40 protein-coding genes (1 of these 40 running past the window's edge) are annotated in these 51,750 nt (G+C 71.8%); 16 read left to right on the top strand and 24 right to left on the bottom strand.

Features of this window, described 5'->3' with window-relative positions:
- Positions 1-253: the end of a DUF5691 domain-containing protein gene (locus ACFWJX_RS13140; protein WP_383241132.1), read on the top strand. Its footprint begins 1,370 nt before the window's first position; only the last 253 of its 1,623 coding nucleotides appear in the window; the start codon falls outside the window, past its left edge; its stop codon occupies positions 251-253.
- 86 nt (positions 254-339) lie between these two features.
- Here the strand turns inward: ACFWJX_RS13140 and ACFWJX_RS13145 are convergent, their stop codons facing one another.
- Positions 340-756: a cobalamin B12-binding domain-containing protein gene (locus ACFWJX_RS13145; RefSeq protein WP_073495541.1), complete on the bottom strand. Its 417-nt coding sequence runs from the start codon at positions 754-756 to the stop codon at positions 340-342.
- A gap of 456 nt (positions 757-1,212) precedes the next feature.
- On the opposite strand from ACFWJX_RS13145, the gene ACFWJX_RS13150 reads away from it, so the two are divergent.
- Entirely contained in the window at positions 1,213-2,133 is a 921-nt protein-coding gene (locus ACFWJX_RS13150; RefSeq protein WP_383241135.1) for an esterase/lipase family protein, read from the top strand.
- Between the two features lie 329 nt (positions 2,134-2,462).
- Positions 2,463-3,953, top strand: coding sequence for a M23 family metallopeptidase (locus tag ACFWJX_RS13155; RefSeq protein WP_383241137.1), 1,491 nt, complete (start codon positions 2,463-2,465; stop codon positions 3,951-3,953).
- 64 nt (positions 3,954-4,017) lie between these two features.
- Here ACFWJX_RS13155 and pcrA read toward each other — a convergent pair whose 3' ends face one another.
- Positions 4,018-6,504: a DNA helicase PcrA gene (pcrA, locus tag ACFWJX_RS13160; RefSeq protein WP_383241140.1), complete on the bottom strand. Its 2,487-nt coding sequence runs from the start codon at positions 6,502-6,504 to the stop codon at positions 4,018-4,020.
- A gap of 445 nt (positions 6,505-6,949) precedes the next feature.
- On the opposite strand from pcrA, the gene ACFWJX_RS13165 reads away from it, so the two are divergent.
- On the top strand, positions 6,950-8,140 hold the full coding sequence (locus ACFWJX_RS13165; protein ID WP_383241143.1) for an NlpC/P60 family protein: 1,191 nt from the start codon (positions 6,950-6,952) through the stop codon (positions 8,138-8,140).
- 84 nt (positions 8,141-8,224) lie between these two features.
- On the opposite strand, the gene ACFWJX_RS13170 is transcribed toward ACFWJX_RS13165, so the two are convergent.
- Positions 8,225-8,578 (bottom strand): hypothetical protein, encoded by a 354-nt coding sequence (locus ACFWJX_RS13170; RefSeq protein ID WP_264924895.1) that lies wholly within the window; start codon positions 8,576-8,578, stop codon positions 8,225-8,227.
- Between the two features lie 479 nt (positions 8,579-9,057).
- On the opposite strand from ACFWJX_RS13170, the gene ACFWJX_RS13175 reads away from it, so the two are divergent.
- Positions 9,058-10,134, top strand: coding sequence for an NlpC/P60 family protein (locus ACFWJX_RS13175; RefSeq protein ID WP_383241145.1), 1,077 nt, complete (start codon positions 9,058-9,060; stop codon positions 10,132-10,134).
- A gap of 11 nt (positions 10,135-10,145) precedes the next feature.
- Here the strand turns inward: ACFWJX_RS13175 and ACFWJX_RS13180 are convergent, their stop codons facing one another.
- Both ACFWJX_RS13180 and ACFWJX_RS13185 read right to left on the bottom strand, forming a co-directional pair.
- Positions 10,146-10,886, bottom strand: a complete 741-nt coding sequence (locus ACFWJX_RS13180; protein WP_383241148.1) for a LuxR C-terminal-related transcriptional regulator — start codon at positions 10,884-10,886, stop codon at positions 10,146-10,148.
- Positions 10,886-12,208, bottom strand: coding sequence for a PspC domain-containing protein (locus ACFWJX_RS13185; protein WP_383241150.1), 1,323 nt, complete (start codon positions 12,206-12,208; stop codon positions 10,886-10,888). Before ACFWJX_RS13185 ends, ACFWJX_RS13180 begins: the two co-directional genes overlap by 1 nt.
- A gap of 143 nt (positions 12,209-12,351) precedes the next feature.
- Between ACFWJX_RS13185 and ACFWJX_RS13190 the strand changes: the two genes are divergently transcribed.
- Positions 12,352-13,707, top strand: a complete 1,356-nt coding sequence (locus ACFWJX_RS13190; protein WP_383241153.1) for a PspC domain-containing protein — start codon at positions 12,352-12,354, stop codon at positions 13,705-13,707.
- Complete coding sequence (locus ACFWJX_RS13195) at positions 13,694-13,936, top strand: hypothetical protein (RefSeq protein WP_383241156.1); 243 nt, start codon at positions 13,694-13,696, stop codon at positions 13,934-13,936. The genes ACFWJX_RS13190 and ACFWJX_RS13195 overlap by 14 nt, the downstream gene beginning before the upstream one ends.
- 36 nt (positions 13,937-13,972) lie before the next feature.
- Here ACFWJX_RS13195 and ACFWJX_RS13200 read toward each other — a convergent pair whose 3' ends face one another.
- From ACFWJX_RS13200 to ACFWJX_RS13210, 3 genes are all read right to left on the bottom strand, one after another.
- The gene (locus tag ACFWJX_RS13200; protein WP_383241159.1) at positions 13,973-14,506 is read right to left on the bottom strand and encodes a DoxX family protein; all 534 of its coding nucleotides are present in this window, start codon (positions 14,504-14,506) and stop codon (positions 13,973-13,975) included.
- A gap of 149 nt (positions 14,507-14,655) precedes the next feature.
- Entirely contained in the window at positions 14,656-15,933 is a 1,278-nt protein-coding gene (locus tag ACFWJX_RS13205; RefSeq protein WP_383241161.1) for a hypothetical protein, read from the bottom strand.
- Positions 15,934-16,107: 174 nt separating this feature from the next.
- On the bottom strand, positions 16,108-16,902 hold the full coding sequence (locus ACFWJX_RS13210) for a class II aldolase/adducin family protein (protein WP_383241164.1): 795 nt from the start codon (positions 16,900-16,902) through the stop codon (positions 16,108-16,110).
- Between the two features lie 130 nt (positions 16,903-17,032).
- On the opposite strand from ACFWJX_RS13210, the gene ACFWJX_RS13215 reads away from it, so the two are divergent.
- Entirely contained in the window at positions 17,033-17,524 is a 492-nt protein-coding gene (locus ACFWJX_RS13215; RefSeq protein WP_383241166.1) for a pyridoxamine 5'-phosphate oxidase family protein, read from the top strand.
- Between the two features lie 15 nt (positions 17,525-17,539).
- Here ACFWJX_RS13215 and guaA read toward each other — a convergent pair whose 3' ends face one another.
- The gene (guaA, locus tag ACFWJX_RS13220) at positions 17,540-19,120 is read right to left on the bottom strand and encodes a glutamine-hydrolyzing GMP synthase (protein WP_383241169.1); all 1,581 of its coding nucleotides are present in this window, start codon (positions 19,118-19,120) and stop codon (positions 17,540-17,542) included.
- 112 nt (positions 19,121-19,232) lie between these two features.
- Here guaA and ACFWJX_RS13225 point away from each other — a divergent pair, with 112 nt between their 5' ends.
- Positions 19,233-19,643 (top strand): chorismate mutase, encoded by a 411-nt coding sequence (locus ACFWJX_RS13225; protein ID WP_383241172.1) that lies wholly within the window; start codon positions 19,233-19,235, stop codon positions 19,641-19,643.
- A 797-nt stretch (positions 19,644-20,440) separates the two neighbouring features.
- Here ACFWJX_RS13225 and ACFWJX_RS13230 read toward each other — a convergent pair.
- On the bottom strand, positions 20,441-20,740 hold the full coding sequence (locus ACFWJX_RS13230) for a hypothetical protein (RefSeq protein ID WP_383241174.1): 300 nt from the start codon (positions 20,738-20,740) through the stop codon (positions 20,441-20,443).
- Positions 20,741-20,795: 55 nt separating this feature from the next.
- Here ACFWJX_RS13230 and ACFWJX_RS13235 point away from each other — a divergent pair, with 55 nt between their 5' ends.
- A complete protein-coding gene (locus tag ACFWJX_RS13235; RefSeq protein ID WP_383241177.1) occupies positions 20,796-21,458 on the top strand; it encodes an LPXTG cell wall anchor domain-containing protein in 663 nt (220 codons plus the stop codon).
- Positions 21,459-21,535: 77 nt separating this feature from the next.
- On the opposite strand, the gene ACFWJX_RS13240 is transcribed toward ACFWJX_RS13235, so the two are convergent.
- The 8 genes from ACFWJX_RS13240 to ACFWJX_RS13275 form a co-directional block, all read right to left on the bottom strand.
- Positions 21,536-23,413 carry a GMC oxidoreductase gene (locus ACFWJX_RS13240; RefSeq protein WP_383241180.1) on the bottom strand — a complete coding sequence of 626 codons (1,878 nt, stop codon included), beginning with the start codon at positions 23,411-23,413 and terminating at the stop codon, positions 21,536-21,538.
- 29 nt (positions 23,414-23,442) lie between these two features.
- A complete protein-coding gene (locus ACFWJX_RS13245) occupies positions 23,443-25,056 on the bottom strand; it encodes a succinic semialdehyde dehydrogenase (RefSeq protein WP_383241183.1) in 1,614 nt (537 codons plus the stop codon).
- A 204-nt stretch (positions 25,057-25,260) separates the two neighbouring features.
- Positions 25,261-26,991: a serine/threonine-protein kinase gene (locus ACFWJX_RS13250; RefSeq protein ID WP_383241186.1), complete on the bottom strand. Its 1,731-nt coding sequence runs from the start codon at positions 26,989-26,991 to the stop codon at positions 25,261-25,263.
- Positions 26,992-27,017: 26 nt separating this feature from the next.
- Positions 27,018-28,736 carry a serine/threonine-protein kinase gene (locus tag ACFWJX_RS13255; protein WP_383241189.1) on the bottom strand — a complete coding sequence of 573 codons (1,719 nt, stop codon included), beginning with the start codon at positions 28,734-28,736 and terminating at the stop codon, positions 27,018-27,020.
- A 92-nt stretch (positions 28,737-28,828) separates the two neighbouring features.
- Complete coding sequence (locus tag ACFWJX_RS13260) at positions 28,829-30,439, bottom strand: serine/threonine-protein kinase (protein WP_383241191.1); 1,611 nt, start codon at positions 30,437-30,439, stop codon at positions 28,829-28,831.
- A 92-nt stretch (positions 30,440-30,531) separates the two neighbouring features.
- Positions 30,532-32,322 (bottom strand): serine/threonine-protein kinase, encoded by a 1,791-nt coding sequence (locus ACFWJX_RS13265; RefSeq protein WP_383241873.1) that lies wholly within the window; start codon positions 32,320-32,322, stop codon positions 30,532-30,534.
- Between the two features lie 158 nt (positions 32,323-32,480).
- Complete coding sequence (locus tag ACFWJX_RS13270; RefSeq protein ID WP_383241194.1) at positions 32,481-35,012, bottom strand: protein kinase; 2,532 nt, start codon at positions 35,010-35,012, stop codon at positions 32,481-32,483.
- 211 nt (positions 35,013-35,223) lie between these two features.
- On the bottom strand, positions 35,224-37,353 hold the full coding sequence (locus tag ACFWJX_RS13275; protein ID WP_383241876.1) for a serine/threonine-protein kinase: 2,130 nt from the start codon (positions 37,351-37,353) through the stop codon (positions 35,224-35,226).
- A 339-nt stretch (positions 37,354-37,692) separates the two neighbouring features.
- On the opposite strand from ACFWJX_RS13275, the gene ACFWJX_RS13280 reads away from it, so the two are divergent.
- Positions 37,693-38,745, top strand: coding sequence for a serine hydrolase domain-containing protein (locus tag ACFWJX_RS13280; protein ID WP_383241879.1), 1,053 nt, complete (start codon positions 37,693-37,695; stop codon positions 38,743-38,745).
- Between the two features lie 225 nt (positions 38,746-38,970).
- Here the strand turns inward: ACFWJX_RS13280 and ACFWJX_RS13285 are convergent, their stop codons facing one another.
- Positions 38,971-40,677: a glycerol-3-phosphate dehydrogenase/oxidase gene (locus tag ACFWJX_RS13285; RefSeq protein ID WP_383241197.1), complete on the bottom strand. Its 1,707-nt coding sequence runs from the start codon at positions 40,675-40,677 to the stop codon at positions 38,971-38,973.
- Positions 40,678-40,973: 296 nt separating this feature from the next.
- On the opposite strand from ACFWJX_RS13285, the gene ACFWJX_RS13290 reads away from it, so the two are divergent.
- Positions 40,974-42,182, top strand: coding sequence for a nucleotide sugar dehydrogenase (locus ACFWJX_RS13290; protein ID WP_383241200.1), 1,209 nt, complete (start codon positions 40,974-40,976; stop codon positions 42,180-42,182).
- Between the two features lie 564 nt (positions 42,183-42,746).
- Here ACFWJX_RS13290 and ACFWJX_RS13295 read toward each other — a convergent pair.
- From ACFWJX_RS13295 to ACFWJX_RS13310, 4 genes are all read right to left on the bottom strand, one after another.
- On the bottom strand, positions 42,747-43,871 hold the full coding sequence (locus ACFWJX_RS13295; RefSeq protein WP_383241203.1) for a GuaB3 family IMP dehydrogenase-related protein: 1,125 nt from the start codon (positions 43,869-43,871) through the stop codon (positions 42,747-42,749).
- Between the two features lie 126 nt (positions 43,872-43,997).
- The gene (gene guaB, locus ACFWJX_RS13300) at positions 43,998-45,506 is read right to left on the bottom strand and encodes an IMP dehydrogenase (protein ID WP_383241206.1); all 1,509 of its coding nucleotides are present in this window, start codon (positions 45,504-45,506) and stop codon (positions 43,998-44,000) included.
- Between the two features lie 231 nt (positions 45,507-45,737).
- Positions 45,738-46,325, bottom strand: a complete 588-nt coding sequence (locus ACFWJX_RS13305) for a sigma-70 family RNA polymerase sigma factor (protein ID WP_383241209.1) — start codon at positions 46,323-46,325, stop codon at positions 45,738-45,740.
- Positions 46,326-46,876: 551 nt separating this feature from the next.
- Complete coding sequence (locus ACFWJX_RS13310; RefSeq protein WP_003948568.1) at positions 46,877-47,488, bottom strand: response regulator transcription factor; 612 nt, start codon at positions 47,486-47,488, stop codon at positions 46,877-46,879.
- 379 nt (positions 47,489-47,867) lie between these two features.
- On the opposite strand from ACFWJX_RS13310, the gene ACFWJX_RS13315 reads away from it, so the two are divergent.
- Entirely contained in the window at positions 47,868-48,194 is a 327-nt protein-coding gene (locus ACFWJX_RS13315; protein WP_381180511.1) for a WhiB family transcriptional regulator, read from the top strand.
- Between the two features lie 146 nt (positions 48,195-48,340).
- Here the strand turns inward: ACFWJX_RS13315 and ACFWJX_RS13320 are convergent, their stop codons facing one another.
- Positions 48,341-49,237: a LysR family transcriptional regulator gene (locus ACFWJX_RS13320; RefSeq protein ID WP_383241213.1), complete on the bottom strand. Its 897-nt coding sequence runs from the start codon at positions 49,235-49,237 to the stop codon at positions 48,341-48,343.
- 80 nt (positions 49,238-49,317) lie between these two features.
- On the opposite strand from ACFWJX_RS13320, the gene ACFWJX_RS13325 reads away from it, so the two are divergent.
- The 3 genes from ACFWJX_RS13325 (at position 49,318) to ACFWJX_RS13335 (ending at position 51,622) form a co-directional block, all read left to right on the top strand.
- Positions 49,318-49,986 carry an MOSC domain-containing protein gene (locus ACFWJX_RS13325; protein ID WP_383241216.1) on the top strand — a complete coding sequence of 223 codons (669 nt, stop codon included), beginning with the start codon at positions 49,318-49,320 and terminating at the stop codon, positions 49,984-49,986.
- 97 nt (positions 49,987-50,083) lie between these two features.
- Complete coding sequence (locus ACFWJX_RS13330; protein ID WP_383241219.1) at positions 50,084-50,857, top strand: SDR family NAD(P)-dependent oxidoreductase; 774 nt, start codon at positions 50,084-50,086, stop codon at positions 50,855-50,857.
- A gap of 75 nt (positions 50,858-50,932) precedes the next feature.
- Complete coding sequence (locus ACFWJX_RS13335; protein ID WP_383241222.1) at positions 50,933-51,622, top strand: ester cyclase; 690 nt, start codon at positions 50,933-50,935, stop codon at positions 51,620-51,622.
- The last annotated feature ends 128 nt before the right edge of the window (positions 51,623-51,750 follow it).

Here is a 51,750-nt window from a genome sequence, read left to right on the forward strand (position 1 = left end):
GCTCAACATCGCGCGGGACGCGGGGAGTTACCCATGGAGTTTCAGCGGAGTGATGGGCCTGGCGGAACGCTGTCTCGACCCGGCGGAGGCGGCCCGTCTGGACGGCCTGCTGGCGGTCCCGGAGGAGCCGGAGGACGCGTCGCCCGGCGCGGGCGGCTACTGGGCGGAGGCCTTCCAGCGGCTGGGCACGACGCTGCGGCTGCGGGCGGTGATGAGCGAGGAACTGGGCGCGGTGAGCCACGCCGCCCGATGACACCCGGCCCGCCAGGGGCCGTGCGGGGGTCCGGGCCGCCGCCGTCAGGCACGACCGCACCGGACCACTCCCGCCCCGGGACCGCTCTACGCTCCCGCGGGCTGCCGTACGTTCGCTCGCACCCAGTTCACGATCGACGCCGTGGTCGCGCCGGGCGTGAAGATCTCCGCGACGCCCTTCTCCTTCAGCGGAGCGATGTCCGCCTCGGGGATGATCCCCCCGCCGAAGACCAGGATGTCCGCCGCGTCCCGCTCCTTGAGGAGCTCGATCACGGCGGCGAAGAGCGTGTTGTGCGCCCCCGACAGGATGGACAGACCGATCGCGTCGGCGTCCTCCTGGATCGCGGTGTCGACGATCTGTTCGGGGGTCTGGTGGAGGCCTGTGTAGATGACCTCCATACCGGCGTCGCGCAGCGCACGCGCGATCACCTTGGCCCCGCGATCGTGGCCGTCGAGCCCCGGCTTGGCCACCACCACGCGGATCGGACCGGCTGCCACACCCATCACTGCCTCCATGAAGCGACTACATCCATCCGTACCGATTCCCTGCGTACCGAGAGGTACCACCACACCGGCCGGGGAAGTGAACGCACGTTATCGCCAGCATCCCGCAACCGGCGGTTTTACGGTGCGCACCGAGGGGGAAATCACACAATGGGACACGTTCACCAAACGCGGTTTCCTCTCCCCGGACGGGGAACCCGAGGAAAACCGCGCAACGGGAGCCGCAACGAGGTCGCCGCACCGCCGCGTCGCAGGCCGCGCACCGTGGCGGTACGGCGCATCGGCGCAGGCTCGATGGGCAGGCAGGACCGGGTCGTCGACGTCAGGAGGGCCGAGAGCACACCGCTCACCCCCACCGGGCACGCCCTTCGCGCACCGCCGACCGCCTCCGCCGCGACTCCCACGAGGGCACACGGGGGACAGAGCCGTCCTCAGCGTGCCGACAGGAGGTCGGCCATGCAGGTCACCCGGGCCCTGGAGCCCCTTCTTCCGCTCCGTCTCTGCCGCCGTCTGCTGCCGAGCGGGCTGATGGGACTCTCCGTGACGCTCCTCAAGGCGACCGCCCTGGAGATCGCGATCCTCACGGGCCATCTCCTCCTGTATCCGTCCGGCATCGCCCAGGAGCGCCGCGGCGGCGCCAGGCCCGCGCTTCCCCCGGCCGGTGGCACCGTCGAAGGCGCCGAGGACCCGGCGCGGCTGCCGACGCAGGCCCCGCCCCCGGTCGTCCTGCTGCACGGCTTCATCGACAACCGTTCCGTTTTCGTCCTGCTGCGCCGCAGCCTCGCCCAGCACGGCAGGCACCGGGTGGAGTCGCTCAACTACTCCCCGCTGACCTGTGACATCCGCATCGCGGCCGAGCTGCTGGGCCGGCACATCGAGGAGATCTGCCAGCGCACCGGCAGCAGCCAGGTGGATGTCGTGGGGCACAGCCTCGGCGGGCTGATCGCCCGTTATTACGTGCAGCGGCTGGGCGGCGACACGCGCGTGCGGACGCTGGTCATGCTGGGCACCCCGCACTCCGGGACCCGCGTGGCACCCCTGGCGAACGCCCACCCGATCGTGCGCCAGATGCGCCCCGGCTCGGAGGTCATCGAGGAGCTGTCCCGGCCCGCGCCCGGCTGCCGGACGCGATTCGTCAGCTTCTGGAGCGACCTCGACCACCTGATGGCGCCGTTGGAGACCGCCCGCCTCGACCACCCCGACCTCCTGACGGTGAACGTGCAGGTGAGCGGCATCGGCCATCTCGCCCTCCCGGTGCATCCGGCCGTCGCGACCGGCGTTCGGCAGGCCCTCGACGGCGACGGGACTGCGGCCGACGCCACGCCCGGCACGCCCACCCCGCACACCTCGCACACCGGCGATCTGACGGTCGCCTGAGGACACCCGGCAGCACGGCCAAGAGGCGCCACAAGACGCCTCCGACGAGACGTCCGATTGCCATTTCCGGCCACAAAGAGACACACGGCGACATAACAGCCGTGCGGCACAGCCGACTTACACCGCCTCCACAGCACCCCGACAGCCGTTCGACATCGAACACTCTTCGAACGTAGGGCCAAACCCGCGCCCGCCGTCCCCCGAAACGGGGCCGAATGCCCCTTTCCCGCGGGCACGAAACCTGCGGAAGATTGTCGTGCCCGCATACCGGCGGGTACAGTCACCGCACTGCTCTGGCAGCCCCTGTTGTCGAGGCGAGAGAGAAGTTGGTGAACGATCGTCACCCGTCGGGGACCATGACCACCCCGGCTCCGGCTTCCGACGCCGACACGGCGCACCAGGCGTCGTACGGCTCCCCGGAAGCCCAGTACGGCGACTTCACCACGTACAACGGCTACGACTCCGGCACGTACGACACCGGTGCCCATGGCACGGGTCAGTTCGCGGCCGACCCCCTCTTCGGCGACATGCCGGGCGACGCATCGGCCGCCCCGACCGGGGCGTACGACACCACGCAGTGGGCCACGGGCAGCCACCAGACCCTGAACTACGACCCGTACGCGGCCCAGCACCACGCCGCCTATGACACGGGTGCCTACGACACGACGGCCTGGCCCACGGATCCGCAGCAGCTGTCGGGCATCCCGCCGCAGGCCACCGCGGCCGACGCCAGCGGTCAGTGGGACGCGAGCGCCTGGCTCCAGCCCGACGGGTCCTGCACCCCGGCCGACGGGACCCAGCAGTGGGAATGGGGCACGCAGGCCTTCGACACCGGCGCCTACGACGCGACGCAGTGGAATTCCGACGGCGGCGGCGCCGACGCCACGGAGAGCGGCGACGAGTACGAGCAGCAGGCCGAGGTCCCCTTCGACCAGCTGGCCACCGCCACCTTCGAACAGGTCGGCGGCGACGAACCCGCCCCCGCCGACGGTGAGTCGGCCGACGGCGCCGCGCTCCTCCTCGACGAGCAGGAGGAGGCCGTCCCGGCCCCGCTCGGGCGGGCGGCGACCCGTAACGCGAACCGGTCCCGGCGCCGTGCGCCCGCGAAACGTTCCGCGCTGCTGACCGTGGCCGTGCCCTCGGCGTGTGTCATGGGCGTGGCCGGTATCGCGGCGGCCTCGGTCGGCACGCTGACCGGTGGCGACGACCACGACACCACGGCCTCCGCCTCGGACGCGCAGGCGGTGCAACCGTCCACCGCGAACAACAAGCTGGACACCCAGCTCCAGACCCTCACCGCCGAGGCCGGCGACTTCGCCGACCGGGCCAGCCGTACGCAGGAACGCATCGACCTCAAGGCGCAGCAGGAAGCCGAGAAGAAGAAGGCGGCGGCGGAGGCGGCCCGCAAGGAGCGGCTGCGCCCCAAGTACGCGCTGCCGGTCGCGAACCACGGCCTGAGCGCCTACTACGGCCAGGCCGGCATCAACTGGATGTCCCAGCACACCGGCATCGACTTCCCGGTGTCCTACGGCACCACGGTGATGGCGGCGACCGACGGCACCGTCCGCACCCAGTGGAACAGCGCCTACGGCAACATGATGATCGTGACGGCGAAGGACGGCACGGAGACCTGGTACTGCCACCTCTCCAGCTACCGCGTCGCCTCCGGTACGACGGTGAAGGCCGGCGACCCGATCGCGTACTCCGGGAACTCCGGCAACTCCACCGGGCCGCACCTGCACTTCGAGGTCCGGCCGAGCGGCGCCTCCGCCATCGACCCGCTGCCGTGGCTGCGCAGCCACGGACTCGACCCGACGTAAGACCGCTCGACTCACCGATGAGCCCCCGCCGTCCACTTGACGCCGGGGGCTCATCGCGTGCGCGCTACAGCTTCTCCACCGGCGCGTACCGCAGCAGCAGCCGCTTCGGCTTGGCCTCGCCGAAGTCGACGGTCGCCTCCGCGTTGGCGCCCGTGCCCTTCACGCCGACGACCGTGCCGAGGCCGAACTGGTCGTGGGTGACCCGGTCGCCGACGGCCAGGGCCACCACCGGCTTCTCCGAGGTGCGCCGCGTGGCGAAGCCGGACCCGCCTGCCGCCGAGGAACGCGAACGGGACGACGACAGCGAGGCCGCCACCCCGGACACCGGACCGGAGGACACCGGCGAGGTCGCCCCCGTCCGCTTCCAGTCGACATGCGCGGCCGGGATCTCCTCCAGGAACCGCGAGGGCGGGTTGTACGACGGCTGCCCCCAGGCGCTGCGCAGCGCGGAGCGCGTCAGGTACAGCCGCTCCCGCGCGCGCGTGATGCCGACGTAGGCGAGGCGGCGCTCCTCCTCCAGCTCCTTGGTCTGGCCCAGGGCGCGCATGTGCGGGAAGACGCCGTCCTCCATGCCGGTGAGGAAGACCACCGGGAACTCCAGGCCCTTGGCCGTGTGGAGGGTCATGAGCGTGATGACGCCCGAGCCGTCCTCGCTCTCGTCGGGGATCTGGTCGGAGTCGGCGACCAGCGCGACCCGCTCCAGGAAGTCGGAGAGCGAGCCGGTCGTCTCACCCTCACCGGACTCCTGCTCGAACTCCAGGGCCACGGAGGCGAGTTCCTGGAGGTTCTCGACGCGGGTCTCGTCCTGCGGGTCGGTGGAGTTCTGCAGCTCGGAGAGGTAACCGGTCTGGTTGAGGACCGCCTCCAGGACCGTGGCCGGCCCCGCGCCCGACTCGACGATCGTGCGCAGCTCCTCCATCAGCGTGTTGAACCGCTGGACGGCGTTCGTGGAGCGCGCGGCCATGCCGTAGGCCTCGTCGACGCGCTTGAGCGCCTGCGCGAAGCTGATCTTCTCGCGCTGGGAGAGGGCGTCGATCATCGCCTCGGCGCGCTCGCCGATGCCGCGCTTGGGCACGTTGAGGATGCGGCGCAGCGGTACCGAGTCCTCCGGGTTGGCGAGGACGCGCAGGTAGGCCAGGACGTCCCGGACCTCCTTGCGCTCGTAGAAGCGGACGCCGCCGACGACCTTGTAGGGCAGGCCGACGCGGATGAAGATCTCTTCGAAGACCCGGGACTGGGCGTTGGTGCGGTAGAAGACGGCGACGTCACCGGCCTTGGCCTCGCCCGCGTCCGTGAGGCGGTCTATCTCGTCGGCGACGAACTGTGCCTCGTCGTGCTCGGTGTCGGCGACGTAGCCGGTGATGCGCGCGCCCTCGCCCGCGTTGGTCCACAGGTTCTTGGGGCGGCGCGACTCGTTGCGCTCGATGACGGCGTTGGCGGCGGTGAGGATCGTCTGGGTGGAGCGGTAGTTCTGCTCCAGCAGGATCGTCGTGGCGTCCGCGTAGTCCTCCTCGAACTGGAGGATGTTGCGGATGGTCGCGCCGCGGAAGGCGTAGATCGACTGGTCGGCGTCACCCACCACGCACAGTTCGGCGGGCGGCAGGTCGTCCACGCTCGGCGGCACGTCCACCGGGTGCTCGGAGGAGCCGACGAGTTCCCTGACCAGGGCGTACTGGGCGTGGTTGGTGTCCTGGTACTCGTCGACGAGGACGTGCCGGAAGCGGCGGCGGTAGTGCTCGGCGACGTCGGGGAACGCGCGCAGCAGGTTGACCGTCGTCATGATCAGGTCGTCGAAGTCGAGGGCGTTGGCCTCGCGCAGCCGCGACTGGTACATGGCGTAGGCCTGGGCGAGGGTCTTCTCGAAACCGTCGGTGGCCTGGGCGGCGAAGTCCTCCTCGTCGATCAGCTCGTTCTTCAGGTTGCTGATCTTGGCGCTGAAGGACTTCGGCGGGAAGCGCTTGGGGTCGAGGTCCAGGTCGCGGCAGACCAGGGCCATCAGACGCTTGGAGTCGGCGGCGTCGTAGATCGAGAACGACGAGGTGAAGCCGAGCCGCTTGCTCTCGCGGCGCAGGATGCGCACGCACGCGCTGTGGAAGGTCATCACCCACATCGCGTTCGCCCGCGGGCCGACGAGCTGCTCGACGCGCTCCTTCATCTCACCCGCGGCCTTGTTGGTGAAGGTGATCGCGAGGATCTGGCCCGGATGGACATGCCGCTCTGCGAGCAGGTGGGCGATGCGGTGGGTCAGCACGCGCGTCTTGCCGGAGCCGGCACCGGCGACGATGAGCAGCGGGGTGCCGGAGTGGACCACGGCCGCGCGCTGGTTCTCGTTGAGCCCTTCCAGCAGGGCCGCCGCGTCGAGCGGCGGACGCGGGGCGCCGTCGCGGTAGTAGCTGTCCCGGTCCGGCGGCGCGTCGAACTTCCCGCCGAACAGATCGTCCGGAACCGGTTCCGGAGAGTGATCGTCCTCGGGCGGCGGCGGGGGTTCCTCGTGGTGGCCGCGGGGGGCCTGGAGGTCCGCCAGGAAGCTGTCGTCAAAGAGGCTGCTCATCGCTCTCCGAGTCTAGGCTGCCCCACTGACAGCCCGCGGCCGTCCCGGAAACATCCCGCGCCCCTCACCTTCCGGCGCGCCCCTGGCACCGTCGGTGACCACGGACGACGACCTGGCCCGAGGTAACGAAAATGTATCGGGCATATCACCCACCAACCTTCACAGGAGCCACACCAGTTGGCTACGGTGCCGGGCAGGCCGTACGACCCCTTCCGGCGAACCTCGCCGGCCGCGCGGCCTCCGCCGAGTCCGGCGCGCCCCTCGCGGCAAGCCTGGGACCCACCGAGACCTTGGGGTGAATCGGCTCACTCCCCTCCGGGGAGGAACGAGCCGTAGGGCAACCCTTCCGACACACCCGCCCGAACCCTCCTCCAGTGCCGGAACGGCCTGGGGGTACACCCCCACCGCTAGCCCGGTAGGCGGAAACGGGAAGGAGTCGCCTCCCTTGGCGTCGCAGCACCGCAAGCCCCGCCCCGCGGGCACCCGCGTGGCAGGGATCCGTACGCCCGCTCTGGCCACCGCCGCCCTCACCTCGGTGGCCCTGCTCTCGCAGACGGCGACCGCGGCCCCCTCCACCGACGACAAGCCGAGTGTCGAGGAGGTCGAGAAGAAGGTCGACGATCTCTACCGCCAGGCGGAGTCGGCCACCGAGAAGTACAACGCCGCCAAGGAGAAGACGACCAAGCAGCGCAAGCAGGTCGACACCCTCCTCGACGATGTCGCCCAGCGCGCCCAGAAGCTCAACGATGCGCGTGAGGAGCTGGGTTCGTACGCCGCCGCCCAGTACCGCACGGGCGCCTCCGCCCCCGACACGGCGACCTTCCTGCTGGCGGACTCCCCGCAGGACTACTTCGACCAGACGCAGCTGATGGGCCGGGTGACCGAGCGGCAGAAGGGCGCGGTCGACGACTACTTCGCCGACCAGGCGGAGACGATGAAGAAGCGCCAGGAGGCCTCCCAGAGCCTCCGGACGCTCACCGACTCGCAGAACGACCTGAAGACCGCCAAGGCCACCGTCCAGAAGAAGCTCGGCTCCGCCCGCGCGCTGCTGTCTCAGCTGACGGCCGAGGAGAAGGCGCGGCTGGCGGCGATCGAGGAGCAGAGGCGGCAGGAGGCCGCCCGCAAGGCCGCCGAGCTGGCCGAGCAGCAGCAGGCGGCGGCAGAGGCGGCGGCCGCCCGGCAGGAGAGCAGCGGCTCCTCGGGTTCGACGGGGTCCACGGGCACCGACACGTCGTCGTCCTCACCGTCCACCTCCCCGCCCACGGACTCCTCGTACGCGACCAAGGCGGAGAAGGCGCTGGCGTTCGCCCGCGCGCAGATCGGCAAGCCGTACGTGTGGGGCGCCACCGGCCCGGACTCCTACGACTGCTCCGGCCTCACCCAGGCCGCCTGGAAGGCCGCCGGCGTCACCCTGCCGCGCGTCACCTACGACCAGGTGAATGCCGGCACGACGGTCCCACTCTCCGCCGCGCAACCCGGTGACCTGGTGTTCTTCTACTCCGACGTCACCCATGTGGGCATCTACATAGGCAACGGCATGATGATCCACGCCCCGAAGCCCGGCGCGTACGTGCGCGAGGAGTCGGTCTACTACGACGGGGAGTCGTCGATCCACAGTGTGGTGCGCCCGGCCTGACCGTGAGCGCCGCGCGCGGGGCAGCCGAAACGCGTGGGCGACGCTCAGGGCGCACCCCGGGCCGTACAGGTCGCACGAGGTCGCTCAGGTCCAGAGCACCGCGATGAAGATGTTGGCCACGGTCAGCAGGCCGACCAGGCCGAACAGGGGCTTCTCCACCTTCTCGTCGTCCCGCTTCACATAGACGAGGCCGAGGATCACGATCAGCAGGGCCAGCTTCACGCCGATCTTGATGTTGTCGACCTCCTGGTCGTCGGCCTGGTTGAGGCCGACCAGGATCACGCCGGTGACCAGCATCGTCGCGGCGCCGTGCAGCATCGCGGGGACGAAGCGGGCCGTGCCCTGCCCCATCGCCTTCATCTGGGTGAGGAAGCCGCCGAGCAGCGCGGCGATGCCGATGATGTGCAGGCCGACGAAGAGGTGGATGAGTACGTCCATGAGGCCGGATGCTAATCAGCGGCCGGACTCCTCCCGACACCGGCCCACTCGGTGCCACCGCGCTCGCATATATGCGCCTCATACCAGCGTGCCGCTCCGGGGTGTCCCGGATTCACCGGATCGGTCGGCCCGCCCCGTGAAGTCGACGACTTGGGACCGGCGGTACGACCACTTCCGGTCACCCGGCAGTCCGCTCGCGTCACTTCCGCACATCGCGTTACCCGACCGACACGAACGGGCCTAGCGTCCTCCCCCAGGTGACCGGCTCCCCACCGCCGCCCGGCCCAGGGCGGCAGTCGGACACCACCGCCGAGAAGGTCCGGCGACGCCCCGCTCCCCGTACGGGCGTCGCCGGACGCGTCAGCCGCACCCCGCGGCAGTACGCCGCTTCCCCTGGCGGCCGAGGCCCGTCCCCACGGACCTGGCCCGCCTGGCGGCCGTATCGACGAGGCGGTCGACGAAAGGACGTGCAGTACCACGTGCCAGCGCACCGCAAGCCCCGTCAGCGTTCGGCCGGCGGCCATACGGCCCGCACGGCAGCCACCATCGCCCTCGCCGGAGTGGCCGGCGCGACCGCCTTCGACGGGACCGGGCACGCCGAGCCGAACGTCACCCCCGCCCAGGTCAAGGCCAAGGTGGACAAGCTGTACCAGGAGGCCGAGGCGGCCACCGAGAAGTACAACGGCGCGCAGGAGAAGGCGACGGCCGCCGAGCGACGGCTGGAGACCCTGCAGGACGAGGCCGCGCGCAAGGAGGCACGCCTCAACGCCGCCCGCGAGGCGCTGGGGACGATGGCGGCGGCCCAGTACCGCAGCGGCGGCCTCGACCAGGCGATGCGACTGGCGCTCTCCGACGACCCCGACCGGTACCTCGACAACGCCGCCTTCGCCGAACGGGCCGGCGACCGCCAGTCCGCCGCCGTCACCCGGGTCCGCAAGCAGCTGCGGGAGGTCGAGCAGTTGCGGGGCGCCGCCCGCGTCGAACTGACCTCGCTCAAGACGCGCAAGGCCGAGCTGAAGCGGCACAAGAAGACCATCACCGACAAGCTGGACGCGGCGCGCGGCCTGCTGAACCGGCTCACGGCGGAGGAGCGGGCGCGGATCACCACGGGTAACGCAGGCCGGGCGGACTCCCGTGCCTCGCGGACCTCGACGGGCGCCCGCGACAGCCTGCCCGTCCCCGGCTCGGCCACCGCGACGGCCCCCAACTCCCGTGCGGCGGCGGCCGTCTCCTACGCCTACGCAAAGCTGGGCAGCCCCTATGTGTGGGGGGCGACCGGCCCGAACGCCTTCGACTGCTCGGGCCTCGTCCAGGCCGCGTACCGCTCGGCGGGCGTCTCCCTGCCCCGCACGACGTACGCGCAGATCGACGCCGGGCGCCGCGTCTCGCGCTCCGAACTCCAGCCGGGGGACCTGGTGTTCTTCTACTCGGGCATCACGCACGTCGGGATCTACATCGGCGGCGGCAAGATGATCCACGCCCCCAACCCCTCGGCCCCGGTGCGTGTCGCACCGCTCGACGAGATGCCGTACGCGGGGGCGAGCCGGGTGGTCTGAGGACGCCCCTGTCACACCAGCCGGCGTGCCGTCGCCCAGCGGGTCAGCTCGTGGCGGTTGGACAGCTGGAGCTTGCGCAGGACCGCCGAGACATGGGACTCGACCGTCTTCACGGAGATGAACAGCTGCTTGGCGATCTCCTTGTAGGCGTAACCGCGGGCGATGAGGCGCAGCACCTCGCGCTCGCGCTGAGTGAGGCGGTCGAGGTCCTCGTCGACCGGCGGGGCGTCGGTGGAGGCGAAGGCGTCCAGGACGAACCCGGCGAGCCGCGGCGAGAACACCGCGTCGCCGTCCTGGACCCGGAAGACGGAGTCGACCAGGTCGGTGCCGGTGATCGTCTTGGTGACATAGCCGCGGGCGCCGCCGCGGATCACGCCGATCACGTCCTCCGCGGCGTCCGAGACGGACAGGGCGAGGAAGCGCACGGGCCGCTCGGGGTCGCTCATCAGCGGGGCACAGCGGCGCAGCACTTCGACGCCTCCGCCGCCCGGCAGATGGACGTCGAGGAGGACGACCTCGGGCCGGGTCGCGGTGATGACGGTGACCGCCTGGTCGACGTCGGCGGCCTCGCCGACGACCTCCACACCGGTCTCCTCGGTCCGGCCGATCTCGGCCTGCACCCCGGTGCGGAACATGCGGTGGTCGTCGACGAGGACCACGCGCACGTGCCGTCCGGCGCCGCCCTCGCCGTGCCCCGGGTCCGCCGCGGGGGCCGCCCCTGCCGTGCCGTTCGTCTCGGTCGGGTCGCTCATCACTTCTCCGCCCTCTCCATCTCCAGCTCGACCTCCGTGCCGCCGCCCGGGACCGCCCGCAGCCGCGCCGTGCCGCCGTTGCGCTCCATGCGGCCGATGATCGATTCTCTGACGCCCATCCGGTCGGCGGGTATCGAGTCGAGGTCGAAGCCGGGACCGCGGTCCCGGACGGACACGAAGACCGTCCTGCCCTCGACCTCGGCGTAGACCTGTACGGCGCCGCCCTCGCCACCGTACTTGGCGGCGTTCACCATCGCTTCGCGCGCGGCCTGCATCTGTGCCGTCAGCCGCTCGTCGAGCGGGCAGTCGCCGACGACCACGACCTCCAGGGGGACGCCGTGCTTGTCCTCCACCTCGGCGGCATTGCGCCGGACCGCGTCGGCGAGGGTGGTGGGCTCGTCCGCCTCTTCCTTGCCGGTGCCCTCCGGCTTGTACAGCCAGGTGCGCAGGTCGCGCTCCTGGGCGCGGGCGAGGCGGCGCACCTCGCTCGCGTTCTCCGCGTTGCGCTGGATCAGGGTCAGGGTGTGCAGCACCGAGTCGTGCACATGGGCGGCGACCTCCGCGCGCTCCTGGGCGCGGATACGCATCAGACGCTCCTCCGACAGGTCCTGCGTCATGCGCACCAGATATGGCCCGGCGAGCAGGGTGATGCCGACCAGGACGGCGAGGGCCGCCTGGAGGACCGAGCCGAGGTGGGCGGCGGAGCCCTGGAGGACGAAGATGCCGGAGACGCCGGCGGTGACCAGCAGGACCCCGGCGCCCGCGCGCAGCAGCGTGAGCGTGCGGCGTCTGCGGCCGGCCTCGACCCAGCGGGCCCGCCGGGCGTTGTCCGCCTGACGCCAGACGAGGGCGACGCCCGCACCGACGAGCACGGCGGGCAGGAGATACGCCTTGGCTCCACTGCCCAGGTTCACATTGCCGACGAAGACCATGGCGACGACGACCATGAGGAGCAGGGCGACGATCTGGCCCTTGTCGGGCTTGCGGGTGACGAGTCTGCGGCGCCCGTCGGGCCCGGTCGCGGTGGCGGCGAGGGAGGGGGGCCGCTGGCCGCCGACTCCACCGATGCCGAGCGGGACGAAGAACCAGAAGGCCGCGTAGAGCAGAGCGCCGAGGCCGTCCGCCATGAACAGGCCGACGAAGACGAGCCGCACCCAGATCACGGGCAGCCCGAGATGTCCGGCGAGCCCCCGCGCCACACCACCCAGCCAGCGTCCGTCACCGCTGCGGTAGAGCTTGCGCGGCGGCCGCGGTTCGGCGAGTGGCGCTGTTGCGGCTTCCGGCATGCCAACGATGGTCACACGGCCCCACGCCAGGGGCATCAGGGTTTGCCCCCGAGACGCCCCTGATCTTCGACGGCCCCACAGCTCGAACGCCTCCCGGGCGTCGGCTCAGGGCCGATATCAGGGTCCGACCAGGGTCGTTCCGACTGCCGCCGGGGCCTTCCGCCCGCCACCATGGAGCCATGACGGATCACCAGCACGCCGCGGACACCGGACCGGGCGGGAGCACCGCACCCGACGCGGCCGTCCCGCCCGCCGGCGAGCACCCGCCGCACCGGTTCCGCCGCGACCGCGAGCACAAGATGCTCGCCGGCGTGTGCTCGGGGCTCGGGCGGCAGTGCGACATGGACCCGGTGATCTTCCGGATCACGCTCGCCGTGCTCTCCGCGACCGGCGGCATCGGCCTCATCTTCTACGGCTTCGCCTGGCTGCTGGTCCCCTACACCGACGACGGCCAGAACGAGGTGCGCAAGCTGCTGACCGGCCGGGTCGACGGCCAGGCCCTCGCGGCCGTGCTGTTCGCGCTGGTCGGCTGCGGGGTGTTCCTGTCGATGCTCAGGAACGGCGGTGTCCTCACCTTCGCCGTCGTCCTCTCCCTCCTGCTGGCCGGCGCCGGCTACTGGTCGCGGCACCGGGAGGCCTCCGACGCCGACCCGCTCGCCGCCCAGGCCGTCGCCGACGCTCCGCCGGAGGCCCAGGCGCCACCGGTCCCGGCCGCCTACCCGTCCTGGTGGCGCGACCCCATCGTCAAGGACGGCACCCACGACGGCGGCACGGGATATCTGTGGGGCCCCGGCGATTCCCACGCCCCGGACTTCGTGTCCTCCATCAACGTCGACCTCATCGGGCACACGGACCACCGCGAGGACATACGCACCCCGTACAGCCGGGCACCCCGGCCGCGCGGCCCGCGCTGGATCGGCGGCTGGTCCTTCCTGCTCGCCCTGGTCGCGGGCGGCCTGGCGACCCGGCTCACCTGGGACGGGCATCCGCTGGGCACCAGCCTCCAGGCCGGTCTGTCCGCCGTGCTGATCGTGCTCGGCGTGGGCATCGCGGTCAGCTCGCTGCTGGGGCGTACGGGAGCCGGGTCGGTGTTGCTGGCGCTCGTCACGGCAGGCCTGCTCGCCGGCTCGACCTTGGTCCCCAAGGACGTCGGCACGCGCTGGATCGACACGACGTGGAGACCCACGGCGGTCGCCGACGTCCGGGAGAGCTATGACCTCGGCACGGGCGACGCCACCCTGGACCTGTCCGGGCTCAAGCCTGCCAAGGGCCAGACGGTGAGCACCAACGCCGAGGTCGGGCTCGGCCGGCTGCGGGTGATCGTGCCGCGGGACGTGACGGTGAACGTCCGGATCGACGTGGGCCTGGGCGACATCCAGCTGCCGGGCGAGAACCAGAAGGACGTGGACGTGGAGCCGGGCAAGCACAAGGAGGTGACCTTGTCCCCCGTGTCCGGCGGCAAGGACACCGGGACGATCGACCTCGACCTCCAGGTCGGGGCGGGACAGGCGGAGGTGGCCCGTGCTGCGTCATGAGTTCCGGCCGGGCCGGCTGATCGCCGGCGCCGCCTTCGTCCTCGCGGGCGTGATCTACGCGGGCGACGCGGGCGGCCTCTGGGAGACGCCCTGGTTCGCCGTCATACCGGTGGTCGTGGCCGGCCTCTTCCTGGCGGCCGTCACCGGCCTCGTGACCCGCGCGGTCCGCAGACGCCGGGCCGGAAAGCCGGGCGCCCCCGCGGAGACAGCAGCGGGGGCGGGGGCGTGACTCCAGGGGTGGGCCGTGTCGTGACCCGCACGGCCCCTACCGGAAGCCTCCGGACCGCTGTCGCCTCCTGGAGCGCCAGGCGGCGTCCAGGGAGAGCACAGGGGCACCGGCGAGGACGAGCGGCAGCCAGGCCATGAGGTAGGCGAGGTCGTTGCCGTAGTAGTACGGGTCGGAGGCCCAGCTCACGGTCAGCCACAGGCTGAGGGAGATCAGCGCGCCGCCGAGGGCGGCGAGGCGGGTGAGGACACCCAGCAGGGTGCCGATGCCGACGGCGAGTTCACCGAAGGCCATGGCGTAGCCGAAGCCGGTGGGGCTCTTCAGGGAGAGGTCGACCAGGGCGGGGATGGCCGAGGAGTCCCGCACGGCCCGCATGGTGTCGCCGATCGAGCCGGCGCCGCTGTCCTTGAGGAAGGCGCCGTCGGTGAGCTTGTCCAGGCCGGCGTAGATGAAGGTGATGCCGAGGAACACGCGGAGCGGGAGGAGGGCGTAGCGGGTGGCGGTGTCCCGCCAGTTGCCGCGGTCGCCGTCGAGATAGGGGGAATGCGTGTCCGTTCGCATGCCGTGAGTCATCGCCCGTAGCCGCCTCTCGCCCGCATCGGTGGACCCCTCGACAGACCATACGTACGAAAGGAGCGGTGCGCTCAATGGCCGGTCAGGTCTGGGGACATCTCTTTCCCGCACCGCGCGTCCCATTCCCGCGCTGTCCGGTCCCGCGCGTCTCAGTCCGTCACGTCGATCGCGTAGCGGTTCGTCTCCACGCCGGCCGCGGTGATCACCTGTACCTCCACTCGGCCGGGCTCGACCTCCGCCGGGACCGGGACGGTGAGGACCGCGTCGGTGGGGTTGCTGAAGCCGCCCGCGACCGGAACGAGGGGGACGTGGACATGGACGGCGCCGATGCGGACGACCATGCGGGAGAGGCGGTCGGCGGTCTGCGCGCCGGGCGGCACGAATCCGGCGCCGCGGATCTCGATGTCGTCGCCGGTGCGGATCGGGCCGTCCAGGTCGCCCGCCTCGCGGGAGCGGACGACGGAGAGGATCACGGGCCGCCCGCCCTCGGCGTACTTTCCGGCGAGGTAGGTCGCGGCCGACACCAGGACGACCACGGCGAGGCCCCAGGGCAGATCGGGGAGCTGGTCGGGGCGGCGGGCGAGGCGTACGGCGGCGAAGGCCAGGGCGACGGCGCTGATCACGACGTACTGGATGTCGGCGAAGGTGCCGCGGCCGGCGTCGTCGGTGAGGAGGTCGGCCGCCCGGGGCCGGTGCGCGCGGACCTTCTGGAGCCGCTGGCCGAGGACGCGCAGACCGACCACGCGCCGCACCAGCACGGCGATCGCGCAGACCACGGCGAGGACGGTGACCGCGCCGGCACCGCGTGCGAGGTCGAGCCCGGAGATCAGGGCGTCCCGCTCGGCGGGTCCGGAGGCGGCCGCCAGCCGGCCCACCAGGACCAGCACCGCGTACGCCACGAACAGTACCCAGGCGGCGGCGACCACGCGGGAGGTGGAGAGGCGGTTGTCCTCGCCGATCACGGGGGCCAGCGCCCCGCCGCGCGCCCGGTGGAGCCAGGAGGCGGCGGTCAGGGCGCCGCCGACGAGGAGCGCGGCGAGCAGTCCGGCGGTGCGGGCCGTGGTCCAGCCGGCGCCGATCGCGGTCAGGGACTGCACGAGCAGCAGGGCGACGACGGCGGCCCCCATCGTGCAGGCCGTGCGCTGCCACACACGGCTCAGCCAGGACTCCCCCTCGGCGCGGCCGCGTTCGGCGACGAGTTCGGCGGACTGGGTGAGTTCCTCCGAGACCCATTGGCGGGAGGCCGAGGCGGAGTGGGCGACGGCGGCGGGAAGTCCCTGTCCGGCGGCGAACTCGTCCCGCTTCACCAGGAAGGCGGCGACCGCCCGCCGGTGCCCCTCTCGCGCCCCGTGCGGGCAGTCCCCGCAGGCGCAGCCACCGTCGTGCGCACCCGGCTCCGGGCCTTGTCTCGCCTCCTGCACCGCCACTGCCGACGCCTGCCTTCCCCGCTACCCGTACGGCCGGTGACCCCCGTGAAACCGGCCCACCGATCTTGTGAACAACTGCCCTGCGACGACAGCGAATTGTGCCCTACGGCACACCGTCGTGCTCCGGCAGGTCTGGTCAGAGCGGGTGAATCCGAGGTTGCCGTGTTGACGCGGCTAGCTGAGCAGGTCCGGTTCGCTGCGGCTGATGTCCTGCCACAGGGGCTGGTAGTTGATCCACGCCACCAGGTCGCCGCCGAGCTGTTCCCGGGTCGCCACCGCCGCCTTGTGCTCGATCAGGACGGGCCGGCCGGCGGCGCGGGCGGTGAGCTGGACCTGGCTGGAGCGTTCCATCGACAGGAACCACCAGGCCGCCGCGTCCACCGAGTCGCCCACGGTCAGCGGGCCGTGGTTGCGCAGCACCAGTGCCTTGCGGCTGCCGAGCGCGGCGGCGATGCGCCGGCCCTCCTCGGCGTCGACGGCGACGCCCGTGTAGGCGTCGTACAGCGCGATGTCCTCGTAGAAGGCGCAGCTCTCCTGGGTGATCGGGTCGATCAGTTCGCCGAGGGCGGCGAGTGCGCGGCCGTGGACGGAGTGGCAGTGGGCGACGGCTACGACGTCCGGGCGGGCGGCGTGCACCTGCGCGTGCACGGTGAACGCGGCCTGGTTGACGTGATAGCGGCCCTCGACGACCTGCCCGTCGGCGTTGACGAGGACGAGGTCGCTCACGGTGACGTGTTTGAAGGGCATGCCGAACGGGTTGACCCAGAAGCAGTCGCTGTACTCGGGGTCGCGGGCGGTGATGTGCCCGGAGACCCCGTCCTCGAAGCCGTGCCGGCCGAAGATCCGCACGGCGCCCGCGAGCCGTTCCTTGCGATGCCGGCGCTCGTCCTCGACCGATTCGTGTGTCGGCGGCATGACGAACCGCAGCCGGTCGGTGGGCAGCGGGGCGGGTGACGTGGGCCCGTGCATCGGTCCTCCAGCACTGGGATGCGTTACGGGCGGAAGTTACCTCCGGTCGGCGGAAAAGGGCAGAGCCGTCACGCAGAAGACCCTGTGATACCGGACATGAGATGTCGGGTATCGGCGCCACACTCGCCGTATGACAGCAAGTCGTACGACAGCAGTGAACTGGGCGGCGTTCGCCGGGGCGGAGCCGGATTTCGCGCGGATCGTCGAGGACCGTTTCGGGGCCTTCACCCACCACGTTCTCGCGACCCTGCGCAAGGACGGTTCCCCGCGCACCAGCGGCCTGGAGGTCCGTTTCCTGGACGGTGAGCTGTGGCTCGGCATGATGCCGGGCTCGCTCAAGGTCCTGGACCTGCGCCGCGACGGCCGTTTCTCGCTCCAGGCCAACCCGGGCGAGGGCACCGGGATGGGCGGCGGGGACGTCCGGATCAGCGGGCGGGCCGTAGAGGTCGAGGACGGGGAGGCGAGGGGCGGATACGTGAAAGAGGTGGAACCGCCGCAGCCGTTCCACCTCTTCCGCACCGAGTTGACGGAGGTCGTGCGGACCTACGTCGAGGACGACACGTATCTCGTCGCCCAGGTCTGGAAGCCCGGAGAGCCGGTGCGGACTCTCAAGCGGACCTGACCCCGCTGGAGGGGCCTACTCCCACTCGATGGTGCCCGGCGGCTTCGAGGTCACGTCGACGACGACCCGGTTGACGTCCCGCACCTCGTTGGTGATCCGGGTGGAGATCTTCGCGAGGACGTCGTACGGCAGGCGCGACCAGTCGGCCGTCATGGCGTCCTCGGAGGAGACCGGGCGCAGGACGATCGGGTGGCCGTAGGTGCGGCCGTCGCCCTGGACGCCCACGCTGCGGACGTCGGCGAGCAGGACCACCGGGCACTGCCAGATCTCGCGGTCCAGGCCGGCCGCCGTCAGTTCCTCGCGCGCGATCGCGTCGGCGTCGCGGAGCAGGTCGAGGCGGTCCTTGGTGACCTCGCCGACGATCCGGATGCCCAGGCCGGGGCCGGGGAACGGCTGGCGCTGGACGATCTCCTCCGGCAGGCCGAGTTCCTGGCCGACCATGCGGACCTCGTCCTTGAACAGCTTGCGCAGCGGCTCGATCAGCTGGAACTCGAGGTCCTCGGGCAGCCCGCCCACGTTGTGGTGGGACTTGATGTTGGCGGTGCCGGTGCCGCCGCCGGACTCGACGACGTCCGGGTACAGGGTGCCCTGGACCAGGAACGCGACCTCGGGGCCCTCGTCGGCGATGATCTCCGCCTGGGCCTGCTCGAAGACGCGGATGAACTCGCGGCCGATGATCTTCCGCTTCTCCTCGGGGTCGGAGACCCCCTTGAGGGCGTTGAGGAAGCGCTCCTCCGCGTCGACGACCTTCAGCTGGACGCCGGTGGCGGCCACGAAGTCCTTCTCGACCTGCTCGGTCTCGCCCTTGCGCATGAGGCCGTGGTCGACGTAGACGCAGGTCAGCTGGGATCCGATGGCCTTCTGCACCAGGGCGGCGGCCACGGCGGAGTCGACGCCGCCGGAGAGGCCGCAGATGGCGCGTCGGTCGCCGACCTGCTCGCGGATGGCGGCGACCTGCTCCTCGATGACGTTGCCCGTGGTCCAGTCCGGGCTGAGACCCGCGCCGCGGTAGAGGAAGTGCTCCAGGACCTGCTGGCCGTGCGTGGAGTGCATGACCTCGGGGTGGTACTGGACGCCGTAGAGCTTCTTGTCGTCGTTCTCGAAGGCGGCGACCGGGACGACGTCCGTGGAGGCCGTGACGGAGAAGCCCTCGGGGGCGGCGGAGCAGGCGTCGCCGTGCGACATCCACACGGCCTGCTCGCCCGGGGTGCCCTCGAAGAGGGTGGAGGACGAGCGGGAGACGTGCAGTTCGGTACGGCCGTACTCGCGGGCGCCGGTGTTGTCGACGGTGCCGCCGAGGGTCTGCGCCATCAGCTGGAAGCCGTAGCACATGCCGAAGACGGGGACGCCGGCCTCGAACAGCTCACGGTCGAGGCGGGGGGCGCCCTCCTCGTAGACGGACGAGGGACCGCCGGAGAGGATGATCGCCGCCGGGTTCTTGGCGAGCATCTCGGCGACCGGCGTGGTGCTCGGCACGATCTCGCTGTAGACCCGGGCCTCGCGGACTCGACGGGCGATGAGCTGGGCGTACTGCGCGCCGAAGTCGACGACCAGGACGGTGTCGGGGGCGGCGGCAGTAGGAGTCGCTGATGACACGGGGGCCTTCCGGCGGTTTGGGCGGGGTCTCTGTGCTGTCCAATTCTACCGAGGTGGGCGTGGGACCGGTCCCGTCACTTCTACCGAGGTGGGTACCGGCCCGCCGGCTGCCATGGTCGTGCTGCTTGAGCTGACGCAGCGACTTCCCAGGCGCCCCGGGCCGACAAGGCCCGGGGCGCCTGTCGTTTCCCTCCGGGCCAGGTCGCTCCGGGGCATCCGCACCCACCACACAGGAGCCCCCATGACCGCCACCGACGTGACCGGCGCCCGTACCCCCGAGGCGGCCGGCGTGATCACCGGCGCGCGTGACCGCATCGACGCGCTCGACGACCGGATCATCGGTCTCATCCAGGAACGGGTCGCCGTGTCCGCAGTGATCCAGGAGGCCCGGATCACCTCCGGCGGCCGGCGCGTGAACCTGTCCCGCGAGATGGAGATCCTCGACCACTACCGGCAGGCTCTCGGCAAGCCCGGTACGTCCCTCGCCATGACGCTCCTCGAACTCTGCCGGGGTCGCATCTGAGTTCGGTGCTCCTCTCACTCGTACGGCGCGTGACCGGCCGCTGACGGCTTCGTTGGTCCCGATGTCCGTTCCAGCCAGGGGCGGGCCCGGAAGAACCACGCGTGGCTCACTGGAGCGATGAGGCGTACGGATCGTGCCGTGCGCCGTGGGACCTCGCTCCGGGGATGTGACCGGACGGCAGGGGACAGCAGCCCGGTCACCCATGAGAACGGCCGGCCCCGGGGACGCTCGGGGCCGGCCGGCGGAAAAGTCAAAAAACGTAAGGGCTGGGTCAAACGGTTGCGGGCGCCGCGTTCATCCAGCACGATGCGTAGAAAGCCCCAAGTCCCGCCGGGGACAATGGCATTGCACCACCTTGACCTGCTTTGACCTGCTGTGCGGCGTTACGCCCCCACCGACCGCCAAAGGTTCAGACCAGTCGCACGCCCCGCGTGCGCCCCGGCGGCCACCCGGCGCGGACACGGGCGCTCGACAAGCCAGCGGCGCGACCCCCCGGCGCCGCTCCACAGGCACCGGCGCTGCCCTGACGCCGGTGCTGACGATAAAGAAGGGCCTCGCGGATCCGTCCCGCGGGGCCCTTCGTCGTGCCCGGGGTCACGGGGCCGCCCGGTGGGCGCGACGGACGCTCGCACGGGCCCGCACCCTGTGACGTATGCCACATAAAGAGTCTGTGAAGAGAGGGCAACTCTTCACAGGCTTCGCCAGTCACACGTAGCGAACTCAGGGCCATAAGCCGCTCCCCCATGCGGAAGGCCTCCTCAACCGCGTCGCGGCCTTGCTGTCGCGACGCACCGGAATCATCGAGGTCTTTTCATGAAGCTCCGCCGGGCCATGGTCACCATGGCCGCGACCGCCGTTCTCGCGCCGCTGGCCCTGCTGTCGGCGCCGGGCGCCTTCGCGGAGGAGAGCGCCTCGCCGAGCGCGTCGTCGTCCGAGAGCACCTCCGCCTCGCCGTCCGACTCGGCGAGTTCCTCGGAATCCGCCTCCGCGTCCGAGTCCGCGTCCGCCTCCGAGTCCGCGTCGGGCTCGGCCTCCGCGTCCGCCTCACAGGGGACGGCGTCGGCTTCCGCGTCGTCGTCCGCGTCCTCGTCGCCCACCGGGGAGCCGTCGGAGTTCCCCGACGACTGTCCGGTCGACGAGGACGGCGTCGACGTGGACTCCCAGCTGGAGCTGTCCGTGTCCGGCCTGCCCGGCAAGATCGTGGCGGGCAGCGGCCGCCACCCCTTCACTCTCACCGCCGCCAACCACAGCGACAAGGCTCTGGGCACCGTGCAGTGGCTCGCGGCAGTCGACAACGACTCGATGAGCGACGACGAGCGGACCTGGCTGAGCACCTACGCCAAGATCGAGTACTACGACCCGGCGACCAAGGCCTGGGACTCGATCGCGGACGAGTTCGGCAACGGCTTCTACTTCGGCCAGACGGAACTCGGCCCCAAGGAGACCGTCGACATCAAGCTGCGCGTCGACATCACCGCGAAGGCCCCGGCCGGTGACGGCTTCACCCTGGGCCTCGGCGGCTACGTCGACTCGGAGAAGAACTGCGTACACAGCTCCTTCGCGCTCTACGAGTTCACCGTGCTCAAGCCCGGCAGCGGCAACGACGACCCGGGTGAGGCAAAGCCGGGCGACGGCAAGGCTCCCGCGGGCGGCAAGCAGCCGCAGGGTGGCGCCAAGGAGATCCCCGCGACCGGCAGCCTCGCCGAGACCGGCTCCGGATCGGCTCTGCCGATGATCGGGCTCGTCGGCGGGGTCGCGGTCGTCGCCGGTGCGGGCGCGGTGTTCACCGCGCGCCGCCGCAGGACACAGGCGTAGGCCTGAACCGGCCTTAGGGCCACCGGGAAGAGGGACCTGCGCTCGGAGGGGGGCGCAGGTCCCTTTTTCATGTCCCGCTACTTCTTCGGCGGCACCGTCGGCATGCCCAGGAACGGCAGCCGCAGCGCCGCGAACGCCTCCGCCGGGACCACCGGGTCACGCGGCTCCACCGGCTTCAGACGCTCGTACGCCGCTCCCTGCGCGGGGCGCGGGTCCTGCTCGCCCTTGTTCGGCCAGTACGACATCGCGCGCTCGGCCTGGGCCGTGATCGTCAGGGACGGGTTCACACCAAGGTTCGCCGAGACGGCCGCGCCGTCCACGACCGAGATGCCCGGGTGGCCGTAGAGGCGGTGGTACGGGTCGATGACGCCGGTCTCGCGCGAGTCACCGATGGGGCAGCCGCCGAGGAAGTGCGCGGTGAGCGGGGTGCCCATCAGCTCGCCCACGTTGGAGCCGGCGAAGCCGTTGATGTCGGCGGCGATCGCGGTGGCCGCCTCCGAGGCCGCCTTGATCTGCTTGGGATTGGGGCTGCCGTGTCCCTGGCGCGCGGTGAGCAGCCCCCTGCCCACGCCCGAGGGTTTCAGATACGTCGTCAGCGAGTTGTCCAGGGACTGCATGACCAGGCCGATGATGGTCTTCTCCGACCAGCGGCGGTTGGAGAGGGAGCGCAGCACGAGAACGGGATGGCGGGCGGCGTTCGCCAGCCAGCCGGCCACCCGCGACGAGCCTTCCGCGTACGGCACCTGGAGGATCGACAGGCTGCCCATCGAGTTGGAGCCCTTGCCGTAGCGGACCGGCTCGATGTGGGTGACGGGGTCCGGGTGGATCGAGGACGTGATGGCGACCCCGCGCGTGAAGTCGGCCTTCGCCTGTCCGGTCGCCCTGCGGTAGCGGCGGTCGTCGGTCTGGGCGCCGACCAGCGCCTCCGAGTTGGTGCGGGTCAGCTCACCGAGCTTGTCGGAGAGGTACGGCAGTTGGTGGCCCGCCTTCATGCGGTGCAGCAGGGTCTGGGTGCCGTAGGTGCCGGCGGCGAGGACGACCCGGCGGGCCGTGAAGGTGCGCCCGCTCGCCCTGCGGCGGCCGTCGGTCGGGAGGGTCGCCACCGCGTACCCGCCGCGTGAGTCGTCGGTGACCGACACGACCGTGGTGAGGGGGTGGACGACGGCGCCCGCCTTCTCGGCGAGGTAGAGGTAGTTCTCGTTGAGGGTGTTCTTCGCGCCGCGCCGGCAGCCGGTCATGCACTCGCCGCACTCGTTGCAGGCATTGCGGGCGGGGCCCGCGCCGCCGAAGTAGGGGTCCGCCACCTGCTCGCCCGGCCGTGCCGTGACCGACCCGTCGGCGTCCTGACCGTCCCCGAAGAACACGCCCACCGGCGCCATGTGGAAGGTGTCGCCCACGCCCATCCGCTCGGCCGCCGCCTTCAGGTGCACGTCGGACGGGGTCATCGTCGGGTTGAGGCGCACGCCGAGCATGCGTTTGGCCTGGTCGTAGTAGGGGGCCAGCTCCTCCTGCCAGTCCGTGATGTGCCGCCACTGCGGGTCGTCGAAGAAGGGCTTCAGCGGGACGTACAGGGTGTTGGCGTAGTTGAGGGAGCCACCGCCTACGCCCGCGCCGGCCAGCACCATGACGTTGCCCAGCAGATGGATGCGCTGGATGCCGTACATACCGAGCTTGGGGGCCCAGAGGTAGTTCTTCAGGTCCCAGGAGTTCTTCGGGAGCGACTCGCGGGTGAACCGGCGGCCGGCCTCGAGGACGCCGACCCGGTACCCCTTCTCCGTGAGGCGGAGCGCGGTGACCGAACCGCCGAAGCCGGATCCCACGACGATGACGTCGTAGTCGTAGGCGGCGTCGATGGCGTCGTCCATGGCGTCGTCCACGGCAGTGACGTGGGCGTCGGCGTCCTGGCGGCCCGGTCCGTCCTCGTCCTGGATCTGGGCGGAGTTCTCCTGTGACACGTGCTCTCCTCGTTGAGAACGGGTGCTGTCTAGCGGAAGCGGAACGCCTTCATCAGGCGCAGGCTGCGGCTCATGAACTCCGCGTACTTCTCGTCGTCCATCCCCAGGGACGGCGCCATCGGCAGCAGCCGCTGCTGGGCCACCGTCTGGGCCTCCGTGTACTTCAGGATGCCCTCGGAACCGTGGCGGCGGCCGAGGCCGGACTCCTTCATGCCGCCCATGGGCGACTGGACGCTGCCGTAGGCGGGCGCGTAGCCCTCGTTGACGTTGACGGTGCCGGTGCGCAGGCGGGCGGCGACCGCGCGGCCGCGGCGGCCGTCCTTCGTCCAGACCGAGGAGTTCAGGCCGTACGGCGTGGAGTTGGCGAGGTCGACGGCCTCGTCCTCCGTCGTGAAGCGGTAGATCGAGACGACCGGGCCGAAGGTCTCCTCGCCGCAGACGGACATGGGTTCCGTCACGCCGTCGAGGATCGTCGGCTCGAAGAAGTACGGGCCGATGTCGGGGCGGGCGACCCCGCCGGCGACGACCTTGGCGCCCTTGGCGACGGCCTCCTCCACATGCCGGGACACGGTCTCCAGCTGGCGTTCGCCGACGAGGGAGCCCATGTCGGCGCCGTACGCGAGGGAGGTGCCGAGGCGCATGGCCTTCGTGCGGGCGGCGAAGCGCTCCAGGAAGGCGTCGGCGATCGACTCGTGGACGTACAACCGCTCGATGGAGATGCAGAGCTGGCCGGCGGAGGAGAAGCAGGCGCGGACCGCACCGGCGGCGGCCTTCTCCACGTCGGCGTCCGCCAGGATCAGCATGGCGTTCTTGCCGCCGAGTTCGAGGGAGACGCCGACCAGGCGGGCGGCGGCGCCCTGCGCGACCTCACGGCCGGTGCGGGTGGAGCCCGTGAAGGAGACATAGTCGGCGTGCCGGACGACCTCGGGGCCGACGACCGGGCCCTCGCCGATGACGACCTGGAAGACCTCGGCGGGCAGCCCGGCCTCGATGAGCAGGTCACGGGCCCACAGCGCGGTGAGGCAGGTCTCGGTGTCGGGCTTCATGACGACCGCGTTGCCCGCGACGAACGCGGGCAGCGCGTCGCCGACGGAGAGTTCGAGCGGGTAGTTCCAGGGGGCTATCTGGCCGACGACACCGCGCGCGTGGCGCAGTTCGGTGACCTTCGTCAGCGTCGGCATCGCGCCCGCGTGCCGCTTCGGCCGCAGGTAGGAGGGGGCCTTGCGGCCGTAGTGGCGGGCGGCGACCGCGACCGCCTGCACCTCCTCGTGGGCGTGCAGGCGCGCCTTGCCGGTCTCCAGCTGGATCAGGTCGAGGACCTCGCCCTGACGCTGGAGCACCAGGTCGTGGAAGCGCAGCAGGACCGCGGCCCGTTCCCGCACCGGCACCTGTTCCCACACCGCCTGCGCTGCACGGGCCGCGGTGAACGCCCGCTGTACGTCCTCGGGGGTGGACTCGGGCAGGTCGGCGAGCTTCTCGCCGGTGAACGGCGTGTGGTTCGCCGTACGCCCGGAACCGACGACGCCCTTGGTCAGCTGGGCGACGAGCTGGGGGGTGACCACGTCGGCGGCGGTGCGGGCGCCGGCGGGGGTGGGGGCGAGGGGGTTGGTACCGGTCTTCTCCGGCGCCTGCGAGTCCGTCATGAGCCGCAGAGTATGACGTGGGGAAGGCTTTTGGTACCCGTCGGTAATGGGGATTCACCGACCGCACACATGACGCCAGTGGTCACTGGCAACGAACCAGCTGATCAGCCGGTTGTGCGGGAAGGTTCACTGTTCTACGAAATGTTCCCCGGGACGTTCGACGGGACGTTCTGTGGGACGTTCTGTGGGACGTCTACGGAACGTCTACGGAACGTCGATACGCAGCCGGTCGCGGGCCGCCTTGAAGACCGCCGCGCCCTGTTTCTCCTCCGGAGTGCCCTTCGGCATGTCGACCCGCAGCTCGTACATCCGACTGTCGTCGGTGAGCACGAACAGCTCCATCACACGGGTCGGCGAGGTGTCCCGGCCGTAGGCGGTGTCGGCGAGCACGGCCTCGTGCCCCTGGAAGGTGGTCCGGGTCGTCTGCGTGCGCGCGTCGCCCTCGTAACCGTCCCAGGTCTCATGCGCCTCGGCCGCCCGCCCGAGCGGCGACCCCGGCGCCCTGTCCCACTGCGTGAGGCGTACGTCGACGGAGCCGGCCGAGTAGACGACGAGCCGCGGCTGCTCGTCGGCGCCGCCCTGCCGGGCGAACTCGCGGTACTCGGCGGGGAGGGAGAGGACGGCACCCATCCCGGGCTCGGGGTGGGCCGTCCACGCGGCCGGGGTGGGGACGGAGGTGGCGCTCGCAGAGGGCGCGGGGCTGGAGCTGCGGGTGGCGGTCGGCTCGGTGGCCGCCCCGCTGTCGGCGTCCAGGAGAAGGGGGGCGCCCAGGCCCGCACCGGCGAGGACGAGGACGGCGAGGAGGGTGAGGGGGGCGCGGCGCCGGAGGAGGGAGGCCGGTCCGGGGGCGGAGTCGAGGGTTGGGGCGGGGGCCGACTGCGCGGGTTGGTCGGCCGAGGGCTCGGGCGCGGGCTGTGGGTCGGTGGACTCCTCGGGCTCCTCGGGCTCCCCCGGAGGTTCCGCGGGCTGCGGTTCCGCCTCCGCGCCGATCCGTATCGTCCCCACGTCGTCCCCGAACTCCCGCAGCCGGGCCGTGTCCTGCGGCTCCGTCGGCTCGGCGGTGGCGGACGGTGTCGGCCAGCCGTTCAGGGTCGCCGCCTCCAGCGCCTCCGCCACCTCCGCCGGGTGCGGCCGTCGGCCGGGGTCACGGGCGAGGAGGCGTACGAGGAGAGGGGCGAGGGGACCGGCCTGCTTCGGCTCGGGCAGGTCGGCGGCGAGGATCGCGGCGAGCGTGGACTCCACCGTCGTACGGCGGAAGGGGGACCAGCCCTCGACTGCGGCGTACAGCAGGACGCCGAGGGACCACAGGTCCGAGGCGGGGCCGGCGCCCCGGCCGGACATCCGCTCGGGGGCGATGAACTCCAGGGAGCCGACGAACTCGCCGCTGAGGGTGAGGGACTCCTCGCCCTGGATGTGCGCGATGCCGAAGTCGGTGAGGACGACACGGCCGTGCGGGCCGAGCAGCACGTTGGCGGGTTTCACGTCCCGGTGGACGATGCCGACGGCGTGCGCGGCGCGCAGCGCGCCCAGGACGGCGAGGCCGATCCGGGCGGCCTCGACCGCGTCCAGCGGGCCGCGTCGCAGCACCTCGTGCAGGGACTCGCCGCGCACCAACTCCATGACGATCCACGGCAGTCCGTCCCGCAGGCCCTCGCCCTCCTCGACGACGACGTCGTGGATGGAGACCGCGGAGGGATGGTCGACGCGGGCGGCGGCGCGGGCCTCCCGGTAGAGCCGGTGGGCGGCCCGGCGGTGGGACTCGTCCTCGGGGTCCCCCGGCAACCGGGGTTCCTTGACGGCCACTTCACGCTCCATGAGCAGGTCGCGGGCCCGCCACACGGTGCCCATGCCGCCGGAGCCGATGCGTTCGAGCAGCCGGTAACGCCCGCCGACGGTACGGCCGTTGGCGCCTCCGCGGTCCCCGTCGTCACTCATGGCACATGCCTACCACGAGCGGCGCGTCAGAGCTTGTCCACCTCGAGGTGGGCGATCGCCGTAGCCGCGACCTCCTGGCCCCGCTCCGTGAAGTCACCCTTGCCGGGGTAGGCGATGGTGAGCTTGTACATGTCGCCCGCGGTGGACTTGTAGTAGAGCGTCCGCATCTCGCGGGGACGGGGGTTCTGGCTGTCGTCGGTGGTGTAGACGACCGTGTTCTCGGCGGCCGGCCTGCCCTGGTACTCGGCGTTGGCGACCGGCGCGGTCTTCGGCCCCTTCGGCATGTCGAAGTCGTAGCTGCCGTTGGTCTTGAAGTCGTCGTTGTCCTCGTACATCTCGGCGGCCGCGGAGTCCTTGATTGCGCCGGCGGTGTCCTCCGCCTTGCGCTCGACGGTCAGGACGATCGAGATGGCCCCGCTCGGGTCGGTGAAGCTGACCCAGTGATCGTCGTCCGACGTCCGGTCCGGCTTGCCGAGCACGTAGTCCTCCGGCACCGCCAGCGTCGCGGTGACGTCCTTCTCGGCGCTCGTCTTCCAGTCGGCGGGCAGCCCGCCGCCGGTGGAGGGGTCGGCGACGACCAGCCAGACCGCGACCGTCGCGGCGACGACCGTCGCACCGAGCCCGGTCCAGAACAGCCGGGTGCCGACCCGCAGGCCCCAGCCGGAGCGCCCGGCACTGGCCTTGACGGCCCAGCCGCCGATCGGGCCCTGTGTGTCTCCGGCCAGGGCCACGGGCGCGGTCACCACCTGGGTGGGTGCCGGGGCGGGCGGGTTCGCGGCGCGTTCCAGGAGGGCGCGGACCTGCGCGGCCTGCGGGCGGCGGGCCGGGTCCTTCTCCAGCAGGCCGTTGATGGCCTCGGCGAGCGGGCCCTGCGCGGCGGCGGGCGGCGCGGGCGCGGCGTTGAGGACGGACTGGAGGGTCGCCGGGGTGTTGCTGCGGCGGAACGGCGAGACGCCCTCCGTGGCCGCGTACAGCACCACGCCCAGCGACCACAGGTCGGACGCCGGGCCGGGGCGCTGGCCCAGCACCCGCTCGGGCGCGATGAACTCGGGCGAGCCGACGAAGCCGCCGGTGTCGGTGAGGTTGGTCTCGCCCTCGATCTGGGCGATGCCGAAGTCGGTGAGGACGACCCGGTCGTGCCGCCCGAGCAGCACGTTGTCCGGCTTCACGTCCCGGTGCAGGATGCCCGCCGCGTGAGCGGCCTCCAGCGCGCCGAGCACCTCCAGGCCGATCCGGGCGGCCTCGCGCACGCCCAGGGTGCCCTCCTCCAGGGCCGCGCCGAGCGACCACCCGTTGACCAGCTCCATCACGATCCACGGCTGCCCGTCGACGACCGCGACGTCATGGACGTTCACGACGGACGGATGGTCGAGCCGGGCCGCGGCCCGCGCCTCACGCCGCATGCGCTCGAACGCGTTGGCCCGTTCACGTTCGGGAAGATGGTCCGGTACGCGCGGCTCCTTGACCGCGACCTCCCGGTCCACCGTCTCGTCCTTGGCCCGCCACACGGTGCCCATGCCGCCGTGCCCGAGCTTGGCGAGGAGCCGGTAGCGGCCCGCGATGAGCCGCCCGACACCGGGTTCCTGCGGGGCGGAGGCGACCTGGGTGGGCAGCGCGTAGGGGTTGTCGGAGTGCGGGACCTGAGGCGATTGCGGAGGACGGTGCGCATCCGCCTGCCGAGGTGGTTGCAGAACAAAACTCGTCGTCTCGTCGGCCCCGTGGCCCGGTCCCCCGTTGTGGCTCATGCGTCCATCAATATCGCGCCACGCGGGCCGATATCCACCAGCGGCGCTCACCGGTCACAGACCCGTGACTCAGGCCGCCCTTTATCTCCTCTTTATTCCGGTACGAGCGTGTCGACCGCCACGTCGAAGTACTCCCGTGCCTCGCGCGCCTTCCCGACCGGCGCCGACACCCACACGTCGTACAGCCGCCCGCCGTCCTCCCAGCACAGGTCGTACGTGTGCCGGGCGCCCTCCGCCGCGTCGAAGCCGTTCCAGGTGAACTCCCAGAGAGCGGCCGGCCGTCCGGCGCGGGTGGTCTCGGTGACGTGGCCGTCGCGGTAACCGGGGTTGGTCTCCGGGCCCTTGGCCGCGGCCCGCTCCATCACGCCCAGGGGGCCGCCGGGTTGGGGCACGGTGATCTTCACGCCGAGCCGGAAGACCTGCCCCGGGGAGACGTAGAAGATCCGCTCGCCCTGCGGGTCACGGGTGAACCCCTCGGGTACGGCGAGCGCGAACCCGGCCGGGTCGTCGACGACGCGATATCCGGAGGGGGCGGTGGGGTGCTCCGGGGAGGGAGTGGGCCTGGGCATGCCGCTGGCAGTGCCGCTGGACGTCGTACCAGCCGTACCCGCCGTACCAGCCGTACCCGTCGACCCGCTCGGCCCTCCCGGTGCCGAGGTCGACGGCGTGTCGCCCCCGTTGCCGTCGCGGTCGAGCAGCAGTGCCGCCGCGGACACGCCCGCGCCCGCCAGCGCGGCGACCAGCAGCGCGGCCACCAGCACGCCCCTCGTGGACCGTTCGCGGAGCGGTGGGTCCGAGGCGAGGCGTGCGGGCCGCTGACGCGGAAGGTCGGCCTGCGTGGGCGTGTACCCGGTCCGGCCCGACGGTGTACGCCCGGTGTCCAGGAAGGCGCGCAGCATCCGCTCGGCCTCCTCCGCGTCCAGCCGCCGGTCCGGATCCCGCTCCAGCAGCCCCCGTACGACCGGCAGGAGCGGCTCGGCCTGCGGCGGCGTACGGATGTCGGCGAAGACGACGGCGTGCAGGATGCCGCCGAGCGAGTCGCGGCGGAACGGCGACTCGCCGCTCAGCGCCGTGCACAGCAGCGCGCCCAGCGACCACAGGTCGGACGCGGGACCGGTCCGCTCCCCGGACATGCGCTCCGGCGCGGTGTACTCGGGCGAGCCGACGAAGGAGCCCGTCTCGGTGAGGGTGGTGGCGCCCGCGACCTGCGCGATGCCGAAGTCCGTGAGGACGGCGCGGCCGGTGGCCGAGTCGACCAGGACGTTCGCGGGCTTGATGTCCCGGTGCAGCACCCCGGCGGCGTGCGCGGCACGCAGGGCGCCGAGCAGGTCGGCGCCGATCCGGGCGGCCTCGCGCGGGTCGATGGGACCACGCTCGGCGATCCGGTCGGCCAGCGAGCCGCCCTCGATCAACTCCATGACGATGTACGGCCGTTCGTCCTCCTCGACGACGTCGTGCACCACGATGATGTGCGGGTGGCTGAGCTGGGCGACCGCACGGGCCTCGCGCAGGGTCCGGTCGCGGCGCGCGCGGGCCTGGTCGGTGGACAGGGAGTCGTCCTGGACCAGCTCCTTCACCGCGACACGCCGTCCCAGCAGGCGGTCCGTGGCCCGCCAGACGATCCCCATGCCGCCGCGCCCGAGCCTCGCCTCCAGCCGGTAGCGGCCCGCGATGACCCGGACGTCGTCCCCCTCGGTCCCCATGCGCCCATCATGCCCCACCGGACGCCGCGCCTCCGGGGCGCCGATTGGCCAACTCCCGGACGGGGCCGACCCCGCCGGAGCAGGGACCGGGTTCAGGAGGTGCTCGGCGGCTCCCGCCAGCTCTGGAGCACCGAGGTGAACTGCCGGGCGGTGCGCGCCCAGTCCTTCGCGGGCGAGGACATGTAGATGACGTACTCGGTGCCGTCCCGGGAGATGTACGTCTCCTCGATCGCGCGCCGCGGACCGGGGAAGTCCGTGTCCTTGGCGAGCGCGGTCCAGGTGTACTCCCACTCGGCGCCCTCGCGGTCGCGGTAGGTGTTCCGCTCCAGGGTGACCCGCTCGTAGTCGGCCAGCCCCTGGAGCTGCTGTTCGAGGTCGATCTGATGGGCGTAGGGGTCGTCGAAGTCCGGGGAGGCGTCGATGGCGATGCGGACGAAGTGCTTGCCGCCGTCGGGCGAGTAGTCGATCTGCTGGAGATCGCCGTCGTCCTGGTACACCGACCGCTCCCAGCCCCGGGGCAGCGAGAGCCCGAAACCGAGGGGGTCGTCGATGTCCTCCCAGGAATCGGAGCCGGTGCCCTGCCCCGACGCCTTGCCGTTGGGGGTCTGGCTGGGGCTCGCGGTGGGGCTCGGCGAGCCGGACCCCTGCGCCGTACCGTCGTCGCCCCACGTCCGCAGCGCCACCGCCGTACCGCCCCCGACCAGCGCGGCGACGACGACCACGAGCGCGAGGGTACGCAGCCGGCGACGCCGGGGCGGCTTCGGGGGCGGCGCCGACCGGCCGGATCCCAGCCCTGTCGGGCCGATGGCGGTCGGGCCGACGGCGACGGGCTGGGCGTGCGTGCCCGAGGCGGCGACGACGGGAGTAGCCGCCCCAGCGTACGGACCGGAGGGCGGGTACGGCGTGCCGACGGTATGAGCGGCTCCGGGGTGCGTGGATCCGGACGGGTACGGCGTGCCGCCGCCGTTCGTGACGTGGGGAGCCCCGCCGGTCGTGCCGCCGCCCTGCGTGCCGTGCCCCGTCCGCCCCGCGTACTGCGTCGGTATGTATGCCTGCGCCTCGTCGGGCCGGCGGCCCTCCGCCGCCTCCGCGAGCAGCCGTTCCGTACCGGCCGTGTCGGGCCGGGCGGCCGGGTCCTTGCGCAGCAGCGCCGCGATGACGGGCGCGAGCGGGCCGGCGTACCGGGGCTCGGCGGGCTCCTCCTCGACGACCGCCTGCATCGTGGACAGCGGCGAGGTGCGGCGGAACGGCGAGCGGCCCTCCACCGCCGTGTACAGCGTGGCGCCGAGCGCCCACAGGTCGGAGGACTGGCCCGGGTCGTGGCCGCGGACCCGCTCGGGGGCGAGGAAGTCGACGGACCCGACGACCTCTCCGGTGCGGGTGATGGTGGTGTCGCCGTCGATCTGGGCGATGCCGAAGTCGGTGAGCAGGACCCGGCCGTCGTCGGAGAGGAGCACGTTGCCGGGCTTGACGTCACGGTGCAGGACGCCCGCGGAGTGCGCGGCGCGCAGGGCACGCAGCACCCACAGGCCGATCCGGGCGGCCTCGGTCGGCTCGACGCGCCCGTCCTCCTTGACGGCGTCGGCCAGCGAGCGGCCCTCGACCAGCTCCATCACGATCCAGGGGCGGCCGTCGTGTTCGAGGACGTCGTGCACGGTGACGACGGCGGAGTGGTTGATCCGCGCGGCCGCACGGGCCTCGGCCCTGGTGCGCGCCAGCAGGACCGTACGGTCGCTCTCCGACACGTAGAGCGCGGCGGTCAGCTCCTTGAGGGCGACGGCCCGGTGCAGCAGCTCGTCGTGCGCCCGCCATACGCGGCCCATGCCGCCGCTGCCGATGGCGTCCACGAGCCGGTAACGGCCCGCGACGAGCAGGCCCTGCATCTGATTCACGTTGCCCCGCAATGCTCTTGACAGGGTCAGCGTAAAGACCGGTCCGCGTCCGGGGAACCAGCGGGGGGCCAAGGAAACCGCACTGTGACGGTTGTCGCTTCTGCCTCCGCGAGTCGGCCGGGCAACCGGAGGCGTTACTGACCGGTCGCTCAGCCCGTGTAGCGGTAGCTGGCCGACGCCTGCTCGAACAGCCGCGTGACCTCGTCCCGCTCGGCCTCCGGGCCGCGCAGCTGCACGACGTGATACCGCCCGTCGAGGAGCAGCGCCACATTACGCACGAACAGCTCGCGCCCGTCACCACCGGTCCAGGTGAATTGCCCCTCGGCCGAGATCCGTCCGCCCACCTCGATGGTCCGCAGCCCGGAGGCGGTGGCCCAGCTGGAGTCGCGGTACGGCTGCAACTCGCTCTCCTTCTCCCGCTGGTACACCATCGGGTCGCTGCCGTACTGAGCGGCGGTGTCCCGCCCCGGCACCACGATCAGCTCGAAGCCGGCGTGCGTGTAGACGACCTGGCCGCGGCCGTTCTTCGGGGTACGGTCCCAGCCGTCGGCGACGGCGAGCTGGAAGCCCTCGGCGTCCTTGCGCAGGGTGAAGCCGCCGGGCAGACCGCCGGACTGCGTCTCGGTGGCCCCGGAGGCCGACTCGGAGGGGCTGTTGCCCGATGCCGGGGGGCTTCCGTCGTCGGGCCGGGGCTCGCTGCTCGCGTCGGGCGCCGGGTTCACCTGGCCCGCGGCACCGGTCCGCTCCGCGCCGCCCGCGCTGCCGGTGCCCTCCTCGTCGGCCTTGGGCATGAACATCACGGCGTACGCGACCGCCGCCGCCAGCACGAGCAGCACCACCACGACCAGTGTCCGGCCCAGGCTGCGCGGCGAACGTCCCGTCTCCGCCCGGCCCCGCTTGTGCCGCCCGTGCGCCGCGGGCAGCCCGGCGCGCCGTCTGCGCACCAGCTCGCCCTTGCGTCGCACGATCGGCAGCCGGCGCGGGTCGGTGGGCGGTGCGGCGACGACGTAGGTGCCCGCCTCGGGTTCGGGCGCCGAGCGCACCAGTGAACGCAGCCAGCCGCGCAGCTCCTCGAAGCCCAGCCGCTCGGTGGGGTCCTGACGCAGCAGCGACTCCACGACCGGCCGGAGCGGGCCGCACTCCTCGGCGAAGGCGGGCGGCTCGGCGCAGACCAGCTGCACCAGCTCGGCCGTCGACTCCTCCGGATAGGGGGCGTGCCCCTGCACGGCGCGGAACAGCAGCGCGCCGAGCCCCCACAGGTCGGTCGCGGGCCCGATGGGCGCGGCCAGTTGCCAGTTCTCGTGCACGGGACCGGCCTGCTCCGGCGCCCACCGCTCCGTGACGGGCCCGACGACGGCCATCCGCGCCTGGCGCGCCCGCTCGGCGGCCAGCGCCGTGGCCGGACCGCGCCGCACGGCGGCCCCGGCGGCGGACTCGTCCCACCGCGTCCCGGCAGGTGCCCCGCCGGCCTGCGCCGGCACGGGCACCGCGCCGGTCCCGAGCCCCATCGGGGCGGGTGCGCCGGCCACGCGGTAGGGATCGGCGATCTGCCCAGGAGGCATACCCCCCACGCCACCCGGCCCCTGCTCCCGACCACTCCCGAGGACGTACGGCGACGGCGACGCGCCCGCGATACCGGTCCCGGTGTCGCCCTCGACGGGAGTGCGGGCACCCGGCAACGCCGTCCGGCCGCCCTGCTGCGCCTCGTGGACCCGCGCCGCGGCCCGTGCGCCCGCGCGGTAGGCGGCGATGGCCCCGGCCCGCGCGGCACGGATGTCCCCGCCCGTCTCCACGGGTCTGCGGACCATCGCCCCGGAGGCGCCGTGCGCCGGCTCGGCTGCCGCGGCGGGCAGCCCACCGGCGGCCCGCGCCTCGATCGCCGCCCGTCGGGCGGCCTCGGGATCCACGCCGCCGACGCCGCCGACAGCAACGGTCCCGTCGGCACCTCGCCCCGGTCCCGGAACACCGGGCCCACCGGTCCCGGCACCTCCCCGGCCGCCGTGCGGCTGCTGCTCCTGCTGCTCGTGCGCCTGTACCTGTACCTGTTCCTCGTCCACCGGCACCGGGTCGTACCCGCACAGCGCCTCTTCCGCCGCGCCGACCGCCAGCCCGGTCAGCATGACCCGGCCGTCGTCGCAGACGAGCACCGTGCGCGCGGTGATGTTCCGGTGCACCCAGCCGTGCGCGTGCAGCACCCGCAGCGCCATGAGCACGTCGGAGGCGACCTCCGCCGCCCGGTACGGCGTCAGGGGCTTCTCGGCGAGCAGAGCCGCCAGCGGCCTGGCGGACACCAGTTCGCTGACGACCCACAGGGAACCGCCTTCGGCGAACACGTCGAAGACCTGGTCGAGCCGCGGGTGGTCGGGGATGCTCGCGGCGGCCTGCGCGGCCTCCACGGCCCGCCGTACGACGGGATCGGCGGGGCGTCGCGTACTCGCGCCCACGCCGGTGCCCCTAGGGGGCCGGCGCGCGCCGCGCTCCCTCGCCGTGAACCCCTCGGGCAGGCCCTCCGCGTCGAGCACCTCGGCCTCGACGACCTCCGGCAACGGAACCTGCCGGACCAGGACTTCCTGCCCGCTGTAGGTGTCGAAGGCCCGGGTCTCGGCGAGTTCGTACTCGTCGGACGGCGGCAGCGGCAGGCGGTAGCGGTCGGCGAGTACCCGTCCCGCATAGTCGTCCACGTTGCCTCCCCCGGCCGCCCGGTCGGTCAAATCCGTTCGCCACACGGACCGTTCCTGCCGGATCCAGCCGGACAGCCGGATGCGTACGGTCCGCAGCCACTCACGATACGTGCCGGAGGCAACCCGCAAAGAGGGGATGCGAGATCTGGACGCACCGAACCCCAACCGGACGCCTGCGAGGGGCGTGCCGAGCGCGGGTTGCCGTCCCGCGCTACTTCTTCGGCGTGAACGTCTTCGTGAGTGTCTCCCAGGTGCTCACCCGCAGATCGCCGTCCCACGCGGCGGACTTCGCCGTGTACATCAGGGCATACCCGAGGTGGGCGTCGACCACGAATCCCCGGTCGATCGTCCGGTACGCGGTCCCGCTCTCCGAGTAGGTGAACTCCCAGTCAGCCGTGTTCCAGCCGCGGTAGTCCACCTTCACTATGTGGACCTTCTTGTACTGGGAGCGCTTCATGTAGCGCTCCTGGTTCTCCCAGTCCGCGACCGGGTCGTCCTTGGGCGTGGTCGTCCACCCGATCAGCAGCTTCTGCCCGTCGGGTCCGGTGAAACGGTCCCCCGCGCCACTCGTGGACTGGTACTTCCAACCGGTGGGCAGCCCGATCGTGTAGCCCTGCTGGCCCCCGTGCGTCGTCACAGCCGCTCCCGCTCCACCGGCGGAGGTGCCCGAACCGGAGCCGCCGGCCGCGGCGGTGCTGCTGGGCGAACTGCTGCCGGAGGCCGATCCGGACGTCGCGGACTGGGACGCCGAGCCGTCCGTCCGCGTCCCGCTGTCCTCGTCGTCCTTGGTGTCGGCGGCGGCGCTGTCACTGGCGACGGCCTGGGAGCCGCCGCCGCTCTTCGAGCCGTCCGCCTTGTCGTCGCCACCACCGAGGGTGAGGGCCAGCACGGTGCCGAGCACGGCGAGCGCCACCACGACGGCGATGATCACGAGCGTCCGCTTCGGCACCACGTCTGTCAGCGGCGCCCTGGGCACGGACCGCGGCGGCAGATCCGGCGGCGTCATCACGGGCCACCCGGAACTGCGCTGCGGCGTCCGCCCGTTCGCCCCGCGAACCTCCTGACCAGGGACCGCACCCGACGGGGTGCGGGACACCGGCACGGAGGCGGAGGCCGCGGCGGTCGTCACCTTCGCGGTGGTGGTGCCTTCGGCCTTGGTGGCGGCCACAGCCGCCGCCGAGGTCACGGCGCCGGTGGCCGCGCCACCCCGCGTCTCCTCCTGCGTACCCAAGGACCTCGATGCCCCCGGGGCCCCCGAAGCTCCCGGCCCGTTGGACGACTTGGCTCGACCGGCGGCGGCCGAGGTGGCCACCCCGGCCGCGACGGCGGCCTTCCGCACGGACCGCATGGCCCCGCGCAGCTTCTCGGCCGCCTCTCCACCGGACGAGCCGGAGGACGAACTCCCCTTGCCCTCCGGGCTGCCCGGCTGCATCGGCAAGGGCAACGGCACGACCTTCGTCGCATCCGCCGCCTCGGCCTCCCGGCGGTCCGGCGCGTGGATCACCGCGTTCAGCTTCGCCCGCGCTCCGGCGTCGTCGAGCCGCCGCACGGGATCCTTGGTGAGCAGGCCGTAGATGACGTCCCGCAGCGGACCCGCGTTCCTCGGCTCCTCCAGCGGTTCGGTCATCACCGCGGTGAGCGTCGCGATCGCGGAGCCCTTGTCGTACGGGGGTGTCCCTTCGACCGCCGCGTACAGCAGGCCGCCGAGCGACCACAGGTCGGCCGCCGGTCCGGGCTTGTGGCCGCGGGCGCGCTCCGGGGAGATGTAGGAGGGCGCGCCGACGAGCATGCCGGTCGAGGTGATGGACGGGTCGCCCTCGACCTGGGCGATGCCGAAGTCGGTGAGCACCACCCGGCCGTCCTCGGCGATCAGCACGTTCGACGGCTTCACGTCGCGGTGCAGGATGCCCTCGCGGTGGGCCGACCGCAGCACGTCGAGGATCGCGAGCCCGACCTCCGCCGCGCGCCTCGGCTCCAGCACGCCGTCCTCACGGATGACCTCGGCGAGCGACTTGCCCTCGACGAGCTCCATCACGATCCACGGCCGGTCGTCCTCCTCGACCACGTCGAAGACCGTCACCGCGCTGTTGTTGCGGATCCGCGCGATGGCTTTGGCCTCGCGCAGCGTCCGAGTGATCAGCCGGCGCTTCTCCTCGTCGTCGATGTTTCCCGGGAACCGCAGCTCCTTGACGGCGACCGTGCGTCCGAGGGTCTCGTCCTCGGCGCGCCACACCGTCCCCATGCCGCCGCGGCCGAGTACGTCTCCCAGCCGGTACCGCCCGGCGAGGAGACGTGCGCTCTTGTCCTGACGGGATGCTCCCGCCCGCTCCGCCTCCGACATGCGTCCCCTCATGCAACCCGCCCTGACAGAGCCTTCATTGTCTCTCACCCGACAAGTGCCCGACGCCCAGGGGGCCCTTCACCGCCCCTCAGGACCGGCGCATTCCGGCCAGAAGGTACAGCACAGTCCGGCCAACAAGCGGAACGAGCCCCGCCCGGTGCGCGAAAAGCCCTTCCGGGGGGCCTCACCTCGCCCCCCCCACCCACCGAAAGCCCACCCACGGACCCGGTGCGGCGCCTCCCCGCCCTCCCTGCATGATGGGCCACAGCGGGGACAGGAAGTCGAGGGGAGGGGAGGGGAGGGAACTCCGTGACACGACCGTTGCGCGCGCTCCTGGTCATGCCCGTGGCCGTGGCCCTCCTCGGTCCCACCACAGCCGACTCCCACCCGGCTCCCATCCCCCGCGCCGACGTCGCCGACGTCACCGACACCGTTGACGCCACCGACGCGCTCCTCCCCCTGCTTCGCACCCTGGGCAAGGCTCCCGCCGCCGCCCTGCTGGCCCGCGAGGAGAGCGGCACCCGCTTTGCCGGGTCAGGCTCGGGCATCTCCCGGTCCGACCACTTCCGGGCCGGCAGCATCACCAAGACCTTCCTCGCGACCGTCGTACTCCAACTGGCCTCCGAACAACGGCTGTCACTGTCCGACCCGGTGGAGCGGTATCTGCCCGGCCTGGTGCGGGGAGCCGGCAACGACGGGCGCGCGCTGACCGTGCGTTCCCTGCTGACCCACACCAGCGGCCTGTACGACTTCGCCCGGGACACCGGCGGCACCCGCCCCGTCACCCCTCTTCAGGCCATCCGTCTCGCGCTCACCCACCCTCCGGCCGACCGCGGCCGCTACGCCTACTCCAACACCAACTACGTCCTGCTCGGCCTGGTCGTCGAACAGGCCACCGGCCGCTCGTACGCCACGGAGGCCGAGCGCCGCATCCTCGATCCGCTGGGTCTGGACGGCACCTCCTTCCCCGGTTCCCGCACCTCTCTGCCCTCCCCGCACGGCCGTGCCTACGGCACGGACGGAACCGACGTCACCGAACTCGACCCACGGGTGGCCGGGGCCGCGGGCGAGCTGGTGACGACCCTCGCCGACCTGAACCGCTTCTACTCAGCCCTCCTGAGCGGCGAACTGCTCCCCTCGCACTGGCTGCACGAGATGCTCGACACCCGCACCGCACACGGCTCGTACGGCCTGGGGCTGATTCCGGCGCGGCTGCCCTGCGGAGTGACCGTGTGGGGGCACAACGGCCGGATCTCGGGCAGCTACGTGCGCACCGCGGCCACCGTCGACGGCCGTCATGTCCTCACCTTCCGCGTGAACACGACGGCGATGGCGGATCCCGGCCTCGAACCGGCCCTGCTCGCCGCCGAGTTCTGCCCTCGCACCTCTTGAAACGAGCCGGTTCCGAACTGAGATCCCGGTCCACGACACTCGTTCGAGTGAAGCGTGCGGGCGGTCCCGCCGAGGCAGCCCGATCCCGGTTGGCCTCACGCTCAGAACCGCGGCGCCCACTACGGCCCGACGACCGCCGTCTCACCACCGCCGTCTCACCACCGCAGCCTCACGTTCCCGGCCTCGGCCTCTGCCTCGGCCTCGGCCTCTGCCTGGGCCTGGGCCTCACTGCGGCACTATGTCCGGCGCCCCCAGCCGTGCCGCGTCCGCCGTCAGGTCGTCGGGCTGCCGTTGCGATTCCCGCTCGGCCTCCACCCGCTTCTCGTAGTGCTGTACCTCGCGCTCGATCTGGTCCTTGTCCCATCCCAGGACGGGCGCCATCAGTTCCGCCGCCTCGCGGGCGCTGCGGGTGCCCCGGTCGAAGGTCTCGATGGAGATGCGGGTGCGCCGGGTCAGCACGTCGTCCAGGTGCCGCGCCCCCTCGTGCGAGGCGGCGTAGACGATCTCGGCGCGCAGATAGTCGTCGGCGGCCCCGAGCGGCTCGCCGAGTGTCGGGTCGCCGGCGATGAGGTCGAGGAGTTCCTCGGCCATCGAGCCGTACCGGTTCAGCAGGTGCTCGACGCGCACCACATGCAGCCCGGTCCGGGTGGCGATGCGCGCTCGCGCGTTCCACAGCGCCCGGTAGCCCTCCGCGCCCAGCAGCGGCACCTCCTCGGTGACGCACTCGGCGACCCGCAGGTCGAGCCCGTGTACGGCCGCGTCGACGGCGTCCTTGGCCATCACCCGGTACGTCGTGTACTTGCCGCCCGCGACGACGACCAGCCCGGGTACGGGGTGGGCGACGGTGTGCTCCCGGGACAGCTTGCTGGTGGCGTCCGACTCGCCGGCGAGCAGCGGACGCAGACCGGCATAGACACCCTCCACGTCGTCGCGGGTGAGCGGCACCGAGAGGACGGAGTTCACGTGCTCCAGCAGATAGTCGATGTCGGCGCTGGACGCGGCGGGGTGGGCCTTGTCGAGGTCCCAGTCGGTGTCGGTGGTGCCGACGATCCAGTGCCGGCCCCAGGGGATGACGAACAGCACGGACTTCTCGGTGCGCAGGATCAGGCCGGTGGAGGAGTGGATGCGGTCCTTCGGCACGACGAGGTGGATGCCCTTGGACGCGCGGACGTGGAACTGTCCCCGCTCCCCCACCATCGCCTGTGTGTCGTCGGTCCACACGCCCGTGGCGTTGACGACCTGGCGGGCGCGGATCTCGTACTCCCCGCCCCCTTCGGCGTCCCGCACGCGTGCGCCCACGACCCGTTCACCCTCGCGCAGGAAGCTCGTGACACGCGCGCGGTTGGCGACCTTCGCGCCGTATGCCGCCGCCGTGCGCACCAGCGTGGCGACATAGCGGGCGTCGTCCATCTGGGCGTCGTAGTACTGGAGCGCGCCGACAAGCGCGTCTCTCTTCAAGGCGGGGGCGACACGCAGGGCGTGACGGCGGCTCAGGTGACGGTGGGCCGGCAGGCCCCGGCCGTGCCCGCGGGCCATCGACATCGCGTCGTAGAGCGCGACGCCCGAACCGGCGTACAGCCGCTCCCAGCCCTTGTGCTGAAGCGGATACAGGAACGGCACGGGCTTGACCAGGTGCGGTGCCAGCCGCTCCAGCAGCAGTCCACGCTCCTTCAGCGCCTCGCGGACGAGGACGAAGTCGAGCATCTCCAGGTAGCGCAGGCCGCCGTGGATCAGCTTGCTGGACCTGCTCGATGTGCCCGACGCCCAGTCCCGTGCCTCGACCAGACCCGTGGACAGGCCGCGGGTGACGGCGTCGAGGGCGGTTCCCGCGCCGACCACCCCGCCTCCCACGACCAGCACGTCCAGCTCGCGCTCGGCCATGGCCGCAAGTGACTCGGCTCGCTGCGCCGGCCCCAGTGTCGCTGTCCTCACCGCTGCCTCCCGCTGTCGGTCGCGCCGGCCGCGCCCTTCAGAACGAGGCCCGGCCCGTATCCCCCATGCCCCAATGGTGACCGTCTTGCCCGAGTTCAGCCACCACGCACCCCCAGCCTGTGGACAACCCTCACGAAACCGCACCCGGCCCCCACCGAGCCGACCGGGAAAACACAACCGATCAATCCCGCAAATCGGTCATATTTACTCCTAGTCTGACATTGCGCTCGCCCGTCCTGTCCACAGGGCTTGCGTACCTGTCCCGCTTCGGTTACTGGGAAGGACGGCCCACCGCCATGCCCGCAGATCTCGCCGTCATCGGACTCGGCCCGCTCGGCCTGCCCCTGGCCCAGGCCGCCGTGGCCGCCGGCATCCCCACGCTCGGCTACCGCACCGGACCCGAGCCGGGCTCCCTCAGCCCCGCCGAGTTGCGCCGGATGCTCTCGGGGGGGTTCCGGCCCGCCACCAACCCTGCCGAGCTGGGCCGGGTGCGCACCGCCGTCATCTGCGCCCCCACCCCGCGCGACGCGGGCGGCGGGCTCGACCTGAGCCAGGTGGAGGCCGCCGCCCGCACCCTGGCCGGGCACCTGCGCCCGCACACCACCGTCATCCTGGAGTCGCCCGTGCCCCCCGGGACGACCGAGGAGTTCCTGCGGCCGCTCCTGGAGGAGATGTCCGGTCTGCGCGCGGGCCGCGACTTCCACCTCGCGTACTCCCCCAGCCGGGCCGACCCCGGCCGCCGAGACTTCACGCCCGCCAATACGCCGAAGGTCATCGGCGGACTCACCCCCGCCTGCACCGAGTCGGCCGCCGCCTTCTACGGCCGCCTCACCGACAAGGTGGTACGCGCGCGTGGCCTCAGGGAAGCCGAGACCGTGACGCTTCTGGAGACCAATTTCCGGCACGTCAACATGGCCCTCGTCAACGAGATGGCCGTCCTCTGCAACGACCTCGGCGTGGACCTCTGGGACGTCATCCGGTGCGCCGAGACCAAGCCGTTCGGCTTCCAGGCCTTCCGCCCCGGTCCCGGCGTCGGCGGCCACTCCGTGCCACTGGACCGCACCGGCCACGCCGGCAGCCCCCTGCGCATGGTGGAACTCGCCCAGCAGGTCAACAGCCGCATGCCCCGCTACGTCGTCCAGCGCGCCGCCACCCTCCTCAACGAGCACGGCAAGTCGGCGCGGGGCGCGCGCGTGCTGCTGCTCGGGGTCACCTACAAGGCCGACCTCGCCGATCAGCAGGGCGCCCCCGCCCAGGAGGTCGCGATCCGCCTGATGGAACTCGGCGCGGCCGTCAGCTACCACGACCCGCACGTACCGTCCTGGAGCGTCCTCGACCGCCCGGTCCCCCGCGCCGACTCCCTGTACGAGGCCGCCGCCGACGCCGACCTGACGATCCTCCTCCAGCAGCACCGCACGTACGACCTCCAGGGCCTCTCGGTGAAGGCACAGCTGCTGCTCGACACGCGGGGGGCTACGCCTACGGGGGCGGCGCACCGGTTGTGAGACGGGGCGCACGAGACCGTCCTGGGCTCCGGAGGCTGGTGGCGTACGGCACGGCTCGCCGGTAACGTAAAAATGGATGGTGCCCACCGCAGAGGCCACTGCGGCAGGCACCTGATGGTTCACGGAGTGTCCGCCCCTAGTTGTTGTAGGGGCGGCCGCTCGAAAAGCCGCAAGATCCACCTCCTCCGGCACTGCACCGTCCGAAGACGGAGTCGGTCCCAGCGGGTGGGCTTGCGGTGGCGTCCCATGGGAGCCCCCTTCCACGACGCCGCCCAGTGGCCCGGTGGACGGCTCGTTCAGGAACTCGGGCCGGGCCCCGAGGGCTCGGGTCCGGAACCATGTCCTTGGAAGGGGGCACCCCTCACAACTGGGGCGCCGACCCGGACGCTACCGTCCAAGACCCCCCTGACCAGCGCGCATTCGCCCCGAAGGCAACCGTGCGCCCCTGCTCCGCGTCACACGCCCCCACGCCCCCACGCCCGTCCCGGGCATGCGAAAGGGGCCGGTCACCTCACCTGAGTGAGCTGACCGGCCCCTGCCGAAGGCCTGCGAACTACCGTCGGGCTAGCGCCGGTGCACCGAGTCCGCCACCGTCACCTCGACGCGCTGGAACTCCTTGAGTTCGCTGTATCCGGTGGTGGACATGGCGCGGCGCAGGGCGCCGAAGAAGTTCATCGAGCCGTCCGGCGTGTGGGACGGGCCGGTGAGGACCTCCTCGATGGTGCCGACCGTGCCGAGGTCGACCTTCTGGCCGCGCGGCAGCTCCTCGTTGACGGCCTCCATGCCCCAGTGGTGGCCGCGGCCGGGCGCGTCGGTCGCGCGCGCGAGCGGGGAGCCCATCATCACCGCGTCGGCGCCGCAGGCGACGGCCTTGGGCAGGTCGCCGGACCAGCCGACACCGCCGTCCGCGATCACGTGCACGTACCGGCCGCCGGACTCGTCCATGTAGTCGCGGCGGGCGGCGGCGACATCGGCCACCGCCGTCGCCATCGGGACCTGGATGCCGAGCACGTTGCGCGTCGTGTGCGCCGCGCCGCCGCCGAAGCCGACGAGGACGCCCGCCGCACCGGTACGCATCAGGTGCAGGGCCGCCGTGTAGGTGGCGCAGCCGCCGACGATCACCGGGACGTCGAGTTCGTAGATGAACTGCTTCAGGTTCAGCGGCTCGTGCGAGCCGGAGACGTGCTCCGCGGAGACCGTCGTACCGCGGATGACGAAGATGTCCACGCCCGCGTCGACGACGGCCTTGGAGAACTGGGCCGTGCGCTGCGGGGAGAGTGCGGCGGCGGTGACCACGCCCGAGTCGCGCACCTCCTTGATGCGCTGCCCGATCAGCTCCTCCTTGATCGGCGCGGAGTAGATCTCCTGGAGCCTGCGGGTCGCCTCGCCGACGGGCAGCTCGGCGATCTCGTCCAGCAGCGGCTGCGGGTCCTCGTACCGGGTCCACAGGCCCTCGAGGTTGAGCACGCCCAGGCCGCCCAGTTCGCCGATGCGGATCGCGGTGGCGGGGGAGACGACGGAGTCCATGGGGGCGGCCAGGAACGGCAGCTCGAAACGGTAGGCGTCGATCTGCCAGGCGATCGAGACCTCCTTCGGGTCCCGCGTACGGCGGCTGGGGACGACGGCGATGTCGTCGAAGGCGTACGCCCGGCGGCCGCGCTTGCCGCGCCCGATCTCGATCTCAGTCACGTGTGTGGCCTTTCCCTGATGCGTTGCAGCGTCTACCAGTATCGCCGACGGGCACGGCGAGGGCGGCCCCGGATGCTCCCGGGGCCGCCCTCAGACGTGTGAAACGGACGGCACGCGCGTGTGCCGCTACTTCTTGCCGCTGTAGTTCGGCGCCTCGACCGTCATCTGGATGTCGTGCGGGTGGCTCTCCTTGAGGCCCGCCGAGGTGATCCGGACGAACCTGCCGTTGTCCTGAAGCTCCGGGACGGTACGGCCGCCGACGTAGAACATCGACTGGCGCAGGCCGCCGACCAGCTGGTGGACGACGGAGGACAGCGGGCCGCGGTACGGCACCTGGCCCTCGATGCCCTCGGGGATCAGCTGCTCGTCGGAGGCGACGCCCTCCTGGAAGTACCGGTCCTTGGAGAACGACTTGCGCTCGCCGCGGGTCTGCATGGCACCCAGGGAACCCATGCCGCGGTACGACTTGAACTGCTTGCCGTTGATGAACAGCAGCTCGCCGGGCGACTCCTCGCAACCCGCGAGCAGCGAGCCCAGCATCACGGTGTCGGCGCCCGCGACGAGGGCCTTGGCGATGTCACCGGAGTACTGGAGGCCGCCGTCGCCGATGACCGGGACACCCGCTTCCTTGGCGGCCAGCGCGGCCTCGTAGATGGCGGTGACCTGCGGGACGCCGATGCCGGCGACGACACGGGTCGTACAGATGGAGCCGGGGCCGACACCGACCTTGATGGCGTCCGCGCCGGCGTCGACGAGGGACTGCGCGCCGTCGCGGGTGGCGACGTTGCCGCCGATGACGTCCACGCGCGTGTGGTTGGACTTGATCTTGGCGATCATGTCGCCGACCAGGCGGGAGTGGCCGTGCGCGGTGTCGACGACGATGAAGTCGGCGCCGGCCTCGATCAGGGCCTGGGCGCGCTCGAAGGCGTCACCGGCGACGCCGACCGCGGCACCGACGAGGAGGCGGCCCTCGGCGTCCTTCGCCGCGAGCGGGTACTTCTCCGCCTTGACGAAGTCCTTGACCGTGATCAGGCCCTTGAGGACGCCCTGGTCGTCGACGAGCGGCAGCTTCTCGATCTTGTGGCGGCGCAGCAGCTCCATGGCCTCCACGCCGGAGATGCCGACCTTGCCGGTGACCAGCGGCATCGGCGTCATGACCTCGCGGACGCGGCGTGTGCGGTCGGTCTCGAAGGCCATGTCGCGGTTGGTGACGATGCCGAGCAGCTTCTTGTTTCCGTCGGTCACCGGGACGCCGCTGATGCGGAACTTGGCGCAGATCGCGTCGGCCTCGCCGAGCGTGGCGTCCGGATGGATGGTGATCGGGTCGGCCACCATGCCGGACTCGGAGCGCTTCACGAGGTCGACCTGGTTGGCCTGGTCCGCGATGGAGAGGTTGCGGTGCAGTACACCGACGCCGCCCTGGCGGGCCATCGAGATCGCCATGCGCGATTCGGTGACCTTGTCCATGGCGGCGGACAGGAGCGGGATGTTCACCCGCACGTTCCTGGAGACGTACGAGGCGGTGTCGATCTCGTCGGGAGCCATGTCCGACGGGCCCGGCAGCAGCAGCACGTCGTCGTAGGTCAGCCCGAGCGTCGCGAATTTTCCGGGCACTCCGTCGACGTTGGCAGTCATGACACCTTCCCCAAATGGCCTTGATCGGTGCGGATGTCCATGCTAACGGGAAGCACACCTCCCGAATTCCACGGTCCGATGTGACTCCGGGCTCCGCATGTTCGTACGGCGGCGGCGGGCGGCCTGTTCACCGAAGGGGCCGCCGACCTGTTCAGCGTAGGCGTCTCGGCCGGTCCGGCGTTGGGCCCGTTGCTTCGTTGGCGGAGGAGGTGCGGCGGGACCGCGGAGGGACTACTGCTCGGCGAGGGCGCGCAGCCTGCTCAGCGCGCGGTGCTGGGCCACGCGCACGGCCCCGGGTGACATTCCCAACATCTGGCCGGTCTCCTCCGCCGTGAGGCCGACCGCGATGCGCAGCAGGAGCAGTTCCCGCTGGTTCTCGGGCAGGTTGGCGAGCAGCTTCTTCGCCCACTCGGCGTCGCTGCTCAGCAGGGCCCGCTCCTCCGGACCGAGGGAGTCGTCGGGACGTTCCGGCATTTCGTCGGATGGGACCGCCGTGGAGCCGGGGTGGCGCATCGCCGCGCGCTGGAGGTCGGCGACCTTGTGTGCGGCGATGGCGAAGACGAAGGCCTCGAAGGGGCGGCCCGTGTCCTTGTAGCGCGGGAGGGCGAGGAGGACCGCCACGCAGACCTCCTGCGCGAGGTCCTCCACGAAGTGGCGTGCGTCGCCGGGGAGCCGGGACAGCCGGGTGCGGCAGTACCGCAGGGCGAGGGGGTGGACATGGGCGAGAAGGTCGTGTGTGGCCTGCTCGTCTCCGTCGACCGCGCGATGCACGAGTCCGCCGATCGCCCCGGGGGCACGGACCGCCTCGTCTTCGCGCATCGGTCCATGGTGCACTGCGGCCGGACCGGCCGCGGCACCGTGCCCTTCGTTGTGCACCGAAGCGTTATGAGCAGGTGCGCCGGAACTCATCCCCTGCGCCCTCCCCTCCCGCTCGACCGACTTGTCCCCGAGGAACTCCACCCCTCAAGGATGCGGCATCAGCGGCGAAACGAGCAGCGGGCACCCGGCGAGGCCCTGCTCCACCCCCGTCCGACGCCCGGCCGACGGGGGGTTCCCGCAAGCCCAGAACCCCGCGCGAGCAGGGAGGTTCATCCATTCCCCCGCTCCTGTCCACTGGGATCGGCTTGCTCGAAAAGTCCGTCGTCGCAGCCTGTCCGGCGCTGCTGCCGACCGAAGAAGTCCGCCGCACAGGCCGTACGGCCGTGGCGCTGAGGACGCCGGACCGAAAGGCCTGACCGAAGGCGCCGGACCCCGGCACCGGCACGCGCGCCCCCGTCGGCAATGTCGGCGAACTCACGCGCTGGACCCCGCTCATCGGTGCCCAGCACGTGCCGCCGCTCACCGGGAGGGAGCGGTCCGCCGGGCAGGCCCTAGCGGACCAGTCCCCACCGGAAGCCCAGTGCCACGGCGTGCGCGCGGTCCGAGGCGCCGAGCTTCTTGAACAGCCGGCGGGCGTGGGTCTTGACGGTGTCCTCGGAGAGGAACAGCTCGCGGCCGATCTCGGCGTTGGAGCGGCCGTGGCTCATGCCTTCCAGGACCTGGATCTCGCGCGCGGTGAGCGTGGGCGCCGCGCCCATCTCGGCCGAGCGCAGCCGCCGCGGGGCGAGCCGCCATGTGGGGTCCGCGAGGGCCTGGGTGACCGTCGCGCGCAGTTCGGCGCGAGAAGCGTCCTTGTGCAGATAGCCGCGGGCGCCGGCGGCGACCGCGAGTGCGACGCCGTCGAGATCCTCGGCGACGGTCAGCATGATGATGCGTGCGCCCGGGTCGGCGGACAGCAGCCGCCGGACGGTTTCGACACCGCCCAGTCCGGGCATGCGCACGTCCATCAGAATCAGGTCCGAGCGGTCGGCACCCCAGCGGCGGAGGACTTCCTCGCCGTTGGCCGCCGTCGTCACGCGCTCGACGCCGGGCACGGTCGCGACCGCGCGGCGGAGCGCCTCTCGGGCAAGCGGGGAGTCGTCGCAGACGAGGACGGAAGTCATGGCCGCCCTCCGCAGCTGATGCGCGTCACCTTGTGCCTCCAGGCTGGTACGTATCGTCACCTGTGCGGTCGACCGTCTCGGACGCTTGCCCGAGCGTTTGTGTTTTCAACCGCCACCGCACTCTCAACGATGGTCACTCGAAAGAGTTACGGGGCCGCGTGCATTCTTCGGCACTCTACGTGAGGAGGCGGACACGGTGGAGAGACCCGCGCGGACCCTCAAGCTTTCACCACAACCCATGCCCCGTTTAGCCCTATTTCTTCCCATTTACTGGTGTCTGAGGCTAGATTCGCAATGAGTCATATTTTCATCTCCTTAGATCGTAGTTGTACGGTCGTGGGCACCGTATCCGCTCAGCACGGCTGCAAGGGGTCACGCAATGGCAGATTTCTCCCGCCTTCCCGGACCGAACGCGGACCTGTGGGACTGGCAGCTCCTGGCTGCCTGCCGCGGGGTGGACAGCTCGCTCTTCTTTCATCCCGAGGGCGAGCGCGGGGCGGCGCGGAGCGCTCGCGAGAACTCGGCCAAGGAGGTCTGCATGAGGTGCCCTGTGCGCGCGCAGTGCGCGGCGCACGCGCTGGCGGTGAGAGAGCCGTACGGCGTGTGGGGCGGGCTGACCGAGGACGAGCGCGAGGAGCTCATGGGGCGGGCGCGCAACCGCCTGGTGTCGGCGTCGGCCGGCGCGGGCGGTGTTTCGAACACCTGAAGGAACGTTTCTCCACATAGTTGAGGGCACACGCCGATGCGGGTGCCCTCATTGCTTGTGCGACGTCCTTGTCCTACGTGCCGCCCTACGTGCATGTCCTACGTGCATGTCCTACGTGCTTGTGCGACCTCTGCCGACCGGTACGACTACCGTGCCGCCGCCCGTCCCAGTTGCTCGAGCGTGGCAGCCACCGCCGGTACCTGCGCCAGGTCGGGAAGGGTGAGCGCGACGACCTCCCGCCGTACCGCCGGTTCCAGGGTCACCGCACGGGCTCCGCGCGGCCGTACGGACTCGATCGCGAGCTGGGGGAGGACGGCGACGCCGAGGCCCGCGCCCACCAGGCCGGCCACCGCCGGGTAGTCGTCGGTCGCGAAGTCGATGCGGGGGGTGAAGCCCGCGGCTTCGCACACCTCCACCAGCCGGCCACGGCAGCGCGGGCAGCCGGCGATCCACGGCTCGCCGGCCAGTTCGCCGATGGCGAGGGACTCCGCGCGCGCGAGCCGGTGCCGTTCCGGCAGGAGGGCGACGAGCCGGTCCGTCAGCAGGGGGCGGACGACCAGGTCGGGCCACTCCTCGGCGCCAGGCGCGTCCTCGTAGCGGAAGGCGAGGGCGACGTCGCAGTCGCCGGCGCGCAGCTTGTCGACCGACTCGGGCGGCTCGGCCTCCTCCAGGGAGACGCGGGTGCCGGGGTGGGCGGCGCGCAGGGCGGCCAGCGCGGTCGGGACGAGCGTGGAGCTGCCGCTGGGGAAGGAGACGAGGCGGACCCGGCCGGCACGCAGGCCGGCGATCGCGGCGACCTCCTCCTCGGCTGCGGTGAGTCCGGCGAGGATCCCGGCGGCGTGCCGCACGAGGGCGTCGCCCGCCTGGGTCAGCCGCATCTCGCGGCCGCTGCGCACCAGCAGGGGCGTGCCGACGGACGCCTCCAGTGCCTTCATCTGCTGGCTGACCGCGGGCTGGGTGCAGCCCAGCTCGCGGCCCGCCGCCGAGAAGGACCCGGTGGCGGCGACGGCGCGCAGCACGCGGAGATGACGGGCCTCGATCATCCTTCGAGCATAAGTGAGTCTTGGGTACGGCGGCGAATAATGCGTCGACACTTTGACCGCTGGTCGCTTAGCGTGCCGTCATGAGGCTTCTGTCCGTCAACGTGGGCCGTCCGAAGGCCGTTCCGTACACCGAGCAGCCGGAGGGTCTGACCGGTATCGACAAGCGGCCGGTGGAGGGGCCGGTGCGGGTGGCCGCGCCCGGTCCGAAGGGGGTCGCGGGAAGCGGCCTGGCCGGGGACGCGGTGTGCCACCTGCGTCATCACGGCGGCGACGACCAGGCGGTGTACGCCGTCGCGCGCGAGGACCTGGACGACTGGGAGCGTGAGCTGGGGCGCGCGTTCGCCGACGGCTCGTTCGGCGAGAACCTCACCACCACCGGGCTGGACGTGTCCGGGGCGCGAATCGGTGAGCGCTGGCTGATCGGGTCGGAGGTGGTGCTGGAGGTGACGTCCGGGCGGATTCCCTGTCTCACCTTCCAGGGCCATGTGGGTGAGAAGGGCTGGGTGAGGCGGTTCACGCGGAAGGCCGCGACAGGTGCCTACCTGCGGGTGATCGTGCCGGGGGAGATCCGCGCGGGGGATCCCATAGAGATCGTCCACCTGCCGGAGCACGAGGTGACGGCCCGGATGGAGTTCCAGGCCACCACCACACACCGGGAGCTGCTGCCCCGGCTGCTGGCGGCCGGCGACGCGCTGCACCCCGAGGCACGGGCGGCGGCCCGCAAGTACGTCGAGAAGTACGGTGGCTGAGCCGCCGTCACGGGCGGTGGGACCCACGGCTTCTTCACTTTCCGCAGGCCGCGTGCAGAGAGCGGACGCCCGGACTCCGGGTCACTAACCTTCTGCCATGACAACGGCTCTGATTACGGGTTCGACCGCGGGTATCGGTGCCGCGTTCGCGCGGCGGCTCGCGGCGGACGGGCACGACCTCGTCCTCGTCGCCCGGGACACCGAGCGGCTGCGCGAGCAGGCGACCGAGTTGCACGACCGGCACGGCATCGAGGCGGAGGTGCTGACGGCCGACCTGGCCACGGACGAGGGCATCGAGGCGGTGGCCGCCCGGCTCGGCGACCGCAGGAACCCCGTCGACCTGCTGGTCAACAACGCCGGCTTCGGCAACAAGGGCCGCTACCTCGACGTATCGATGGCCGACGAGCTGAAGATGCTCAAGGTGCACTGCGAGGCGGTGCTGCGGCTGACGTCGGCGGCGGCCGAGGCGATGCGGGAGCGGGGGCGCGGGGGTGTCGTCAACGTGGCCTCGGTTGCGGCCTTCGTGCCGCGCGGGACGTACGGCGCGTCCAAGGCGTGGGTCGTGCAGTTCACGCAGGGGGCGGCGAAGGATCTGGCGGGCAGCGGGGTGCGGCTGATGGCGCTGTGCCCGGGGTTCGTGCGCACCGAGTTCCACGAGCGGGCCGGGATGGGCACGGACAACATCCCCGGCTGGATGTGGCTGGACGCGGACAAGCTGGTCGCGGCGGCGCTGGCGGACCTGGCGCGCGGGAAGTCGGTGTCGATTCCCGACCCGCGGTACAAGGCGTTGATGGGCCTGGTGAAGGTGATGCCCCGGTCGCTGCTGGGCGGGGTCAGCTCGCGGACCGGGCGGAAGTACGGGCCGCAGTAGCGAACGGCGACGGCGGGGCTCCGGTGGGAGGATGGGCGTGACAGGGCCGGACCCAGGGGGGCCGGAGGCGGCGCGATGACGTTCGTACAGCTCATCGATTGCAGGACGAGCCGGTTCGACGAGATGAACCGGCTGATGGACACGTGGGTCGAACAGACCAAGGGGAAGCGGACGGCGACGCACGCGCTGGTCGGAAAGGACCGGTCGGACGCGTCGCACTTCGTCGAGATCGTGGAGTTTCCGTCGTACGAGGAAGCGATGCGGAACTCGAACCTTCCGGAGACCGACAAGATCTTCCAGGACATGGTCGCGCTCTGTGACGAGATGCCGACCTTCACCGATCTGGAGGTGGTGCGCGACGAGCAGCTGAACTGCGCGACGGCGCGGGAGTGGTTCGAGCAGGCCGGGACGATCGAAATTGATCGCATGTTCGATCGAGTGACCGACGACTACGTGGACCACGATCCCTCCGGTTCGCAGGGCACCGGGCTGCGTGCGGCGCGCGAGGAGTTCGCGGGCTGGCGGCGCGCCTTCGACTTCTCGTTCCGGGTCGACGACCAGATCGCCCAGGAGGACCGGGTGTGCACCCGCTGGACCTGGACCGCCCGCCACAAGGGCGACTTCCTCGGCATCCCGGCCACCGGGCAGAACGTCACCATGACCGGCATGACCTGGCAGTGCTTCCGGGACGGAAGGATCTGCGAGGGCTGGTGGCAGTACGACCGGGCGGGTCTGCTGGAGCAGCTGGGGGTACTCGGGGAGTAGCCCGCGAGGATGCACCGCCGAGAGGCGGGCGGGAGGGGGGGGGGGGGGACCCGCCCCCCCCCCCCCCCGGAGCAAGGCCGCGGCCCGCCCGCAGGCGCATTAAAAAAAAAAACCACCCCACGCAACAG

This window comes from Streptomyces sp. NPDC058335, assembly GCF_042723915.1.
Lineage (GTDB): Bacteria > Actinomycetota > Actinomycetes > Streptomycetales > Streptomycetaceae > Streptomyces.

Excerpts from the sequence above, each read along its gene's own strand:
- ACFWJX_RS13145 (WP_073495541.1), bottom strand. The coding sequence starts at position 756 with ATGGGTGTGGCAGCCGGTCCGATCCGCGTGGTGGTGGCCAAGCCGGGG.
- ACFWJX_RS13150 (WP_383241135.1), top strand. The coding sequence starts at position 1,213 with ATGCAGGTCACCCGGGCCCTGGAGCCCCTTCTTCCGCTCCGTCTCTGC.
- pcrA (WP_383241140.1), bottom strand. The coding sequence starts at position 6,504 with ATGAGCAGCCTCTTTGACGACAGCTTCCTGGCGGACCTCCAGGCCCCC.
- ACFWJX_RS13170 (WP_264924895.1), bottom strand. The coding sequence starts at position 8,578 with ATGGACGTACTCATCCACCTCTTCGTCGGCCTGCACATCATCGGCATC.
- ACFWJX_RS13180 (WP_383241148.1), bottom strand. The coding sequence starts at position 10,886 with ATGAGCGACCCGACCGAGACGAACGGCACGGCAGGGGCGGCCCCCGCG.
- ACFWJX_RS13185 (WP_383241150.1), bottom strand. The coding sequence starts at position 12,208 with ATGCCCCTGGCGTGGGGCCGTGTGACCATCGTTGGCATGCCGGAAGCC.
- ACFWJX_RS13190 (WP_383241153.1), top strand. The coding sequence starts at position 12,352 with ATGACGGATCACCAGCACGCCGCGGACACCGGACCGGGCGGGAGCACC.
- ACFWJX_RS13200 (WP_383241159.1), bottom strand. The coding sequence starts at position 14,506 with ATGACTCACGGCATGCGAACGGACACGCATTCCCCCTATCTCGACGGC.
- ACFWJX_RS13210 (WP_383241164.1), bottom strand. The coding sequence starts at position 16,902 with ATGCACGGGCCCACGTCACCCGCCCCGCTGCCCACCGACCGGCTGCGG.
- ACFWJX_RS13215 (WP_383241166.1), top strand. The coding sequence starts at position 17,033 with ATGACAGCAAGTCGTACGACAGCAGTGAACTGGGCGGCGTTCGCCGGG.
- ACFWJX_RS13225 (WP_383241172.1), top strand. The coding sequence starts at position 19,233 with ATGGTCGTGCTGCTTGAGCTGACGCAGCGACTTCCCAGGCGCCCCGGG.
- ACFWJX_RS13245 (WP_383241183.1), bottom strand. The coding sequence starts at position 25,056 with ATGACGGACTCGCAGGCGCCGGAGAAGACCGGTACCAACCCCCTCGCC.
- ACFWJX_RS13250 (WP_383241186.1), bottom strand. The coding sequence starts at position 26,991 with ATGAGTGACGACGGGGACCGCGGAGGCGCCAACGGCCGTACCGTCGGC.
- ACFWJX_RS13255 (WP_383241189.1), bottom strand. The coding sequence starts at position 28,736 with ATGAGCCACAACGGGGGACCGGGCCACGGGGCCGACGAGACGACGAGT.
- ACFWJX_RS13260 (WP_383241191.1), bottom strand. The coding sequence starts at position 30,439 with ATGGGGACCGAGGGGGACGACGTCCGGGTCATCGCGGGCCGCTACCGG.
- ACFWJX_RS13265 (WP_383241873.1), bottom strand. The coding sequence starts at position 32,322 with ATGCAGGGCCTGCTCGTCGCGGGCCGTTACCGGCTCGTGGACGCCATC.
- ACFWJX_RS13275 (WP_383241876.1), bottom strand. The coding sequence starts at position 37,353 with ATGTCGGAGGCGGAGCGGGCGGGAGCATCCCGTCAGGACAAGAGCGCA.
- ACFWJX_RS13280 (WP_383241879.1), top strand. The coding sequence starts at position 37,693 with ATGCCCGTGGCCGTGGCCCTCCTCGGTCCCACCACAGCCGACTCCCAC.
- ACFWJX_RS13290 (WP_383241200.1), top strand. The coding sequence starts at position 40,974 with ATGCCCGCAGATCTCGCCGTCATCGGACTCGGCCCGCTCGGCCTGCCC.
- guaB (WP_383241206.1), bottom strand. The coding sequence starts at position 45,506 with ATGACTGCCAACGTCGACGGAGTGCCCGGAAAATTCGCGACGCTCGGG.
- ACFWJX_RS13305 (WP_383241209.1), bottom strand. The coding sequence starts at position 46,325 with ATGCGCGAAGACGAGGCGGTCCGTGCCCCCGGGGCGATCGGCGGACTC.
- ACFWJX_RS13310 (WP_003948568.1), bottom strand. The coding sequence starts at position 47,488 with ATGACTTCCGTCCTCGTCTGCGACGACTCCCCGCTTGCCCGAGAGGCG.
- ACFWJX_RS13315 (WP_381180511.1), top strand. The coding sequence starts at position 47,868 with ATGGCAGATTTCTCCCGCCTTCCCGGACCGAACGCGGACCTGTGGGAC.
- ACFWJX_RS13320 (WP_383241213.1), bottom strand. The coding sequence starts at position 49,237 with ATGATCGAGGCCCGTCATCTCCGCGTGCTGCGCGCCGTCGCCGCCACC.
- ACFWJX_RS13325 (WP_383241216.1), top strand. The coding sequence starts at position 49,318 with ATGAGGCTTCTGTCCGTCAACGTGGGCCGTCCGAAGGCCGTTCCGTAC.
- ACFWJX_RS13330 (WP_383241219.1), top strand. The coding sequence starts at position 50,084 with ATGACAACGGCTCTGATTACGGGTTCGACCGCGGGTATCGGTGCCGCG.
- ACFWJX_RS13335 (WP_383241222.1), top strand. The coding sequence starts at position 50,933 with ATGACGTTCGTACAGCTCATCGATTGCAGGACGAGCCGGTTCGACGAG.